Origin of the sequence: Mycobacterium lacus (assembly GCF_010731535.1) — a bacterium.
In the GTDB taxonomy this organism is placed as follows: Bacteria; Actinomycetota; Actinomycetes; order Mycobacteriales; family Mycobacteriaceae; genus Mycobacterium; species Mycobacterium lacus.
This window is the reverse complement of the sequence record NZ_AP022581.1, coordinates 3,569,855-3,627,069: the sequence shown is the minus strand read 5'-3', so window position 1 is coordinate 3,627,069 and position 57,215 is coordinate 3,569,855. Positions and strand designations below refer to the sequence as shown.

54 protein-coding genes and 2 pseudogenes (2 of these 56 running past the window's edge) are annotated in these 57,215 nt (G+C 68.2%); 38 read left to right on the top strand and 18 right to left on the bottom strand.

Features of this window, described 5'->3' with window-relative positions:
• Both mycP and eccD read right to left on the bottom strand, forming a co-directional pair.
• A protein-coding gene (gene mycP / locus G6N24_RS16605; protein WP_085156441.1) for a type VII secretion-associated serine protease mycosin crosses the window boundary here: on the bottom strand, positions 1 to 1,196 show its 5' portion. The gene continues 175 nt to the left of window position 1, outside the view; only the first 1,196 of its 1,371 coding nucleotides appear in the window; its start codon is at positions 1,194 to 1,196; the stop codon falls past the left edge of the window.
• On the bottom strand, positions 1,193 to 2,596 hold the full coding sequence (eccD, locus tag G6N24_RS16600) for a type VII secretion integral membrane protein EccD (RefSeq protein WP_085156452.1): 1,404 nt from the start codon (positions 2,594 to 2,596) through the stop codon (positions 1,193 to 1,195). The genes mycP and eccD overlap by 4 nt, the downstream gene beginning before the upstream one ends.
• 126 nt (positions 2,597 to 2,722) lie before the next feature.
• On the opposite strand from eccD, the gene eccCa reads away from it, so the two are divergent.
• The 6 genes from eccCa (at position 2,723) to G6N24_RS16570 (ending at position 9,902) form a co-directional block, all read left to right on the top strand.
• Positions 2,723 to 6,421, top strand: coding sequence for a type VII secretion protein EccCa (gene eccCa / locus G6N24_RS16595; protein WP_372514556.1), 3,699 nt, complete (start codon positions 2,723 to 2,725; stop codon positions 6,419 to 6,421).
• Complete coding sequence (locus G6N24_RS16590) at positions 6,418 to 7,656, top strand: type VII secretion-associated protein (RefSeq protein ID WP_085156446.1); 1,239 nt, start codon at positions 6,418 to 6,420, stop codon at positions 7,654 to 7,656. The genes eccCa and G6N24_RS16590 overlap by 4 nt, the downstream gene beginning before the upstream one ends.
• A gap of 47 nt (positions 7,657 to 7,703) precedes the next feature.
• Positions 7,704 to 8,012, top strand: a complete 309-nt coding sequence (locus tag G6N24_RS16585) for a WXG100 family type VII secretion target (protein WP_372514559.1) — start codon at positions 7,704 to 7,706, stop codon at positions 8,010 to 8,012.
• A 129-nt stretch (positions 8,013 to 8,141) separates the two neighbouring features.
• Entirely contained in the window at positions 8,142 to 8,585 is a 444-nt protein-coding gene (locus G6N24_RS23935) for a transposase (RefSeq protein WP_179963428.1), read from the top strand.
• A complete protein-coding gene (locus G6N24_RS16575; protein WP_163745452.1) occupies positions 8,582 to 9,586 on the top strand; it encodes an IS3 family transposase in 1,005 nt (334 codons plus the stop codon). Before G6N24_RS23935 ends, G6N24_RS16575 begins: the two co-directional genes overlap by 4 nt.
• 52 nt (positions 9,587 to 9,638) lie before the next feature.
• A complete protein-coding gene (locus G6N24_RS16570) occupies positions 9,639 to 9,902 on the top strand; it encodes a WXG100 family type VII secretion target (RefSeq protein WP_085160704.1) in 264 nt (87 codons plus the stop codon).
• A gap of 724 nt (positions 9,903 to 10,626) precedes the next feature.
• On the opposite strand, the gene G6N24_RS16565 is transcribed toward G6N24_RS16570, so the two are convergent.
• Positions 10,627 to 11,016, bottom strand: a complete 390-nt coding sequence (locus G6N24_RS16565; RefSeq protein ID WP_139822412.1) for a helix-turn-helix domain-containing protein — start codon at positions 11,014 to 11,016, stop codon at positions 10,627 to 10,629.
• A 319-nt stretch (positions 11,017 to 11,335) separates the two neighbouring features.
• Here G6N24_RS16565 and G6N24_RS16560 point away from each other — a divergent pair, with 319 nt between their 5' ends.
• From G6N24_RS16560 to G6N24_RS16535, 6 genes are all read left to right on the top strand, one after another.
• Positions 11,336 to 12,232, top strand: coding sequence for a hypothetical protein (locus G6N24_RS16560; protein ID WP_085160710.1), 897 nt, complete (start codon positions 11,336 to 11,338; stop codon positions 12,230 to 12,232).
• Between the two features lie 297 nt (positions 12,233 to 12,529).
• On the top strand, positions 12,530 to 12,973 hold the full coding sequence (rplM, locus tag G6N24_RS16555; protein ID WP_085160712.1) for a 50S ribosomal protein L13: 444 nt from the start codon (positions 12,530 to 12,532) through the stop codon (positions 12,971 to 12,973).
• Entirely contained in the window at positions 12,970 to 13,440 is a 471-nt protein-coding gene (rpsI, locus tag G6N24_RS16550) for a 30S ribosomal protein S9 (RefSeq protein ID WP_085160714.1), read from the top strand. The genes rplM and rpsI overlap by 4 nt, the downstream gene beginning before the upstream one ends.
• A 124-nt stretch (positions 13,441 to 13,564) precedes the next feature.
• Positions 13,565 to 14,902, top strand: a complete 1,338-nt coding sequence (gene glmM, locus G6N24_RS16545) for a phosphoglucosamine mutase (RefSeq protein WP_085160716.1) — start codon at positions 13,565 to 13,567, stop codon at positions 14,900 to 14,902.
• A gap of 47 nt (positions 14,903 to 14,949) precedes the next feature.
• The gene (locus tag G6N24_RS16540) at positions 14,950 to 15,270 is read left to right on the top strand and encodes a type VII secretion target (protein ID WP_085160717.1); all 321 of its coding nucleotides are present in this window, start codon (positions 14,950 to 14,952) and stop codon (positions 15,268 to 15,270) included.
• A gap of 2 nt (positions 15,271 to 15,272) precedes the next feature.
• Positions 15,273 to 16,628 (top strand): hypothetical protein, encoded by a 1,356-nt coding sequence (locus G6N24_RS16535; RefSeq protein WP_085160719.1) that lies wholly within the window; start codon positions 15,273 to 15,275, stop codon positions 16,626 to 16,628.
• A gap of 140 nt (positions 16,629 to 16,768) precedes the next feature.
• Here the strand turns inward: G6N24_RS16535 and G6N24_RS16530 are convergent, their stop codons facing one another.
• Together G6N24_RS16530 and G6N24_RS24840 are read right to left on the bottom strand one after the other, a co-directional pair.
• Entirely contained in the window at positions 16,769 to 17,608 is an 840-nt protein-coding gene (locus G6N24_RS16530; RefSeq protein WP_085160721.1) for a dienelactone hydrolase family protein, read from the bottom strand.
• A gap of 99 nt (positions 17,609 to 17,707) precedes the next feature.
• Positions 17,708 to 17,926 (bottom strand): Rv1535 family protein, encoded by a 219-nt coding sequence (locus tag G6N24_RS24840; protein WP_085160723.1) that lies wholly within the window; start codon positions 17,924 to 17,926, stop codon positions 17,708 to 17,710.
• A gap of 751 nt (positions 17,927 to 18,677) precedes the next feature.
• Between G6N24_RS24840 and glmS the strand changes: the two genes are divergently transcribed.
• The 13 genes and pseudogenes from glmS to groL all read left to right on the top strand — a co-directional run bounded on the left by glmS (position 18,678) and on the right by groL (position 31,740).
• Complete coding sequence (glmS, locus tag G6N24_RS16525) at positions 18,678 to 20,546, top strand: glutamine--fructose-6-phosphate transaminase (isomerizing) (protein ID WP_085160725.1); 1,869 nt, start codon at positions 18,678 to 18,680, stop codon at positions 20,544 to 20,546.
• Positions 20,547 to 20,567: 21 nt separating this feature from the next.
• A complete protein-coding gene (locus G6N24_RS16520; protein WP_085160727.1) occupies positions 20,568 to 21,269 on the top strand; it encodes a rhomboid-like protein in 702 nt (233 codons plus the stop codon).
• Positions 21,270 to 21,359: 90 nt separating this feature from the next.
• A complete protein-coding gene (locus tag G6N24_RS16515) occupies positions 21,360 to 22,784 on the top strand; it encodes an NAD(P)H-hydrate dehydratase (protein ID WP_085160729.1) in 1,425 nt (474 codons plus the stop codon).
• Between the two features lie 34 nt (positions 22,785 to 22,818).
• Entirely contained in the window at positions 22,819 to 24,204 is a 1,386-nt protein-coding gene (locus tag G6N24_RS16510) for a glutamate decarboxylase (protein WP_085160731.1), read from the top strand.
• Positions 24,205 to 24,306: 102 nt separating this feature from the next.
• Positions 24,307 to 25,473, top strand: a complete 1,167-nt coding sequence (gene alr / locus G6N24_RS16505) for an alanine racemase (RefSeq protein ID WP_179963440.1) — start codon at positions 24,307 to 24,309, stop codon at positions 25,471 to 25,473.
• 46 nt (positions 25,474 to 25,519) lie between these two features.
• Positions 25,520 to 26,581, top strand: coding sequence for an alpha/beta fold hydrolase (locus G6N24_RS16500; protein ID WP_179963503.1), 1,062 nt, complete (start codon positions 25,520 to 25,522; stop codon positions 26,579 to 26,581).
• Complete coding sequence (tsaE, locus tag G6N24_RS16495; protein ID WP_085160737.1) at positions 26,574 to 27,035, top strand: tRNA (adenosine(37)-N6)-threonylcarbamoyltransferase complex ATPase subunit type 1 TsaE; 462 nt, start codon at positions 26,574 to 26,576, stop codon at positions 27,033 to 27,035. Before G6N24_RS16500 ends, tsaE begins: the two co-directional genes overlap by 8 nt.
• 125 nt (positions 27,036 to 27,160) lie before the next feature.
• A complete protein-coding gene (gene tsaB, locus G6N24_RS16490; RefSeq protein ID WP_232070591.1) occupies positions 27,161 to 27,796 on the top strand; it encodes a tRNA (adenosine(37)-N6)-threonylcarbamoyltransferase complex dimerization subunit type 1 TsaB in 636 nt (211 codons plus the stop codon).
• The gene (gene rimI, locus G6N24_RS16485) at positions 27,793 to 28,260 is read left to right on the top strand and encodes a ribosomal protein S18-alanine N-acetyltransferase (protein ID WP_085160741.1); all 468 of its coding nucleotides are present in this window, start codon (positions 27,793 to 27,795) and stop codon (positions 28,258 to 28,260) included. Before tsaB ends, rimI begins: the two co-directional genes overlap by 4 nt.
• A pseudogene (locus G6N24_RS25905) lies at positions 28,260 to 28,361 on the top strand (hypothetical protein); the annotation flags it as partial. The gene rimI and the pseudogene G6N24_RS25905, both read left to right, overlap by 1 nt.
• A complete protein-coding gene (gene tsaD, locus G6N24_RS16480) occupies positions 28,358 to 29,383 on the top strand; it encodes a tRNA (adenosine(37)-N6)-threonylcarbamoyltransferase complex transferase subunit TsaD (RefSeq protein WP_085160743.1) in 1,026 nt (341 codons plus the stop codon). The pseudogene G6N24_RS25905 and the gene tsaD, both read left to right, overlap by 4 nt.
• 277 nt (positions 29,384 to 29,660) lie before the next feature.
• Positions 29,661 to 29,963 carry a co-chaperone GroES gene (groES, locus tag G6N24_RS16475; protein ID WP_085160745.1) on the top strand — a complete coding sequence of 101 codons (303 nt, stop codon included), beginning with the start codon at positions 29,661 to 29,663 and terminating at the stop codon, positions 29,961 to 29,963.
• A gap of 160 nt (positions 29,964 to 30,123) precedes the next feature.
• A complete protein-coding gene (gene groL, locus G6N24_RS16470) occupies positions 30,124 to 31,740 on the top strand; it encodes a chaperonin GroEL (RefSeq protein WP_085160747.1) in 1,617 nt (538 codons plus the stop codon).
• A gap of 72 nt (positions 31,741 to 31,812) precedes the next feature.
• Here the strand turns inward: groL and G6N24_RS16465 are convergent, their stop codons facing one another.
• Positions 31,813 to 32,121, bottom strand: a complete 309-nt coding sequence (locus tag G6N24_RS16465) for a WhiB family transcriptional regulator (protein WP_085160749.1) — start codon at positions 32,119 to 32,121, stop codon at positions 31,813 to 31,815.
• Between the two features lie 378 nt (positions 32,122 to 32,499).
• On the opposite strand from G6N24_RS16465, the gene G6N24_RS16460 reads away from it, so the two are divergent.
• From G6N24_RS16460 to G6N24_RS16450, 3 genes are all read left to right on the top strand, one after another.
• On the top strand, positions 32,500 to 33,321 hold the full coding sequence (locus G6N24_RS16460) for a hypothetical protein (protein ID WP_085160751.1): 822 nt from the start codon (positions 32,500 to 32,502) through the stop codon (positions 33,319 to 33,321).
• A 90-nt stretch (positions 33,322 to 33,411) separates the two neighbouring features.
• On the top strand, positions 33,412 to 33,987 hold the full coding sequence (gene sigD, locus G6N24_RS16455; RefSeq protein WP_085160753.1) for an ECF RNA polymerase sigma factor SigD: 576 nt from the start codon (positions 33,412 to 33,414) through the stop codon (positions 33,985 to 33,987).
• A complete protein-coding gene (locus tag G6N24_RS16450; RefSeq protein ID WP_085160754.1) occupies positions 33,980 to 35,065 on the top strand; it encodes an anti-sigma-D factor RsdA in 1,086 nt (361 codons plus the stop codon). Before sigD ends, G6N24_RS16450 begins: the two co-directional genes overlap by 8 nt.
• On the opposite strand, the gene G6N24_RS16445 is transcribed toward G6N24_RS16450, so the two are convergent.
• Positions 35,059 to 35,472, bottom strand: a complete 414-nt coding sequence (locus G6N24_RS16445) for a DUF5319 domain-containing protein (protein WP_085160756.1) — start codon at positions 35,470 to 35,472, stop codon at positions 35,059 to 35,061. The two genes, G6N24_RS16450 and G6N24_RS16445, sit on opposite strands and share 7 nt — an antisense overlap.
• A gap of 210 nt (positions 35,473 to 35,682) precedes the next feature.
• Between G6N24_RS16445 and guaB the strand changes: the two genes are divergently transcribed.
• From guaB to G6N24_RS16430, 3 genes are all read left to right on the top strand, one after another.
• A complete protein-coding gene (gene guaB, locus G6N24_RS16440; RefSeq protein WP_085160758.1) occupies positions 35,683 to 37,281 on the top strand; it encodes an IMP dehydrogenase in 1,599 nt (532 codons plus the stop codon).
• A gap of 14 nt (positions 37,282 to 37,295) precedes the next feature.
• Positions 37,296 to 38,423 carry a GuaB3 family IMP dehydrogenase-related protein gene (locus G6N24_RS16435; protein WP_085160760.1) on the top strand — a complete coding sequence of 376 codons (1,128 nt, stop codon included), beginning with the start codon at positions 37,296 to 37,298 and terminating at the stop codon, positions 38,421 to 38,423.
• A gap of 88 nt (positions 38,424 to 38,511) precedes the next feature.
• A complete protein-coding gene (locus G6N24_RS16430) occupies positions 38,512 to 40,248 on the top strand; it encodes a GMC oxidoreductase (protein WP_085160762.1) in 1,737 nt (578 codons plus the stop codon).
• Here the strand turns inward: G6N24_RS16430 and G6N24_RS16425 are convergent.
• On the bottom strand, positions 40,245 to 41,141 hold the full coding sequence (locus tag G6N24_RS16425) for a TauD/TfdA dioxygenase family protein (RefSeq protein WP_085160792.1): 897 nt from the start codon (positions 41,139 to 41,141) through the stop codon (positions 40,245 to 40,247). The genes G6N24_RS16430 and G6N24_RS16425 overlap by 4 nt on opposite strands.
• Before the next feature lie 69 nt (positions 41,142 to 41,210).
• Here G6N24_RS16425 and G6N24_RS16420 point away from each other — a divergent pair, with 69 nt between their 5' ends.
• The gene (locus tag G6N24_RS16420; RefSeq protein ID WP_085160764.1) at positions 41,211 to 41,777 is read left to right on the top strand and encodes a TetR/AcrR family transcriptional regulator; all 567 of its coding nucleotides are present in this window, start codon (positions 41,211 to 41,213) and stop codon (positions 41,775 to 41,777) included.
• Here G6N24_RS16420 and G6N24_RS16415 read toward each other — a convergent pair.
• The 5 genes from G6N24_RS16415 to G6N24_RS16395 form a co-directional block, all read right to left on the bottom strand.
• Positions 41,774 to 42,103, bottom strand: a complete 330-nt coding sequence (locus G6N24_RS16415; RefSeq protein WP_163745544.1) for a hypothetical protein — start codon at positions 42,101 to 42,103, stop codon at positions 41,774 to 41,776. The two genes, G6N24_RS16420 and G6N24_RS16415, sit on opposite strands and share 4 nt — an antisense overlap.
• Entirely contained in the window at positions 42,100 to 42,276 is a 177-nt protein-coding gene (locus tag G6N24_RS16410; RefSeq protein ID WP_163745543.1) for a hypothetical protein, read from the bottom strand. The genes G6N24_RS16415 and G6N24_RS16410 overlap by 4 nt, the downstream gene beginning before the upstream one ends.
• Positions 42,273 to 44,633, bottom strand: a complete 2,361-nt coding sequence (locus G6N24_RS16405) for a glycoside hydrolase family 65 protein (protein ID WP_085160766.1) — start codon at positions 44,631 to 44,633, stop codon at positions 42,273 to 42,275. Before G6N24_RS16405 ends, G6N24_RS16410 begins: the two co-directional genes overlap by 4 nt.
• A complete protein-coding gene (locus G6N24_RS16400) occupies positions 44,630 to 45,382 on the bottom strand; it encodes a beta-phosphoglucomutase family hydrolase (protein WP_179963439.1) in 753 nt (250 codons plus the stop codon). The genes G6N24_RS16405 and G6N24_RS16400 overlap by 4 nt, the downstream gene beginning before the upstream one ends.
• A 91-nt stretch (positions 45,383 to 45,473) precedes the next feature.
• Positions 45,474 to 45,869, bottom strand: a complete 396-nt coding sequence (locus G6N24_RS16395; RefSeq protein ID WP_085160768.1) for a nuclear transport factor 2 family protein — start codon at positions 45,867 to 45,869, stop codon at positions 45,474 to 45,476.
• A 53-nt stretch (positions 45,870 to 45,922) separates the two neighbouring features.
• On the opposite strand from G6N24_RS16395, the gene G6N24_RS16390 reads away from it, so the two are divergent.
• Positions 45,923 to 46,543, top strand: a complete 621-nt coding sequence (locus G6N24_RS16390) for a TetR/AcrR family transcriptional regulator (RefSeq protein ID WP_085160770.1) — start codon at positions 45,923 to 45,925, stop codon at positions 46,541 to 46,543.
• Positions 46,544 to 46,549: 6 nt separating this feature from the next.
• Here the strand turns inward: G6N24_RS16390 and G6N24_RS16385 are convergent, their stop codons facing one another.
• Positions 46,550 to 47,470, bottom strand: a complete 921-nt coding sequence (locus tag G6N24_RS16385) for an SAM-dependent methyltransferase (protein ID WP_085160772.1) — start codon at positions 47,468 to 47,470, stop codon at positions 46,550 to 46,552.
• 263 nt (positions 47,471 to 47,733) lie between these two features.
• Between G6N24_RS16385 and hpnD the strand changes: the two genes are divergently transcribed.
• Positions 47,734 to 48,609, top strand: coding sequence for a presqualene diphosphate synthase HpnD (gene hpnD, locus G6N24_RS16380; RefSeq protein ID WP_085160796.1), 876 nt, complete (start codon positions 47,734 to 47,736; stop codon positions 48,607 to 48,609).
• Positions 48,610 to 48,615: 6 nt separating this feature from the next.
• Positions 48,616 to 50,192, top strand: a pseudogene (gene guaA, locus G6N24_RS16375) (glutamine-hydrolyzing GMP synthase).
• Positions 50,193 to 50,352: 160 nt separating this feature from the next.
• On the opposite strand, the gene G6N24_RS16370 reads toward guaA, so the two are convergent.
• Positions 50,353 to 50,943, bottom strand: coding sequence for a hypothetical protein (locus tag G6N24_RS16370; RefSeq protein ID WP_372514541.1), 591 nt, complete (start codon positions 50,941 to 50,943; stop codon positions 50,353 to 50,355).
• A 112-nt stretch (positions 50,944 to 51,055) separates the two neighbouring features.
• Here G6N24_RS16370 and G6N24_RS16365 point away from each other — a divergent pair, with 112 nt between their 5' ends.
• Both G6N24_RS16365 and G6N24_RS16360 read left to right on the top strand, forming a co-directional pair.
• The gene (locus G6N24_RS16365) at positions 51,056 to 51,649 is read left to right on the top strand and encodes a hypothetical protein (RefSeq protein WP_139822411.1); all 594 of its coding nucleotides are present in this window, start codon (positions 51,056 to 51,058) and stop codon (positions 51,647 to 51,649) included.
• A 38-nt stretch (positions 51,650 to 51,687) separates the two neighbouring features.
• Complete coding sequence (locus G6N24_RS16360) at positions 51,688 to 53,223, top strand: DNA polymerase Y family protein (protein WP_085160800.1); 1,536 nt, start codon at positions 51,688 to 51,690, stop codon at positions 53,221 to 53,223.
• Between the two features lie 104 nt (positions 53,224 to 53,327).
• On the opposite strand, the gene G6N24_RS16355 is transcribed toward G6N24_RS16360, so the two are convergent.
• The gene (locus tag G6N24_RS16355) at positions 53,328 to 54,272 is read right to left on the bottom strand and encodes a nucleoside hydrolase (RefSeq protein WP_085160778.1); all 945 of its coding nucleotides are present in this window, start codon (positions 54,270 to 54,272) and stop codon (positions 53,328 to 53,330) included.
• A 32-nt stretch (positions 54,273 to 54,304) separates the two neighbouring features.
• Here G6N24_RS16355 and cmaA1 point away from each other — a divergent pair, with 32 nt between their 5' ends.
• The gene (gene cmaA1, locus G6N24_RS16350; protein ID WP_085160780.1) at positions 54,305 to 55,168 is read left to right on the top strand and encodes a cyclopropane mycolic acid synthase CmaA1; all 864 of its coding nucleotides are present in this window, start codon (positions 54,305 to 54,307) and stop codon (positions 55,166 to 55,168) included.
• Here cmaA1 and G6N24_RS16345 read toward each other — a convergent pair whose 3' ends face one another.
• Entirely contained in the window at positions 55,169 to 57,112 is a 1,944-nt protein-coding gene (locus G6N24_RS16345) for an SDR family oxidoreductase (RefSeq protein WP_085160782.1), read from the bottom strand.
• Positions 57,113 to 57,164: 52 nt separating this feature from the next.
• Positions 57,165 to 57,215, bottom strand: partial view of a histidine phosphatase family protein gene (locus G6N24_RS16340; protein WP_085160784.1) — the 3' portion only. 654 nt of this gene lie beyond the right edge of the window; 51 of the gene's 705 nt are visible here — the last part of the coding sequence; its start codon lies off the right edge, out of view; it ends in the stop codon at positions 57,165 to 57,167.

Below are 57,215 nucleotides of genomic sequence, written 5' to 3'. Positions count from 1 at the left end.
GTCTGCGGCGTGGCGTCGGTACTGACCGCGGCCTGTGCATCGATCGTGCCGTTGCCGACCAACGGATCCCAGCCCGCGGGTGGGTGATGCGCGGTCGATTCGATGCGCTGCATCACCTCCCGCGCGCTCAACGCCGGGAACCGGGCCCGGATCAGCGCGGCCAGCCCGCCGACCACGGGCGCCGCGAAACTGGTGCCCGACAGCGGCGTCGAACCATTATGTCCGGCAACGGCATTCACCAACCCGTCGCCCACCGGGCTGAGAGAGGTGACCGCCTCGCCGACGGCGGCAACATCGACCCACGGTCCGGCGAGGGTGAATGCCGACGGGGCCCCTTCGGTGCTCACCGAGGCGACGGTCAGCACGTAGTCGTCGTACCACGCCGGGCTGACCGCGACCGTGACGGTGTCCCAGTTCGCGTCGGACCGCTGAGGTGGACAATGCGCGACGCCGCCGGTGTTGCCGGCCGCGGCGACGATCACGGCATTCTTGACATCCACCGCATAGGCCAGCGCGGCGCCCAGCGCGCGGTCATCGAGCGCGGCCGCGACCGGAACGCACGCGACCGAGGAAATGGTGATCACCGACGCGCCGAGATCGGCCGCCGTCCTGACGGCCTTCGCCATGGTGGCGACGTCACCGAACCCCGTAGCGGATTCCTCACCGACGGGCGCGAATTTGGCACTGGACTGGCGGATGCCGATCACGGTGACGTCGGGAGCGACGCCGCTAAAGCCATCCTTGTTGGAATCCGGTGCGGCCGCGATGATTCCGGCCACCACCGTGCCGTGCGCATCGCAATCCTGAGTGCCGTCACCGGTGGAGACGTAGTCACCTCCGGCCACCAGATTCGGAAGCCGCACGTGTCGGGAAACGCCGGTGTCGATGACCGCCACACGCTGGCCCGCGCCTCGGGTGAGTTGCCAGACTTGCGGCAACCCGAGGTCCGCGAGCTGAGCGGGTATGTCGGCCCGGTTGACCGCCGTCGCCGGGTCCGTCGTCAGCGCCGTGCACACCTCGCGTTGCACGGTGGCCTCCGGTGGCGCCGGCAGCGCCGGTTCCGGCAACCACCTGTCGTCGATCGGCGGCGGGGTGACCGCACGCGCGGGTGGTGTCGCACACGTCGCGCACAGGAATAGCGCCGCGAGCGCCACTGCCCCCAGCGCATGCGCGACACGCGACGTGGCCGGGGTCATGTCAGGTTCAAGCCGCGGACCGTGCCGAAGAGTCCGCACATCCAGCAGGTCATGGGAACCGCCGCGACCAGCGCCACGCACTCCAGCAACTCGACGCCGCGCCGGCCGACGGGTGAGAGCGGCATCGCGGGAGCAACCGAACCCAGGCAGATCGCGGCGGCGGCCAACACCGCCGTCGTCCCGGCGATCCATGGCCCGCCCTGGGGCGCGCTGGCCGCGGCAACGGCGAACGCCGTTGCGGTCGTGGCAATTCCGGTGGCGACGAACACCAGCGTCCTTCTCCCGTCGACTGAGCGGGCGCGGAGCAGCAGCAGCCCACCGATCACGGCGGCAAAGGCGAGATTGCCGATGCCCGGCGCACCGCGGCCGCGGGCCGCGAGTGCGGTGACGATGGCACCAGTGGCAGCCGAGGACGAGAATGCGACGAGCAGGCCGGTCAACCAATTGTCGGCGCGGATCGCCTTGGCGGCCAGCCGATCCGTGGCCGGCGCCGCTTCAGCGTCGTTGCCGTCCGGGATGGGCAGTCGTGGCGCCAGCCCCGCCAACACGATCGACGCCCGCGGTGAGACCTCGAGCAGCCCAAGCGACGCGAGTGCGGATGCCGAGCCGACGGCGTGCAACGGGATAGCGGTGAACACCCGCGCCAGCGCGGTGACGGCGGTGACGGCGGCAAAGCATCCCAACGCGGTCAAGGTGACAACGCCACAGCCTGTTACGCGCAGCGCCAGCACGGAGGTGACGGCCGCCGCCATCGCGGCCAGCAGCACGTGCGGGGCGCCGGGAGTGCCCGGGACCGCGAGCAGGCCGGCAATCGCGGCGAACGCGGTGGCGATGACGTTCAGCGTGAGCGCGGTGACCGGGTCCCGATACGCCCGGTGGGCGATGACCGCAAAAAACAGGGCCGCCAATCCCGCTGTCGCCGCGACGCTCGCGGTGCTGCCGGGCTGTCGGGCGACATTGGTATCGAACGCATTTCGAACAAGCATCAGGGCGCCGACGCCGGTAAGGCAGCCGGCGGCCACCGCGCCGGTGAGCCGGGCCCGCTGCCGGGCGCATGGCCGGGCCGCCGTGTCGATCACCGCCGCCAGGGCCTCGGCCACGTCATGGTGGCGGGGGGTGTGCGGCTGGGCGGAGGACCGGCTCAGTACCAGCACGGCCCCGTCGCGGATGTCGTTTTGCGCCAGCGTCGACGAGGCCGGCAGAGCGGACGAGCCCGGCCGGGACAACTGGTAGCGGGTCGCGACGACGTCACCGGCCGGTTCGGCGCCGCGTCGCTCGATGATGTCGACGATCGACGGGATCAGGGTGGCGACGGGAACCGCGGCGGGCAGGGTGACGTCGACGACGGCAGCGCCGGTGTGAACCGAGACGCGGCGCAGTCCTGGATCGGATGCGGGCAACGCTGGGTCCTTTCGCAATCGGATTGTCGGCACGGTAGCCGGTTTTCGATCGGCTGGTATTCGGTTGTGCACAGGCGACTTGCGGCCGATTCCGTAGCCATTTAGCGTCGCCCAACCGTGGGTAGAGTGACGACTCCGCGGCGGCCGCCGGCGTTGGTGGCCACGGAGATCGTGGTCGCCGCGCCGCCTGAGTTGCCGTCGTTGCCGTCGCCGGGCCCGCTGGTCCGCGTGTTGCCCGTTGTCATGTCCGTCGCGACCCTGGGTGTCATGGCGGCGCTGTTCTTGTCGGGTTCGTCCGTTGCGCGCGGTCCGACCTTCTTGGCGTTCCCGATGATGATGCTGGCTTCGCTGGTGATGACGGCGGTCACCGGAGGCGGCCGCCGGCGTCGGGCCAGGATCGATGCCGACCGGGTCGACTACCTGGCCTACCTGAGTGACCTGCGCAGGTCCGTCGCCGAAACGGCGGCAGCACAACGCTCTTCACTGAACCGGGACTATCCCGACCCCGATACGTTGTGGACGTTGATCGGCGGCCCACGGATGTGGGAACGCCGACGCGCAGACTGCGACTTCTGTCGTGTCCGCGTCGGCATGGGAAGCCAGCCGCTGGCCGCGCGGCTGGTGGTTCCGCAGTCCCGGCCGGTGCGGCGCTCGGATCCGGTGACCGCCGCCGCGCTGCGCCAATTCATCGACGCATACTCGACGATCGCCGATGCGCCTGTCACGATCCCGTTGCGCGAAATGGCGGCGGTGACGATCGACGGCGACGTGCGGGCGGTGCGCGGCCTGCTTCGCGCGGTGGTCTGCCAACTTGCTGTGTTGCACCGGCCGGACGAGTTGATGGTTGTCGGCGCGATCAGCGACCGGAATCGAGCCCACTGGGATTGGCTGAAATGGTTGCCGCACAATCAACATCCCACAGAAAGCGATGCCGCGGGACCCGCCCGCATGGTGTACCCGACCCTGGCGGAGGCCCAAGGTGTGATCGGCGGCGCGGCACCGCCGCATGTCGTGGTGATCGTCGAGGCGGACGAGCGCGCCGAACCAGTACGCGATCCCGCGATCGCTGGCGCGACGATTGTGGAGGTCGGCGCCGGCAACGACGGTGCGGCGCTGACGATTAGGCAGGCGGGCGGAGCTCAAGCATTGCTGCGCCCCGACCGGCTGGGCGCCATCGACGCGCTGACCTGTGCCCGTCGGCTGGCCGCCTTCGGTGTCGGTGCGCCGGGTGGGGACGGCGGCTCGTCCTGGCCTAGCCTGCTCGGCATCGACGAGGTCGAATCGTTCGATCCGATCGCGCTGTGGCGCAGTCAACATCACCGCGAGCGACTCTGTGTTCCCATCGGAACCACGAGCGACGGCACACCGCTACGGCTCGACATCAAGGAGCCAGCCGAAAACGGCATGGGCCCGCACGGGCTGTGCGTCGGCGCCACCGGGTCGGGCAAGTCGGAGCTGCTGCGCACCGTCGCACTGGGCATGATCGCACGGAACTCGCCAGAAGTGGTCAACCTGCTGCTGATCGACTTCAAGGGCGGTGCAACGTTTCTCGATCTTGCGCGGGCGCCGCACGTGGCCGCGGTCGTTACCAACCTTTCCGACGAGGCGCCGCTGGTCGCCCGGATGCGAGACGCGCTGGCCGGTGAGATCCACCGTCGGCAACGGCTGCTCCGCGCGGCGGGCAACCTCGTCAGCGTCGCCGCCTATGAGCAAGCCCGCAGCGCCGGCGCGACAATGGGGGCGCTGCCGACCTTGTTCATCGTCGTCGACGAGTTTTCCGAACTGCTCAGCCAGCATCCCGATTTCGCGGACATGTTCGTGGCGATCGGTCGGCTTGGCCGGTCGCTGGGTATGCATCTGCTGCTGGCCAGTCAGCGGTTGGACGAGGGCAGGCTGCGCGGCTTGGAGGCCCACCTCTCCTATCGGATGTGCTTGAAAACGTTGTCGGCCAGCGAATCGCGCACCGTCCTGGGAACGCTGGACGCCTACGAGATGCCGAATAGGCCCGGAGCGGGATTCCTCCGGTTGGGAGCCGGGGAGCCGATTGGCTTCCAGACCGCCTTCGTCTCCGGACCGCTTCAGGCCCGCGCCGCTGTCCGCACGGCGACGGCGCCATCGGTGCGGGAGTTCAGCACCTACCCCGCCGGGTCGGTCATCACTTCCGGCGGCGAACAGATCGGCGCGGCGCCCACCCGCACCGTCATGCACGCGGTCCTGGACCGGCTCGCCGGACAAGGGCCGCCCGCGCACCCGGTCTGGCTTCCGCCGCTGGGGGCGGCACCCGCGCTGGACACCCTGTTGCGCCAGACCGGAGCGGCGCCGTCGCTGACCGTGCCGATCGGAATCGTCGACCGACCGTTCGAGCAGTGCCGGACACCGCTGGTCGTCGACTTATCCGGAGCCGCAGGCAATGTCGCGATCGTGGGCGCACCGCAATCGGGCAAGTCAACGGCGTTGGCCACGCTGATCACCGCGTTGGCCGCCCGTCATGGCCCGGGTCAGGTGCAGTTCTATTGTCTGGACTTCGGCGGCGGAGCGCTGGCTTCGGTGAACGCGCTTCCCCACGTGGGCACCGTCGCCGGCAGATCCGAGCCACAGCTCGTTCGGCGCATGGTCGCCGAACTTCAGTCATATGTTCGGGCCCGCGAGGCCCACTTCCGTGACCGCGGCATCGATTCCATCGTCCAGTACCGTCAGCTGCGCACGGCCAGCGACTGTTTCGCCGACGTGTTCCTCGTGGTCGACGGCTGGGCGACCCTGCGGCACGAGTTCGAAGGACTGGAGGAGCCGATTACTGCCCTTGCGGTGCAAGGCCTTTCGTTCGGCGTGCACGTGGTGCTGGCGGCGTCGCGCTGGGCGGAGATCAGGCCGTCGCTGAAGGACCAGATCGGCACCCGGATCGAGTTGCGCCTGGGTGAGCCCGCCGATTCCGAACTGGACCGCAAGCAGGCGCAGCGGGTACCCGTCGACAGACCGGGCCGCGGCCTTTCCCACGACGGGTTGCACATGATGATCGCGTTGCCCCGGCTGGACGGGTTCGAGTCGAGCCCGGGTTTCGCGGCCCCCCCGATACCGCTGCTGCCCACCCAGGTCGACCACGGCAGCGTGGTCGATCGCGCCGACGACGAGCTGCGCACGCGCATCCTGCTTGGCCTCGAGGAGCGCCGACTACGGCCGGTCGCAGTCGATCTCGACCATGAGCATCTGCTGATCCTCGGGGACACCGAGTGCGGAAAGACCACCACGTTACGGACCCTGTGCCGGGAGGTCGTCCGAACCAAGACCGCCGCGCAAGCCCGGCTGTTCATCGTCGACTTTCGGCGGACCCTGCTGGGAGTCGTCGAGTCGGAACATCTTGGCGGCTATGCCATGTCGCCGGCGGCATTAGGTGCCGTGCTGCCGGGTGTGCTCGACTTGCTCGCTGCGCGGATGCCCCCGCCACAGGTGAGTCCGGCGCAATTGCGAGCCAGGTCCTGGTGGTCCGGGCCGGACCTCTACGTCGTGGTCGATGACTATGACTTGGTCGCCTTGCCATCGGGCAACCCGTTGTCCGCAATCCTCGAATATCTACCGCACGCAAGAGATCTCGGGCTTCATTTGATCCTCGCACGGCGCAGTGGGGGTGCCGCGCGGGCCTTGTTCGAGCCGCTGCTTGCCGGCCTGCGTGACCACGGATGCATGGGACTGATGATGAGCGGGCGGCCGGACGAGGGTGCCCTGTTCGGGTCCGTCCGCCCGGGAGCGCTGCCGCCGGGCCGGGGCCTCCTGGTGACCCGCGGCGGTGACGAGCAGCTCGTGCAGGTGGCCTGGAGCCCACCTTTATGACCGCACACCGCGCGGTGATCGAGGCGGGTCCGGGCACCGTACGCCGATTGTGTTGTGGCACAGGTGTGGTCGCCGGGCATGAGCTGGCCCAGATGTGTCGGGCCGCGTTGGGCGCGGTAGACGACGCGGTGGCACTGGTGGATGAGCGCCCGGTCGCCGTGGACTCGCTGTGGCGCGCCACGCTGCGATCACTGGACTGTGGGCACCGCGAAGGCATCCTCGTCCTGCATCCGTCGTGGTGGCCCGCATCTCGCGTCGGCGTGGTCACCGCCGCCGCGCAGACCCTGGTCGACCACCCCGATGACATCGTCGCGCGTCCGCGGTCGTGGCTGCTGACGCGGGCATCGCCGGAAACCTCGTCGGACGTGACGGTGGTGGAGATCGCCGATCGGATGGTGATGGTCGTTGGTGCCGAGGCGGCGGCCGTACCCCGACGGACGGGGGCTCACCCGATCGCCGAGGAGGTCGCAGGGGTTATTTCCGGGATGACGCCGGCAGTGACGGCGGTCGTGCTGATCGACGCGCCGAGCACGGTCACCGGGGCCGGGGCACTCGCGGCGTCGATCGCCGACGCGGTGCGCGGTGGTGGAACCAGGGTCCTGGAAGTCGACGACGCTCGGCTGGCGCGGCTGGCCAGGGCGGCGGCCCAGGCGGCCCGGGACGAGCCCGCCCGGCCATCCGTGACGGGATCTGCGGCGCGGTCCCGCGCCGGGAGGCTGGCGTGGCTTGCGGGCGCCGCCGTCGTCCTCGCGGCTCCGGCCGCCGCCGCTTTGGGCCGTCAGGGCGGGGCGCCCGCGCAGATAGCGCCGACGACATTTCTGGTGGAAGGCCGAATGGCGTTGACGGTGCCCGCGAACTGGCCCGTAGAGCGGGTGGTCGCCGGGCCGGGCTCGGCCCGGGTGCAGGTCACCTCGCCGTCCGACCCCGAGGTGGCATTGCATGTCACGCAATCACCGGTCGCGCGTGAAACGCTCGGTGGTACCGCGGAGCGGTTGAAGCGGGCGATCGATGCGGAGCCGGCCGGCGTGTTCGTCGACTTCAATCCCGCGGGCGTAAGCGCAGGGCGACCCGCGGTGACCTACCGCGAAGTGCGCGCCGCACATCAGGTGCGCTGGACGGTGTTGCTCGACGGCGCGGTCCGCATCAGCGTCGGGTGCCAGAGCAGGCCGGGTGGCGAGGACGCCGTTCGGGCGGTGTGTGAGCAGGCCGTGCGGACCGCGCATGCGGTGGGATGAGCACAATCGGATGGAACCGAATGACGGTCGGCGCGGTCGTAGTTGGTATGAGCACGCTGAACACCGACTTTGACCTGATGCGCGCGGTCGCCGCACAGACGGACGCCCGCAACGAGGAGATCCGGGCGTTGCTGCAGGCATTCATCGGCCGCATGAGCAGTGTGCCGCCGTCGGTGTGGGGTGGGCTTGCGGCCGCGCGGTTCAAGGATGTGGTGGAGCGCTGGAACGCCGAGTCGATGAGGCTCTACCACGTCCTGCGCACGATCGCCGAAACCATTCGGCATAACGAGGGCGCGCTGCGGGAGGCCGGCCAGAATCACGCCCGCCGCATAGCCGCGGCCGGCGGAAACCTGTGATCGAAGGGATGAGCCTCGGAGATGAATCCAGACCCCGTGCTGTCGCCCTCTCTGGCAGGGTTAGTTGAGACAGCAGGGTTCGAAAATATCTGACCAGGTATTGAGGGCAAGTAAGGATTGCAACGAACAATGACGGCGACTTTGGCTGAGGTCCGGAAGGGTAGCGCCGATGATGAAGGCGTGGGAACCGATTCGGCCCAGGGTCCGCGGGCGGATCGTCCCCGGCGGCGCAACTTCACCCCGGAGTACAAGGCGGCCATTGTGGCCGAGTACGACGCGTTGACCGAGCCGGGTGCGCGGGGTGCGCTGCTTCGGCGTGAGGGCCTGTACTCATCGCACATCGTGGAGTGGCGCCGAGCGCGCGACGCGGGCGCGTTGGACGGGCTGGCCCGGTCAGGCGGTCGTGGTAAGGACCGCGACCAGGCCGAGATCGAACGGCTACGGAAGCGGGCCGAACGGGCCGAGGCCGAGCTTGAACGCACGAGGGCCGCGTTGGATCTGGTGGGAAAAGCACACGCGCTCTTGGAGACGCTCTCCGAGAGCACGGGCACGCGGCCCGGGTCGAAGAAGTGATCGCACAGTTGCTGCCCGAGGTGGAGCGGCTGACCTCGACCGCGAAGGCGTGCGCGCTGCTGGGCAAGCCGCGCGCGAGCCTGTATCGGCAGCGCAACCGCCCTGCCGGTCCACGCCGCAAACCCGGGCCGAGCGGACCGCCGCCCAATGCGCTCGACGCGGCCGAGCGCACGCAGATCCTTACGGTGTTGTGCCAGCCGCGCTTCGCCGACAAGGCGGTCGCCCAAGTGTGGGCCGAGCTGCTCGACGAGGGCGTCTACCTGTGCTCGCAGTCCACGATGTACCGGATCCTGCGCACGCACAACATGACCCGCGAACGGCGGCGGGTAGCCACACACCCGCCGCGGGTCAAACCCGAGCTGGTCGCCCACCAACCCAACGACGTGTGGTCCTGGGACATCACCAAATTGGCGGGACCGGTGCGCGGCGAGTTCTACCAGCTCTACGTGATGCTGGACATCTTCAGCCGCTACCCCGTCGGCTGGCGCGTCGAGTACCACGAGGACGCCGACATCGCCCAGGACTGGATGGCCGAGCTGACCGCGCTACACGGGCGGCCCGGCGCGATCCACGCCGACCGGGGTTCGGCGATGACGTCGAAGAACGTCGCCCAGCTGCTAATCGACCTCGGCGTGGCGCGCAGCCACTCGCGCCCACGGGTGTCAAACGACAACCCGTTCAGCGAATCCCAGTTCAAAACGCTGAAGTACCGCAACGATTTTCCCGAACGGTTCGACTCGATCGAGCACGCCCGCACCTGGTGCAAAGACTTCTTCGACTACCTGCGCCACGAGCACCGCCATTCCGCGCTCGGCCTGCACACACCGGCGTCGGTGTACTTCGGCACCGCCGCCGACATCCAGGCCAAACGAGCCCGGGTCATGGCCGATGCCTACGCCGCCAACCCCAACCGGTTTAGCAGCCCACCACAGCCCCCGAAACTACCGACCGCGGCATGGATCAACCCACCGACCCCACAACCGAAAATAGTGTCCACATAGTGAGACGCTGTCTCAAACACCTTGACAGCTACCGTCGTACAACTTCGACGCGATCGAATGCTCCGTTCGCCAGGAGATCCACACCACCTCGGCTCGCTTCAACCAAGCGCTGGAGGAGCTGAGGTCACAAATCGCGCCGTTGCAGCAGCTCTGGACCCGAGAGGCGGCGGCCGCATACCAAACCGAGCAGCAGCGGTGGCACCAGGCCGCCACCGCGCTTAACGAGCTACTGGTCGACCTCGGCAATGCGGTCCGCGACGGCGCCGACGACGTGGCCAGCGCCGACCGCCGGGCGGCCGGCATCTGGGCGCGGTAGCCGCGCCGCAACAGGCTCTGTGTGGTCCCGGCGGGGGAGAGCCGTCGGGACCACACAGTGCTTCATGATGGGGCGAGGACCGCCCCGTCTCGCGGTTGGACGGGGTCGTCGTTCTCGATCCCACGGTGCTGTCTAGGGAACCAGACGCAAGTGGCGGCCCATTCCCGGTTCGCGGGGATCCGGCGGTAGCTCGGTCCAGAGCTCTTCGGCTGCAAGTGACGGCTGCTCGTCGTCGTTAAGCCGATCGGTAAACAGCGCGAGCGTCTCCCCCATCCGGGTCGGAGCCGGAGCGATCGAACCACGGAATTCGAGTTAGTGGGCTACAGGCGCGACGTTCTGACAAGCCGAGTAGGCGTCACGGTCACGCGTGTCTGATTGCAACTGCTCCATCGTCAAATTGGCCAACACGCGGTTCGCGGCCGACCGCAGATCCAAGATCACCGACACCGACACATCGCAAGCGATGAGCGCGCGCGGGCTGATCGGAGGCACCGGGGTGTCAGCTATCGGGTCGATCAAGTGCCGGTATGCCTCGACCACGACAGGAATTGGTCGGACGGCCGAGATAAAGAACTGGAAAGCCGCCTTCAGTGCCCCATCGTCCAGTTGCCGATCTACCTGCAAGGGCCTTATCCAGATATTTTGCGGCGACATGGCGTTGCCAGGTGCCTTCCACGCTGATGGTCTTTGCCTGAGCCTGCCTGGCAGGCAGCGAATCCATGCCTCACATGCCTCCCGCGACCCATTTCGCTTCATCGAGAACTCGGTCGAAATCGCCTTCCGTAAGCAGGTCGATCGGGCGACGCATGTCGAGGTTGCGGTTCCGGGAGTGGAACCAGATATCGATGCCCTCCGGCGTGTAGGAATCGCTGAGGAGGTCCACAATCGCGTGGACATCAAGCAGTTTCGCAGCCGATCTGCCGCGGGGAGTGTTATGCCCGCTAGCCCAGTTCTGCACAGAGCGCGGGCCCGCCCCTACCGCTTTGGCCAGCTCCGCCTGCGTGATTCCCGAGCTGGTGACCTTTGCCACCACGCGCATGTACGTCACCGACGCACTGCCATCAGCCCGGTTGGTCCCACGGGATTTTCTTGTCGATGTCCGGATATCAGTCATTTTGCGAGGTTCTCTTCCGCATGATGCCGAGTATGTTTCGCACAAAGCTACCGGTCAAGTTGCGTACTGTATTTCCATCGATGTTACGATAGCGGCACGAAGGAGGTGCGGTTATGGCCGAACTGCTCATCAGGGCGTCCTCTCAAGACCAAGCCCTTCGAACCCCCGATCGACGGGCATCGTTGACCCGCAGACCTACTTTTTCCAGGACTCGCAGCCTCCTGATGATCGTTGGGCCAGGTTGCCTTTCGGCCTGCCGCGGGCACTGATACCAGAAGAATCATCGCGCCCGGCGTTTCTGTCAGACCTCACTCGACGGGTGATCGACTACCAAATCAATCATGGGGCGACTGCCGGCATCCCGCCTTACGTACACGTCGACCTTCCCGGGAGCGAGTGGATCGATGTCCAGGCCGGAATGTGGGAAAACGCACGGGAATACCTTGACCACGAAGATATTGCTCTACCGGTTCTAGCTGTCATGGCCATCGGCTGGCGAATGCTCCTGCCGATCAAGGGAATCCAGGCGCTTGACCCGATGATGCGTGCACTCGCCGGGCTTGCGCCTCGGGAGCTCGCCCTGGCGGCGTCGAAGATCGACGATGGCGCGCACCCCGACGAACGGGCGACCGACCTGATCCGCCTGATCGAACTGCTGAGGCGCGACTACTCGGTCATCCTGTGGCAACAAGGCCGCCTGGGCGAGTTAGGTATCGCGGCCGGCGCCCAGGGGTATGAAACCGGAATTGGTTGGCGTGAACGGTGCGACCTCCCAGCAACGATGTCAGGCCGCCGACGCTCCCAATCGGGTGGAACCGGGTCCGGGCGGCCGGTATTTGTGGCACCGCTGGGCCGAAGTATCGATAAGCGCAGCCTGGCGGCGATTTGCCACCACCGGGACGTGTGGACGCGCCTGATCTGCACGGATACGGATTGCTGTCCCGACGGTGGACGCGCAATCCTCGACAATGCGCGTGTGCACACTGTCGTACAGCGCGCCCGTCGGCTGAGTGAACTAGATCGAATCGAGAGGTCCTTATGGCGGTGGCAGAACCTCGCGGAGGCAGCCGATCGCGGTCTGGAACTCGCAGCGCGAATCAACCGGCTCGCGCGGAACGACAGCTCGATCCTCCGGGTCGATACGCGTGCATTGTCGGCCATCAGTGCTATCAGTCACCTGCGACGACAGGATGCGCGGTCTAGCGGAGTTGCGTAGGGGAATCCCGCTGCGACGCGGAAAATGCGCGGGCGTGTGCCGTAATTAGCAACCGCATGCCTTCATCGTTGCCCGCGGCATCTTCGAAATTGAGACAACGAACTCATCCACGCGGGTGTTCAGATCATCAATTCGTGATTTTGACCTGCGGGGATGCCCGTCGGTAAGCTGCACCGTTGGCGTGCGGTACGCCGGGGCCTCGGGTCAATGCCGGTCGCCGAGACCAACCCCACCGTCCACGCCTGACCGGTACCCGGGTCACACCGGGATCCACTCCGAGAAGAAAAGGTAAGCGCTGTGCCTACATATGCGCCCAAGGCGGGTGACACCACGCGATCGTGGTACGTCATCGACGCCACGGACGTGGTGCTTGGCCGCCTTGCCGTCGCGGCGGCCAACCTGCTGCGCGGCAAGCACAAGCCGACGTTCGCTCCCAATGTCGATGGCGGCGACTTCGTCATCGTCATCAACGCCGGCAAGGTCGCCATCAGCGGCGAGAAACTGCAGCACAAGATGGCTTACCGCCACTCCGGGTATCCCGGCGGCTTGCACAAACGCACCATTGGCGAGCTGATGCAAAAGCACCCCGACCGTGTGGTGGAGAAGGCGATCGTGGGCATGCTGCCGAAGAACAAGCTCAGCCGCCAGATCCAGCGCAAGCTGCGCGTCTACGCCGGCCCGGAGCATCCACACACCGCCCAGCGCCCGGTTCCGTACGAGATCAAGCAGGTGGCGCAATGACCGAAACGCCCGAGGCCGTAGAGGTCCCGCAAGCTCCGGCCGAGACGGCGGCGGCCAAACCCGGCCAATCGTTCGTGTTCGAGCGGCCCATCCAGACCGTCGGCCGCCGCAAGGAAGCCGTCGTGCGGGTGCGCCTGGTGCCGGGCACCGGCAAGTTCGACCTCAACGGCCGCAGCTTGGAGGACTACTTCCCCAACAAGGTGCACCAGCAGCTCATCAAGGCCCCGCTGGTCACGGTGGAGCGGACCGAAAGCTTCGACATCTTTGCTCACCTGGGCGGCGGTGGCCCGTCGGGTCAGGCCGGTGCACTGCGGCTGGGCATCGCGCGGGCGTTGATTCTGGCGTCGCCCGAGGACCGGCCCGCCCTGAAGAAGGCCGGCTTCCTCACCCGTGACCCGCGTGCCACCGAGCGCAAGAAGTACGGCCTGAAGAAGGCCCGCAAGGCGCCGCAGTACAGCAAGCGCTGAGTCACTATCGGGCCGCGAGCGGGCATCTTTGTCTGCCGTTCCCGGCGTGTCGGTGCACAAGCACGCACGCTCGCGGCCAACAGTGGGTATGTGCGGGGCTGTCAACTGTGAAAGGTTTGTCCGTATGGGTCGACTGTTCGGCACCGACGGTGTCCGCGGGGTCGCCAATCGCGAGCTGACCGCCGAGCTGGCGCTGGCGCTGGGCGCCGCCGCCGCGCGGCACTTGGCGAGTCCGGGCGCGCCGGGCCGGCGGGTCGCCGTGATCGGCCGCGATCCCCGGGCCAGCGGCGAGATGCTCGAATCCGCGGTAATCGCCGGGCTGACCAGCGAGGGGGTCGACGCGTTGCGGGTCGGAGTGCTACCGACGCCCGCGGTGGCGTACCTGACCGGCGCCTACGACGCCGACTTCGGGGTGATGATCTCGGCGTCGCACAACCCGATGCCCGACAACGGCATCAAGATCTTCGGGCCCGGCGGGCACAAATTGGCCGACGACACCGAGGATCAGATCGAGGCCCTGGTGGCGGCGGGACCCGGGTTGCGCCCGGTCGGCGTCGGCATCGGCCGCGTCGTCGACGCCGGGGATGCGGCGGACCGCTATCTGCGCCAGGTGAGCAAGGTCGGCACCGTCCGGCTCGACGGTCTGACCGTGGTCGTCGACTGCGCCCATGGTGCCGCGTCGTCGGTGGCACCGCGCGCTTACCGCGCGGCCGGTGCCCGTGTCATCGCCATCAACGCCGACCCCAACGGGCGCAACATCAACGACAACTGCGGATCGACGCACCTGGAATCGCTGCGAGCGGCGGTCATCGCCCACCACGCCGACCTGGGCCTGGCGCACGACGGCGATGCCGACCGGTGCCTGGCCGTCGACGCCAACGGTGAACTCGTCGACGGCGACGCCATCATGGTGGTGCTGGCGCTGGCGATGAAGGAGGCCGGCGAACTGGCCTACGACACGTTGGTGACCACCGTGATGAGCAACCTCGGGCTGCACCTGGCCATGCGCTCAGCCGGCATCGCCGTGCGCACGACCGCCGTCGGCGACCGCTACGTCCTGGAGGAGTTACGGGCCGGCGACTACAGCCTTGGCGGCGAGCAATCCGGCCACATCGTGATGCCGACACTGGGCTCCACCGGCGACGGCATCGTCACCGGGTTGCGATTGATGACGCGCATGGTGCAGACGGGATCCTCACTGGCGGCTCTCGCATCGGTGATGCAGGCGTTGCCGCAGGTGCTGATCAACGTGGAGGTCGCCGACAAGGCCACCGCCGTCGCGGCGCCCTCGGTCCAGGCGGCGGTCGACGAGGCCGCGGCCGAGCTGGGTGACACCGGTCGAATCCTGTTGCGTCCCTCCGGAACCGAGCCGATGATTCGGGTCATGGTGGAGGCCGCCGACGAGTGCATCGCGCAGCGGCTGGCCACGAGTGTCGCGGAGGCCGTGAGCGCCCAGCGCTGACCCGGACATGCTGGAACCCCGGCGCGGTGTCGGGCGTCGGACTAAGCATGAGACCCGATCGTGGAAATGGCTATGACTCAACCGATATCGACGTGGCCGCGGTTCGTGCGGTCGCCGACCGGATCGGCGCGGCCGCCGAACTCATCGACGATGCGGTGGCCAACCATCTGGCACGGCTGGCCTTCGGCGCAGCCAGCGCCGGCCGGGCGCACGCCGCTCCCGGCGACGCGTTGCGCACCGGGCTGACCCGGCTGGCGCAGGAGTTATCGCAGTGGTCGCGGGCGGCCGTCGAGGTCGCGGTCGCGCTGCGCGCCGGCGCCGACCGCTATGCCGATGCCGAGCTGTCTGCCGCGGCGCGGATTGGCTGATCGTGGCCGACCGGTTGGACGTGGCCGAGCGCCTCGCTGAGGGCCGCCCCGCCGTCGAGCACACGCTGCGGTATGTACGGGCTTGCCAATTGCTGGGCTACCAACATCCCGACCTGACGTCGCACCCTGCCCAGATCCGCGACTGGTACGACAGCGAAGACGGCCTCGACCTGCACGCGCTCGACGCCGACTGCGGACGGCTGCGGGCGGTGGCCGACGCGGTCGCCGAGGCGCTGAGAATGCAGCGTGCCCAGGTCACCGAGCTTTCCGCGGCGTGGGCGGGACCGGGAGCCGACGCAGCGGTCCGGTTCCTGCAGCGCCATTGCGATGCCGCAAACGCGCTGGCCAGTGAAGTGCGCGCGGCGGTTCAGCGATGCGAGTCGCTGCGCGACAACCTGTGGCACCTGGTCGACTCAAAGGTCGCGGCGGCCATCGCGATCGACGATCGCACGCTGGCGTTGCGGCCGGCCTGGTTGGCGGCCGCCGATACGGTCACGACCGGGGTGGGGGACCGGGCGACGGCCGAGGAGCTGGTTCACCAGCAGATAAAACCATACGTGGACAACGACATTCGCGACGATTGGCTGACGGCGATGCGTTCCACACGGGCCGGGGTGGCGGCGTCGTACGACGTCGTCACCGACCGGCTGGCCACCGCGCCGCGGGCGTACTTCGAGATCCCCGGCGACCTGGGGCCCGTCCGTCACGCCGTCCGGCCGGCCCCGTCGACGGCTGTGCCGGCGGCGGTCGCACCCGCCGCCGCGTTGCCTGCCCTCCCACCCGATCCGGCGCCGGCCACGGCCCCGGTGCCCGGGCTAACCCCGGCGATCCTCACGCCCCCGGACCCGGGGGCTGCGATGGGCGGCGGCCCAACTCTCCCCACAGGCAGCGGCGGTTTGGGTGATCTTGGGGGCCTCGGCGGGCTTGCCGGTCGAATCGTGCAGGCGATGGGTGGCTTGCTGGGCTCGGCCGCCGCCCAGCTCGCCGACCCCCCCTGGGCCGAAGACATCGCCGACGACGAGGATGCCCCCGAGCCGGAAGAGCCCGAAAAGGCGGAGCAGGCCGAGGAGACCCACCCGGGAGAGCAGGCCACAGAGGAAGGGGAGCCTGCCGAACCACAACCGGGCGAGCAGCTCCACGGCGTCGCAGACAAGACCGCGACACCGGCCGTCGCCGCACCGGCCGTCGAACCGCCGCCCGCGGCCGGACCACGGCCGGCCGTCGAACCACCGCCGGCCGTCGAACCACCGCCCGCGGCCGGACCACCGCCGGCTGTCGGGCCACCACGGCAACCGGCGCCGGCGGGATCGACACCCTGTGAGATCGCCGCGGACGAGCTTCCGAAGGCAGGGCGGTGACGGTAAATCCCAACGCGACCTCGGCGCGTCTAGTATCTCGGCCGCGGCCCGCTCACCCGCTCCCAATCGCAACGTGTTCGACCGCGCCGCGAACAGCCCGACCAGGCCGCACCCCGAATTCGTGCGCCACGGTGAGCGCCTTACTTCAGCAGTGCAACGATCTTCTCTTCGGGGGTGACCGGTGGCGCTCCCAGGTCTATTGGGTCGGTCCTGGGCAACTGCACCTCTGGATCGGCAAATTCGCGGTAGGTCTTGTCTCCGTTGAGCATGTAAAGCAGATACCCGGTCAGCAGCGCGCGCACCGAACGTTGCGTCCTGCGGTGCGGCCCCGCCAGCCCGACCACCTTGGTCAGTCGCCGGCCCTCAACCAGGCCGCCGGCTTGGGCTTTGCTCACGATGCGCAACGTGGCCGTTTCCCAAGCCCGCGAAAGCCCCAGGGCGTTGGACGTCAACGTCTTCGGATCGCCCGGTGCGCTCAGGATCAGACCGGGCACGCTGAGCGTGGCGGCGGGCTGTTCCGCCGGGGGACTGGTCACCGTCGGGAAGATCGCCGCGACTGCCGACGGCTTGGTGGGCATTCCCGCGGCAGCGAACACGGCGGCCGAGCCGCCGAAACCGTGGCCAACCACGCCGAGCTTGGCGGGGTGCACGCTGATCTTTCCCGGCCCGAGGCGCACTCCCGCCACGATATCGAGGGCAACCCCCAGATCAAAGGCAAGGTTCAGCACCGACGGCGCCAGTCCCCGCTGGGTGTCGGGGGCGCTGGCCACGATGCCCCACGACGCCAGATGCTCCAGCAGACCCGAATACCGGGCACTGCCGGTGAGCCAGTCGTGGCCGAAGGAGACGCCGGGAAGGTTCAGTCCGGCCTGCGGGGTGTACACCACGCCGGGCAGGCCGGCAAAGGCCAAATCACCACGCAAAACGTGGTGTGGGCCGCGGCGGCTGAGGGCGGCGACGAGCTTGCTGGTGCGGGCCACCCGTCGACGTTAGCGGTGAACCGGGGGATGGGTCCAGCGCGTGCCGTCCGGAGCTGCCCGTCGTCGCCCCGTCAGGCAGCTCCCGACGTCGGCAGCCTGCTAGGCCATAACCTCGATCGCCCCGACGCGCCAGAGCACCGCGTACACCTGGCGCAGCGGAATGCTCAACAAACGAGCGGCCGCGTCCACCATTGGGTCGCTTGGAGGGTCGAGCGGCTGTTGACGACGCCGCCGGTGCGGCACCTGTTTTCGGCGGGGCGCCAACGTCGGTTCGGGTGCAGACGGGGCAGTCGCCGTATCGTACAGAACAGCAGTCATGATTCACTCCTCGAAGATTGCGCGCGGGCGGGGTCACAAGTCGCCTTTTTCGATGGACCCGCTCCCGGCGTCTGGATTAATGTTTTGTCGAGATTCATCAATCGGGTCATAGCCGCCGCTGAGTTTCGCAACTGGCAGGGCCTAACTATTGGTTAGCTACGTTTGCTATGTATTCCCGGATATTCGTGCCAGCAGAATCCCTTCACATGGCATTCGACGTCGTTATCGAGTAGCTGGACGGTGGCGTTGATGCCTCGTGGACAGCTGATGGCAAGAGCGCAGTTGCGCTGCTGCGAAGCGATCACCTTCCACGGCGAAATCCTTGATCTGTAGCGCTATTCGCCGGTGGCGGTGGCTCCAAGACCGAGCGCGGTGGTGATCAGGCGAGCGTTTACACCGTTGTCCTCTCCGCTGGCTCCGGTGCCGTTTTCCCGCTAGCGGGTCCGCGTATTACGGCGTTCGTCGGTACGCCGATACCGCAGTTCGTATCACTTCTCGGTGGTTGCCAGCTCTAGCCGACATTGCTGATTCTAAGCGCACACCGATGCTGGAAATATGAAGAAAAAGAAAACGTCACAAACATTTCAGATGAATTAGTTACCGTCGATTAGGAGGTTCGTATGAATTGAAAAGAATCCATACCACCTCACCCGCCGGCTGTGCTTGGCTGATGGGGGGTGTCCGGTGTCGGGCCGGGGCAGGTCGCATGAGCCGGCTGCACCACCCCACGGCTGCACTACCCTGGTCTGCTATGTGCGGAATTGTCGGCTACGTCGGTCAGCGCCCTGCCTGCGACGTCGTCATGGACGCACTGCGCCGGATGGAGTACCGCGGATACGACTCCTCCGGCATCGCGTTGGTCGATGGTGACGGCAACCTCACCGTGCGCCGTCGGGCCGGCCGGCTGGCCAACCTGGAGGAGGCGATGGCCGAAATGCCACCGGCCGCACTGGCCGGCAGCACTGGCCTGGGCCACACCCGCTGGGCCACCCATGGCCGCCCTACCGACCGCAACGCGCACCCGCACCGCGACGCCGTCCGCAAGATCGCCGTCGTCCACAACGGCATCATCGAGAACTTCGCCACGCTGCGCCACGAGCTGGAGACGACCGGCGTGGAGTTTGCCAGCGACACCGACACCGAGGTCGCGGTGCACTTGGTGGCGCAGGCATATCGCCACGGAGCGACGGCGGGCGACTTCGCTGGCTCCGTGCTATCCGTGCTGCGCCGACTGGAGGGCCACTTCACACTGGTGTTCGCCAACGCCGACGAGCCCGGCACCATCGTCGCCGCCCGCCGCTCCACCCCGCTGGTGCTGGGCATCGGCGACGGCGAGATGTTCGTCGGCTCCGACGTGGCCGCGTTCATCGAACACACCCGCGACGCGGTCGAGCTCGGCCAGGACCAGGCGGTCGTGATCACCGCGGACGGCTACCGGATCAGCGACTTCGACGGCAACGACGACGCCGCGAGTGCCCGCCATTTTCACATCGACTGGGACCTGGCCGCCGCCGAAAAGGGCGGCTACGAGTACTTCATGCTCAAGGAGATCGCCGAGCAGCCCACCGCGGTGGCCGACACGCTGCTCGGGCACTTCGTCGGCGGGCGCATCGTGCTCGACGAACAACGGCTCTCCGACCAGGAACTGCGCGAGATCGACAAGGTGTTCGTCGTCGCCTGCGGTACCGCGTATCACTCCGGGCTGCTGGCCAAATACGCGATCGAGCACTGGACACGATTGCCGGTGGAGGTAGAACTGGCGAGCGAGTTTCGTTATCGCGACCCGGTGCTGGACCGCAGCACGCTGGTGGTGGCCATCTCGCAGTCCGGTGAAACCGCCGACACCCTGGAAGCGGTCCGGCACGCCAAGGAGCAGAAGGCCAAGGTGCTGGCGATCTGCAACACCAACGGCTCCCAGATCCCGCGTGAGTGCGACGCGGTGCTCTACACCCGCGCCGGCCCAGAGATCGGCGTGGCCTCGACGAAGACCTTCCTGGCGCAAATCGCCGCCAACTACCTGCTCGGCCTGGCGTTGGCGCAGGCCCGCGGCACCAAGTACCCCGACGAGGTCCAGCGCGAGTATCGCGAACTGGCAGCGATGCCGGACCTGGTGGCCCGGGTGATCGCGTCGATCGGTCCGGTCGCCGACCTGGCCTACCGGTTCGCCGAGTCGTCGACGGTGCTGTTCCTGGGCCGTCACGTCGGCTATCCGGTGGCGCTGGAAGGCGCGCTGAAACTCAAGGAATTGGCCTACATGCACGCCGAGGGCTTCGCGGCCGGCGAGCTCAAGCATGGCCCCATCGCGCTGATCGAGGACGACCTGCCGGTCATCGTCGTCATGCCCTCGCCCAAGGGGTCGGCCACGTTGCACGCGAAGCTGCTGTCCAACATCCGCGAGATCCAGACGCGCGGCGCGGTGACCATCGTGATCGCCGAAGAGGGTGACGACACCGTGCGTCCCTACGCCGATCACTTGATCGAAATCCCTGCGGTGTCAACACTTTTGCAGCCGCTGCTGTCGACGATCCCGCTGCAGGTATTCGCGGCTTCGGTGGCGCAGGCCCGCGGTTACGATGTCGACAAGCCGCGAAATCTGGCCAAGTCCGTCACCGTGGAGTAAGCGCTGCATACGCTTAAGGCCGTGGCACATGCATCGGTGGGGCTGCGGCTGCGAAGCTGGGCGCTCGCGGTGTGGCATTTCGTCAGCGGGGCGCCGTTCACCTACACCTGGCTGGTCGTGTTGGCGATCACGACCATCGTCCAGAACACGCTCACGGGCCGGCAGTTGCATGTGGTGCTGCTGCACCGGTCCACCAACATCCACGAGTTGGCGACGGACCCGCTCGGGGTGCTGTTCTCCAGCCTGCTGTGGATCGATGGCAAGAACCTGGAACCCTACCTGCTGCTGTTCACCCTGTTTCTCGCCCCGGCCGAGCACTGGCTGGGCCATCTGCGTTGGCTCGCTGTGGGATTGAGCGCCCACGTTCTGGCTACGTATGTCAGCGAAGGTCTGCTCTACCTGGCGATTGAAAACCACGACGCGTCGGAAAGGTTTGTGCGCGCTCACGATATCGGGGTGAGCTACTTTCTCGTCGGCATCATGGGCGTTCTGACCTATCACATCGCGAAGCCATGGCGCTGGGGCTATCTTGCGGTGCTGTTCCTCATCTTTGGTTTTCCGCTGATCACCATGGACCGCATCGAACTCAGCTTCACCGCGATCGGCCATTTTGCCGCGCTCGTGATCGGTCTGGCCTTCTATCGGATGGCCCTAGAGCGCGGCGGGGCACCGGTGAATCCGGCGAAGCTGAAGGCACGCTTCCGTCGCACCGGCGCCAGGTAATCGACCCGAGTGCGCCGGTGCCCCTCGACCGGGGCACGTATCTTGGTGAGCGCGGACAGATCGGCTGCGAGCAGAGGAGTAGACGGGCTGATGCGGCATTACTACTCCGTAGACGCGATCCGCGAGGCCGAGGCACCGCTGCTGGCAAGCCTGCCCGACGGTGTGCTGATGCGGCGCGCGGCGTTTGGGTTGGCCACCGCGATCCGCAAAGAGCTGATCGCGCGCACGGGCGGGGTGGCCGGCCGGCGAGTGTGCGCGGTCGTCGGCTCGGGTGACAACGGCGGCGACGCGCTCTGGGCGGCGACGTTCCTGCGCCGTCGCGGCGCCGCGGCCGACGCGGTGCTGCTCAACCCGGAGCGGACCCATCCCAAGGCGCTGGCCGCCTTCCGGAAGGCCGGCGGCCGTATTGTCGAAAATGTCTCGGCGGCAACCGATCTCGTCATCGACGGGGTGGTGGGCATCTCCGGTTCGGGGCCGCTGCGACCCGCGGCGGCCGAGGTGTTCGCCGCTGTGGATGCGGCCGCGATCCCAGTGGTTGCCGTCGACATCCCCAGCGGCATCGACGTCGCGACCGGGGCTATCACCGGCCCCGCGGTGCGCGCCGCGCTGACCGTCACCTTCGGCGGGCTCAAACCGGTGCACGCGCTGGCCGACTGCGGCCGGGTCAGGCTCGTCGACATCGGGCTCGACCTGCCCAGAACCGACATCCTCGGATTCGAGGCCGCCGATGTGGCGGCACGCTGGCCCGTGCCCGCTGCCCACGACGACAAGTACACCCAGGGGGTGACCGGCGTCCTTGCCGGCTCGTCGACCTATCCTGGCGCGGCGGTGCTGTGCACGGGTGCGGCGGTCGCGGCCACCTCCGGCATGGTCCGCTATGCCGGCGGTGCCACTCGCGAGGTGCTCGCGCGTTGGCCGGAGGTGATCGCCTCAACCACGCCCGCGGCGGCCGGACGGGTGCAGGCCTGGGTCGTCGGGCCGGGATTGGGCACCTCGGACGCCGAAGCCGCCGGGGCCCTGTGGTTCGCCTTGGAAACCGACCTCCCCGTGCTCGTGGACGCCGATGGGCTGACCATGCTGGCGGCCCACCCCGAGCTGGTCACCGACCGGAACGCGCCGACGGTGCTGACGCCGCACGCCGGCGAGTTCGCCCGGCTGGCCGGGGCCCCACCCGGGGACGATCGCGTCGGCGCGTGCCGCAAGCTCGCCGACGCGTTCGGGGCCACCGTACTGCTCAAGGGGAATGTCACCGTCATCGCCGAGCCCGGCGGCCCGGTCTACCTGAACCCGGCCGGGCAATCGTGGGCGGCCACCGCCGGATCCGGTGACGTGCTGTCGGGCATGATCGGCGCGCTGTTGGCCTCGGGATTACCGGCCGCCGAGGCGGCCGCGGCGGCGGCATTTGTGCACGCCCGCGCCGCGGCGCTGTCGGCCGCGGACCCGGGGCCGGGTGACGCGCCCACGTCGGCGTCACGAATTCTCCATCACATCCGGGCCGCCCTGGCCGCCATATAGCTGGACCTATCGCTAATCCAAGAAAGGATCCGCCGTGTCGCGCAGCCACTCGTCGGTGCCCGCACATTCGATTGCCCCCGCCTACACCGGCCGCCTGTTCACCGCCCCGGTTCCCGCGCTGCGGATGCCCGAAGAGTCGATGGATCCGGAGGCCGCCTACCGCTTCATCCACGACGAGCTGATGCTCGACGGCAGTTCGCGGCTGAACCTGGCCACCTTCGTCACCACCTGGATGGATCCCGAGGCCGGGAAATTGATGGCCGAGACGTTCGACAAGAACATGATCGACAAGGACGAATACCCGGCGACCGCGGCCATCGAGCAGCGGTGCGTCTGCATGGTGGCCGACCTGTTCCACGCCGAAAACCTGCGCGACGACGACCCCAACAGCGCCTGCGGGGTGTCCACCATTGGCTCCAGCGAGGCGGTGATGCTCGGTGGCCTGGCCTTGAAATGGCGCTGGCGGCAAAAGGTCGGCCCGGGTTGGCGGGGCCGCACCCCCAACCTGGTGATGGGCGCAGGCGTCCAGGTGGTGTGGGAGAAGTTCTGCCGATACTTCGATGTTGAGCCCCGCTATCTGCCGATGGAGGAGGGGCGCTACGTCATCACTCCCGAACAGGTCGTCGATGCCGTCGACGAGGACACGATCGGCGTGGTAGGGATCCTGGGCACCACCTATACCGGCGAACTCGATCCCATCGCCGAGATCTGCGCGGCACTGGACAAACTGGCGGCCGGCGGGGGCGTGGACGTTCCGGTGCACGTCGACGCCGCCAGCGGCGGCTTCGTGGTGCCGTTCCTGCATCCCGACCTGGTCTGGGATTTCCGGCTGCCCAGGGTGGTGTCGATCAATGTCAGCGGTCACAAGTACGGGCTGACCTATCCCGGCGTCGGGTTCGTCGTGTGGCGCAGCAGCGAGTACCTGCCTGACGATCTGGTGTTCCGGGTCAACTACCTGGGTGGGGACATGCCGACGTTCACGCTGAACTTCTCCCGCCCCGGCAACCAGGTCGTCGGTCAGTACTACAACTTCCTGCGGCTGGGCCGGGACGGCTACACCAAGGTCATGCAGTCCTTGTCGCAGACCGCGCGGTGGCTGGGCCAGCAGCTGCGGGTGACGGACCATTGCGAGCTGATCTCCGACGGCTCGGCGATCCCGGTGATCAGCTTCCGGCTCGCCAAGGACCGCGGGTACACCGAGTTCGACGTCTCCCACGAGCTACGGACCTTCGGTTGGCAGGTGCCCGCCTACACCATGCCCGACGACGCCACGCACGTCTCGGTGCTGCGCGTCGTCGTCCGTGAAGGGTTGTCGGCCGACCTGGCGCGGGCGCTGCACGACGACGCCGTCACCGCGCTGGCCGCGCTGGACAAGCTCAAGCCGGGCGGCCACTACGACGCCCAGCACTTCGCCCACTAGGCGCCGCCGCGAGCGTAACGCCACTGCGATTTTCGGGCCGGGTTTTCGCGGTTGCGTTACGCTCGGCGATCCTCTGAGCGACGTTCTGGGAGAATGGCGGCCGTGGCCGTTACGCCGATATCGCTGACCCCGGGCGTCCTCGCCGAGGCCGTGGTTGACCTGGGTGCTATTGATCACAACGTGCGGGTGCTGCGCGAGCACGCCGGCGGCGCGGAGGTGATGGCCGTCGTCAAGGCCGACGGCTACGGCCACGGTGCCACCCGGGTGGCCCGCGCCGCGTTGGCCGCCGGTGCGGCCGAACTCGGTGTCGCCACCGTCGACGAGGCACTGGCGTTGCGGGCCGACGGCATCACCGCGCCGGTGCTGGCCTGGCTGCATCCTCCCGGCATCGACTTCGGGCCCGCGCTGCTGGGCGACGTGCAGATCGCCGTGTCCTCGCCGCGCCAGCTCGACGAGCTGCTCGACGCGGTGCGCCGGACGGGCCGCACGGCCACGGTGACGGTCAAGGTCGACACCGGGCTGAACCGCAACGGTGTGGGCCCGGCGCAATACGCGTCGATGCTGACCGCGTTGCGGCGGGCCGTCGCCGAGGACGCCATCCGTCCGCACGGCCTGATGTCGCACCTGGTTTACGCCGATCGGCCGCACGATCCCATCAATGACGTTCAGGCCCAACGGTTTGCCACCCTGCTGGCACAGGCCCGCGACCAGGGGGTGCGGTTCGAGGTGGCTCACCTGTCGAACTCTTCGGCGACGCTGGGCCGTCCCGACCTCACCCTCGATCTGGTGCGGCCCGGCATCGCCGTGTATGGGCTCAGTCCCGCTGCCGAGTTCGCAGACATGGGCCTGGTGCCGGCGATGACCCTGAAATGTACTGTTGCGCTGGTGAAGTCGATTCGCGCCGGGGAAGGCGTGTCGTATGGGCACACCTGGATCGCGCCGCACGACACGAACGTGGCTCTGCTGCCAATTGGCTACGCGGACGGCGTGTTTCGGGCGCTGGGCGGGCGCCTCGAGGTGATGATCAACGGCCGGCGACGTCGGAGCGCCGGACGGATTTGCATGGACCAGTTCGTCGTCGACCTGGGTCCCGGGCCGCTCGACGTCGCTGAAGGTGACCAGGCGATCCTGTTCGGGCCCGGTACCCGCGGCGAGCCCACCGCGCAGGATTGGGCCGACCTGGTCGGCACCATCCACTACGAAGTGGTCACCAGCCCTCGGGGGCGTATCACGAGAACCTATCGCGAGGCCGAAACCGTTGAGCGGTGAGGAAACTCGCAAGCGCCAGAAGGCCTGGCTTGCGGGCGGAGCCGGGCTGACCGCGGTCGCTACGCTCGTCGGAGCGTCGGCCCGGCGCTCGATGGCCGAACGTGCCACCCTGCTCGAAGACCCCTACGCCGATGAGGATTTCGAGACCCTGGACGGCGATCGCAACTACGTGGTGACCACGCCCGACGGGGTGCGGTTGGCGGTGTGCGAGGTCGGCCCGGTGGAGGCGCCGCTGACCATGGTGTTCGCCCATGGGTTCTGTCTGCAGATGGGCGCCTTCCACTTTCAGCGCACCAGGCTCCGCGAGCGGTGGGGACCGAGCGTGCGGATGGTGTTCTACGATCAGCGCGGGCACGGCCAGTCCGGCGAAGCCGCGCCCGAGACCTACACGCTGACCCAGCTCGGCAAGGACCTTGAAACCGTGCTGCAGACGGCCGCGCCGCGCGGGCCGATCGTGTTGGTCGGCCATTCGATGGGCGGCATGACGGTGTTGTCGCACGCCCGGCAGTTTCCCGGGCGATACGGCCGCCGGATCGTCGGCGCCGCGGTGATCTCGTCGGCCGCCGAAGGGGTGACGCGCTCGCCGTTGGGCGAGATCCTGAAAAGCCCCGCGCTGGAAGCCCTCCGGTTCACCGCCCGGTCCGCACCGAAGCTGATGCACCACGGCCGCAACGTGTCACGGTCACTGATCGGCCCAATCCTGCGGGCCGCGTCCTTTAGCGACCTGGAGGTCAGCCGGAGCCTGGACGCGTTCTCGCAGCGGATGATGTACGGCACCCCGATCGCCACCCTGGTGGGCTTCCTGGGCGCTTTGGAAACCCACGACGAAACCGCCGGGTTGTGGACGCTGCTGCGAATCCCGACCCTGATCGCATGCGGTGACCACGACCTGCTCACCCCGGACGAATACTCGAGAAAGATGGCGGCCTCGCTGCCACTCTCCGAACTGGTGATCGTCGCCGGGGCTGGCCACCTAGCGCTGCTGGACAAGCCCGATGCCATCAACGCGGGGCTGCTCCGACTTGTCGAGCGGGCGATTCCGGGCAAGATGATGCTGCGGTACCGGCGGTTGAGCCAACTGTTGTGGGGACGGTTCCGCGGTGGTTGAGAACGGCACGGCCACTTTGGAGCGCGTCGAGGACACCGTCGCCCTGGGCACACGGCTGGGTGAGCAGCTGCGCGCGGGCGACGTCGTCGTGCTCTCCGGCCCACTCGGCGCCGGAAAGACCGTGTTGGCCAAGGGCATTGCCGCGGCAATGGACGTCGACGGGCCGGTCATATCGCCGACGTTCGTGCTGGCCCGGGTGCATCCGCCGCGCCGGCCCGACGCGCCGGCCATGATCCACGTCGACGTGTACCGACTCTTGGACCATCAACGGGCCGATCTACTGGGCGAGCTGGATTCGCTGGACCTCGACACCGATCTCGAAGATGCCGTCGTTGTGGTGGAGTGGGGCGAGGGGCTGGCCGAACGGCTCTCCGAGCGCCACCTCGACATCCGGATCGAGCGAGTCAGCCACTCCGACGTGCGGATCGCGACCTGGGAGTGGAACCGCCCATGAGCCGCACCGGCGACGATGCAGTGGGGGCACGCCCCCACAAGTGGGAGGTACCCACACCCGCTTGCCGCGGACCCAGCGGTGTTGTGGGGCCAGCTCCCAGCCGCGAACCGGCGAGGGGGAGAGCGGTGCAAATACGCACGGTCTTGACCCTCGACACCGCCACCCCCGCCGTGACGGCCGGCGTTGTGCGGCTTGACGGCTCGCAGTGCACGGTGCTAGCCGAGCGGGTCACCGTCGACGCTCGGGCACACGCCGAACGGCTGACGCCGAACGTGCTGGACGCCCTGGCCGATGCCGAGCTGACGATGGCCGATCTGGACGCGGTGGTGGTGGGCTGCGGTCCCGGCCCCTTCACAGGTCTGCGGGCCGGCATGGCGACCGCGGCCGCGTACGGGCATGCACTGGGTATTCCGGTGCATGGCGTGTGCAGCCTGGACGCCATCGGCTGCCGAACGACCGGCGACACCCTGGTGGTCACCGACGCCCGCCGCCGCGAGGTGTACTGGGCTCGCTACCGCGACGGGGTACGCACCGGCGGACCGGCGGTCAATGGCGCCGCCGATGTTGACACCGGCGCGGCGCAGGCGGTTGCCGGCTCGCCCGAGCACGCGGCGGCGTTCGGCTTGCCGCGCTGTGGGCCCGTCTACCCGACAGCGGCCGGCCTGGTCCGCGCGGTGTCCGAGTGGTCTGAGCACCCGGCGCCGCTGGTGGCGCTGTATCTGCGCCGACCGGACGCCAAGCCCCTGGGTGCGCGCCGATGACCGCCTGCAGCGAGCCCGTCACCATCGGCGCGCTCACCCCGGCCGACGCCGACCGTTGTGCCCAGCTGGAGGCGCAGCTGTTCGACGGCGACGACCCGTGGCCCGCGGCCGCCTTCCGGCGGGAAGTGGCCAGCCCGCACAACCGCTACGTCGGCGCGCGCATCGCCGGCGCGCTGGTCGGTTACGCCGGCATCTCCCGGTTGGGCCGCAAACCCCCGTTCGAGTACGAAGTGCACACGATCGGCGTCGACGCCGCATACCAGGGCCGGGGCATCGGCCGCCGGCTGCTTGACGAGCTGCTGGCCTTCGCCGCCGGTGGCGTCGTCTACCTGGAGGTACGCACCGACAACGAGGCGGCCATCGCGCTATACCGCAGCGCGGGATTCGAGCAGATCGGCCTGCGCCGGCGGTATTACCGAGTCAGCGGCGCCGACGCTTACACCATGCGGCGGGAAGCCCAGTGAACCGCGCCGGCGACGATGCAGTGGGGGCACGCCCCCACCAGTGGGAGGTACCCCCACCCGCTTGCGGGGGACGAAGCGATGAGGAGAAGCGGCGCGCATGACCGTAGTCCTGGCCATCGAAACCTCTTGCGATGAAACCGGTGTCGGCATCGCGCGCCTGGACGCCGACGGCACGGTCATGTTGTTGGCCGACGAGGTGGCTTCCAGCGTCGACGAGCACGTTCGGTTCGGGGGTGTGGTCCCCGAGATCGCCTCCCGGGCGCACCTGGAGGCGCTTGGACCCGCGATGCGCCGGGCGCTCCGGGCGGCGGGGCTGGAACGGCCCGACATCGTCGCGGCCACCATCGGGCCCGGGCTGGCCGGCGCCCTGCTGGTGGGAGTGGCTGCGGCCAAGGCGTATTCGGCCGCCTGGGGAGTGCCGTTCTATGCGGTGAATCACCTGGGCGGGCACTTGGCCGCCGACGTGTACGACCATGGGCCGCTGCCCGAATGTGTGGCGCTGCTGGTGTCCGGGGGGCATACCCACCTGTTGCACGTGCGTTCGCTAGGCGAGCCGATCGTCGAGCTGGGCAGCACCGTCGACGACGCCGCCGGCGAGGCCTACGACAAGGTGGCCCGGTTGCTGGGATTGGGCTACCCCGGCGGCAAGGTGCTCGACGACCTGGCTCGCACCGGTGATCGGGGCGCCATCGTTTTTCCACGCGGCATGACCGGCCCCGCCGACGATCCGTACGCGTTCAGCTTCTCCGGGCTGAAGACTGCCGTGGCACGCTACGTGGAAAGCCATCCCGATGCGGTCACCGCCGACATCGCCGCCGGCTTCCAGGAGGCCGTCGCCGACGTGTTGACCACGAAGGCGGTGCGGGCCGCCACGGCGCTCGGCGTGTCGACGCTGCTGATCGCGGGCGGAGTGGCCGCGAATTCGCGGCTGCGAGAGCTGGCCGCGCAGCGCTGCGGCGCGGCGGGACTGACGCTGCGGATCCCTAGGCCCCGGCTATGCACCGACAACGGGGCGATGATCGCCGCGTTCGCCGCGCATCTGGTGGCCGCCGGCGCGCCGCCGTCTCCGCTGGACGTGGCAAGCGACCCGGGTCTGCCGGTGGTAAAAGGCCAGGTTAGGTAACCGGGACACGCCAACACGCTGAAAGCACCAGGGGGCCCTTGAGTGCTAGCACTCTCGTGTATAGAGTGCTAGGTGGCAGTCGGACGGCCCCCTGTGCCGGCACCCGCGACGACGGTGCGAGGGAAAGGAAGGCTGCCGAATCCCGTCAATTCGGACGGTTCGGGGAAAGCCCCGGACCGGCCGCCAACTCCGGTCCGGGCGACGAGTTCCGGACCCGCTACCAACACAGTCGGGGCCGAAGGCCCCGGCCCGATCGAATTAGTGGAGGGCTCCAATCGTGGCGAAGGTGAACATCAAGCCACTCGAGGACAAGATTCTCGTGCAGGCCAACGAGGCCGAGACCACGACCGCGTCCGGTCTGGTCATTCCCGACACCGCCAAGGAGAAGCCGCAGGAAGGCACCGTGGTCGCGGTCGGCCCCGGCCGATGGGATGAGGATGGTGAGAAGCGGATCCCGCTGGACGTGTCGGAGGGTGACACCGTCATCTACAGCAAGTACGGCGGCACCGAGATCAAATACCAGGGCGAGGAATACCTGATCCTGTCGGCCCGCGACGTGCTGGCGATCGTTTCCAAGTAAAGACGTGTTCCGCCCCGGCGATCTCCGCGTTGCACCGCGGGTGATTTCCGGGGCGGCATGCGTTCGCGGAATTGCCCGGCGCTCCCCCGCAAGCGGGGGGACCCCCACCTCAGGCGGGTCATTCGTCGCCGGGCCTAAGCAGCCGGGGTGAGGGAGCCTGATGAGCAAGCTTATTGAGTACGACGAAACCGCGCGTCGCGCCATGGAGGCGGGCATGGACAAGCTCGCCGACACGGTACGGGTGACGCTGGGGCCGCGTGGTCGGCACGTGGTGCTGGCCAAGTCGTTCGGCGGGCCCACCGTGACCAACGACGGGGTCACCGTCGCGCGTGAGATCGACCTGGAAGATCCGTTCGAGAACCTGGGCGCCCAGCTGGTGAAGTCGGTGGCCACCAAGACCAACGACATCGCCGGTGACGGCACCACCACCGCGACCGTGCTGGCGCAGGCGCTGATCAAGGGCGGCCTGCGACTGGTCGCGGCCGGCGCCAACCCGATCGCGCTCGGAGCCGGAATCGGCAAGGCCGCCGACGCCGTGTCCGAGGCGCTGCTCGCGTCGGCCACCCCGGTGTCGGGCAAGGAGGCGATCGCACAGGTGGCGACGGTCTCCTCGCGCGACGAGCAGATCGGCGAGCTGGTCGGGGAGGCGATGAGCAAGGTCGGCCACGACGGCGTGGTCAGCGTCGAGGAATCCTCGACGCTGGGCACCGAGCTTGAGTTCACCGAGGGCGTCGGCTTCGACAAGGGCTTCCTGTCGGCGTATTTCGTCACCGACTTCGACTCTCAGGAGGCGGTGCTCGAGGATCCGCTGATCCTGTTGCACCAAGAGAAGATCAGCTCGCTGCCCGACCTGCTGCCGATGCTGGAGAAGGTCGCCGAATCGGGCAAGCCGCTGCTGATCGTCGCCGAAGACGTCGAGGGTGAGGCCCTGGCGACGCTGGTCGTCAACTCCATCCGCAAGACGCTGAAGGCGGTCGCCGTGAAGTCGCCCTACTTCGGCGACCGGCGCAAGGCATTCCTTCAGGACCTGGCGGTGGTGACGGGCGGTGAGGTGATCAACCCCGACGCCGGCTTGCTGCTGCGGGAGGTAGGCATGGAGGTGCTGGGTTCGGCCCGGCGCGTCGTGGTCACCAAGGACGACACCATCATCGTCGACGGCGGCGGCTCGGCGGACGCGGTCGCCAACCGCATCAAGCACCTGCGCGCCGAGATCGAGAACAGCGACTCCGACTGGGACCGCGAGAAGCTCGGGGAGCGGCTGGCCAAGCTGGCCGGCGGGGTGGCCGTCATCAAGGTGGGTGCCGCCACCGAGACGGCGCTCAAGGAGCGTAAGGAAAGCGTCGAGGATGCCGTTGCGGCCGCCAAGGCCGCCGTCGAGGAGGGCATCGTCCCCGGCGGTGGGTCCGCGCTCATCGGAACCCGCAAAGCGCTGACGGAACTGCGTGCGTCGCTCACCGGCGATGAGGCGCTCGGCGTCGACGTGTTCTCCGAGGCCCTGGCCGCGCCGCTGTACTGGATCGCGACCAACGCGGGGCTGGACGGCTCGGTCGTGGTCAACAAGGTCAGCGAGCTGCCCGCCGGGCAGGGGCTGAACGCGAACACCCTGAGGTACGGCGACTTGGCCGCGGACGGCATCGTGGACCCGGTCAAGGTGACGAGGTCGGCCGTGCTCAACGCCTCGTCGGTGGCACGGATGGTGCTGACCACCGAGACGGCGGTTGTCGACAAGCCCGCCGAGGCCGAAGAGCACGGCCATCACCACGGTCATGCCCATTGAGCTCTGCGCGAGGAGACGGAATTGCCCCCGAATCCAAGGGATTTCGGGGGCTTTTCCGTCTCCTCGCGCAGCTCAGGCGGTGCGGCGGATGCCGCGGCTGCGGCCGATCGTGCCCTTGAGGAGTAGGTCGCGCTCGGATTCGGACAGGCCACCCCAAACGCCGTACGGCTCGCCGACGTCCAGCGCATGGGAGCGGCATTCCTCGATCACTGGGCAGCGTCGGCACATCTCCTTGGCTCGCTGCTCGCGTTGCATGCGGGCACGACCCCGCTCACCGTCGGGATGGAAGAACATCGACGAGTCAACGCCTCGGCACAGGCCTTGCAATTGCCAGTTCCAGATGTCGGCGTTGGGTCCAGGTAGGTGCTCCGGCTGTGGCATCGCTAAAATTCCCTCTCTGCACCGCACTCCCACGTGGAGGCAAGGCGCGCTCCACACGCGCGTTGTGCAAACTGATTTGGGGGTGACGTCACCGCTGACTTACCCGTCAACATTAGACGTTAGGGGTGCTACCGAAATTCAGTCAATAGGCTCCTGAACCTGTCAAATTTCTGGCCGTTGCTTGAGAATTAACTTTGCGTTCATCTGGTTACCATTTGCCGAGCGCGAAGCGTGCTATCAGCGAACCGATCGATCCAGAGATTTCCCAGCTCAGCGCCCCGCGATGGGCGGCTGCAATTAGCACGGATACGGCGGTCGTTAATACTTCAGTAACATATCGACCACAAACTTTTTACTAAATGAGGCTCCGTTATCACGGTGATTGAAACGGATCACACTTGGGCGGTTGAGGGGACGATTGACCGGGCGCTGGCCGAAGCCGCCTTCGGAAGCCAGCCCGGCCGCTGGCCGCTGCCCACGGCGACCACACCGGGCCAACTTTGGCTGCGGGCCGTCGCCGCCGGCGGGCAGGGGCGCTACGCCCACGCCTACAGCGATCTCGCGGTGCTGCGCCGGCGTGTCCCGGCCGGCCCGTTGGCTTCCCTGGCGCATAGCACACAGGCTTCGTTTTTTCGGCAGCTCGGCTGGCACACGCTGGCGCGGGGCTGGGACGGCCGCGCCTTGGCGCTGGCGGGCGCCGATCCCGGCGCCCGCGCGGACGCACTGATCGGGCTGGCGGCCGACGCGCTTGGCGTCGGCCGCCTCGCTGCCGCGGCGACGTTGCTGGCTCGCGCCGAACCGATCCTCGTGGCGGATCGGCTGGCGGTGCGCCGGCAATGGGTGGGCGCCGAGTTGGCGATGGCGGCCGGCGACGGGGCGACCGCCGTTCGCCTTGCGGAGGAAGCGGTTGAGCGGGCCCAGGCCGTCGCGTCGGTGCGACACCGGGTCAAAAGCGACGTCGTGCTGGCCGCCGCTCTGTGCAGCGCCGGGGGCACCGAGCGGGCATGCGCCGTCGGCCAGGCGGCGCTCGACGACACCGGCACGTTCGGGCTGATACCGCTGCGCTGGGCGGTCGCTTGCTTGCTGATCGATATCGGAAGCGTGACATTTCCGGCACAAATGCTGCGGGATCTAACCGAAATCCGCGATATTTGCGCAGGCCAGGTGCGGCGCGCCGGTGGAAGCTGGCGTACCGCTTGAAACGCGTTCCGGCCGTTATTGTCTAGCCGTGTCTTAGCTGGCAGCGCGCCAGGATGTGTCCGCTTCGTAACGTTGGAGATATCACCGTCGATGACAATTGAACGGGAACGTCTCGACGCTGTGGTTGCGGAGGCCGTGGCAGGGGACCGGAATGCGCTTCGGGAGGTGCTGGAGACCATCCGCCCGATTGTCGTGCGCTATTGCCGAGCGCGAGTCGGCACCGTCGAGCGGGGTGGCCTGTCGGCAGATGATGTGGCACAGGAGGTGTGCTTGGCCACCATAACGGCGTTGCCGCGGTACCGGGATCGAGGACGACCGTTCCTGGCCTTCCTGTACGGCATCGCAGCGCACAAGGTCGCCGACGCGCATCGGGCCGCGGGTCGTGACCTGGCCTATCCCGCTGAGTCGGTTCCGGAGCGCCGGTCGGTTGACGCCGGCCCCGAGCAGATGGCCATCGAGGCCGATTCGGTCACCCGGATGAACGAATTGCTCGAGATCTTGCCGGCCAAGCAACGCGAGATCCTCATCCTGCGCGTGGTCGTCGGACTGTCCGCCGAAGAGACCGCCGCCGCCGTCGGCAGCACCACCGGAGCGGTCCGGGTGGCCCAGCATCGCGCACTTCAGCGACTGAAGGACGAAATTGTGGCGGCAGGTGACTATGCGTAATTCGGGGCCTGATTTTGGTTATGCCCTCGGCGACGAACCGGCTTTGGACGAGTTGGCGCGAACCGATCTGCTGCTCGACGCGCTCGCCGAACGCGCGGAGGTTGATTGCGACGATCCCTACGACCTCCACGATCAAGCGCTGGTCGCCCTGCTGGGTGACTGGCGCGACGACTTGAGGTGGCCACCGGCCAGCGCACTGGTCTCGCAGGAGGAGGCCGTCGAAGCACTGCGTACCGGCATAGCCGGCCGCCAGCGGGCCCGTCGCGGCTTGGCGGCGGTCGGGTCGGTGGCCGCCTCGCTTTTGCTGCTGAGCGGGTTCGGCGCCGTGGTGGCCGACGCCCGCCCCGGGGACTTGCTGTATGGCCTGCACGCGATGATGTTCAACGGACCGCGGGTCAATGACGACCAGATTGTGTTGTCCGCCAAGGCCGATCTGGCGAAGGTCCAGCAACTGATCGCCGAAGGCCAATGGGCCCGGGCCCAGGATCAGCTGGCAGAGGTGAGCAGCAGCGTGCAGGCCGTCAACGACGGCGGCCGCAGGCAGGACCTGATGGACGAGGTCAATCTGCTGAACACGAAGGTGGAGTCACGCAATCCGAACGCGACGCTGCCGCCTGGCGCGCTGCCTCATTCGCAGGCCGTCACCCCGCCCGGCCCGGCGGTGAACACGTGGATCCCGCTGGTTCCCGGGACCGAGCCGCCGACACCGCCGTCTGCGGTCGAGCCGCCGACGTCGTCGGGGGTCCCGGACGGCACCGCGACACCGGCGCCGACCGGTCCGGAGGCCTCGGCCACTTCGACTTCGACTCCTGCGTCGGGGGCCAATGCCAGCACCACTTCTCCATCTCCGAGCACCACTGGAAGCTCGTCATCCTCGGAGCCGAAACAACAGCCGTCCCCGTCGTCGCTGACGCCGACCTCGCCGGCCGCGGCGGCGACATCTCCCGGTCCGGCGCCGGGCACGTCAACCCAACCCGCCGACGCGGCCCCCAACCCGCCGAGTCCTGCGGCGCAGACATCGGGTCAGGCCGCGCCCACGACAACGGCGGCCAGCCCCATACCGGTGGGCGTTCAGTGACGCCGGTGAAACCCGTCCGCGTCCGACGTCGCTTCGTTGAGCGAGGCGTCGGCATATCCCCGGCAGTAGTCCCACGTCACATAGGCGTCGGGCTCGGGGTCATAGGCCGGCTCGTGCGGGCGGACGGTGCCGTCGATCAGCAACTGCAGTAGGTTGGCCCGCAACATGTCCCAGTCGTGGTAGTGGTCTTGCTGACACTCGTCGCAGCACACCACAAGTCCGCGAATTCCCTTGTGCGCCAACAGAGTTTCGTAAACGGCAAGATCGGCCAAGTCGGCCTCCACCGCCATTCGTTCCTGCTGATCCAGCGGCTGCCCCGGTTCGACGGCTTCCAACGCCGCCGACGGGTCACACGGGTCATCGGCGAACGGATCGGGTGGCAAACCCGGCGGGAGGTGGTCTCGCACGCCTCTACACTACGCACGCGGGCGGTGATAACGCCAGAAATTGAGATGCCGCCGCGTTCCCGCGCCGCTTCGCGGCGCGCATCGTCACCCAGGCTGGAATCGATTGCCCGGCTCCTCAGCCCGCCGCTTCGCGGCGCGCATCGTCACCCAGGCTGGGTGAGCCGATAGGATGGGTTCCTCAGTGAAACATGCGTGTGGAGGGCCGCACCGATGTCCCGTGGCATGTCCAACCTAGAAGACAGCCCCGACCTGGTTGTCAGTCCATACCTGCGGGGCGCTCCCGTTTCAGGCCTAGCGGATGACCAGGTGCCAACCGGTGGCGACAACCCGCACAAGGTGGCGATGCTGGGGCTGACTTTCGACGACGTTCTGTTGCTGCCCGCGGCGTCGGATGTGGTGCCGGCCACCGCGGACACCTCCAGTCAGCTCACCAAGAGGATCCGGCTCAAGGTGCCGTTGGTCAGCTCGGCGATGGACACCGTCACCGAGTCACGGATGGCGATCGCGATGGCCCGCGCGGGCGGCATGGGTGTGCTGCACCGCAACCTGCCCGTGGCCGAACAAGCCGGTCAGGTCGAGATGGTGAAGAGATCCGAGGCCGGCATGGTCACCGATCCGGTCACCTGTCGTCCGGACAACACCCTGGCGCAGGTCGATGCGCTGTGCGCGCGGTTCCGGATCTCCGGCCTGCCCGTCGTCGACGACGACGGCGCGCTGGTCGGCATCATCACCAATCGTGACATGCGGTTCGAGGTCGACCAGTCCAAGCAGGTCTCGGAGGTGATGACCAAAGCCCCGCTGATCACCGCCCAGGAGGGCGTCAGCGCGTCGGCGGCGTTGGGCCTGTTGCGCCGCAACAAGATCGAGAAGTTGCCGGTGGTCGACGGCCACGGCCGGCTGACCGGACTGATCACCGTCAAAGACTTCGTCAAGACCGAACAACACCCGTTGGCCACCAAGGACAGCGACGGCCGGCTGCTGGTGGGTGCCGCCGTCGGCGTCGGCGGCGACGCCTGGGTGCGCGCGATGATGCTGGTCGACGCCGGGGTCGACGTGTTGGTCGTCGACACCGCGCACGCGCACAACCGGCTAGTGCTCGACATGGTCAACAAGCTCAAACTCGAAGTCGGTGGCCGCGTCGAGGTGATCGGCGGCAACGTCGCCACCAGGGCCGCGGCGGCGGCCTTGGTCGAGGCCGGCGCCGACGCGGTGAAGGTCGGCGTGGGGCCCGGGTCGATCTGCACCACCCGGGTGGTGGCCGGCGTCGGCGCGCCGCAGATCACCGCGATCCTGGAGGCCGTCGCGGTGTGCGGGCCGGCGGGGGTGCCCGTGATCGCCGACGGCGGATTGCAGTACTCCGGCGATATCGCCAAGGCGCTGGCGGCGGGGGCGTCGACCGCCATGCTGGGCTCGCTGTTGGCCGGCACCGCCGAGGCGCCCGGCGAGCTGATCTTCGTCAACGGCAAGCAGTACAAGAGCTACCGCGGCATGGGGTCGCTGGCGGCCATGCAGGGCCGGGGCGGGGGCAAGTCCTACTCCAAGGACCGCTACTTCGCCGACGACGCGCTCTCCGAGGACAAGCTGGTCCCCGAGGGGATCGAGGGCCGGGTGCCGTTTCGGGGCCCGCTGTCGTCGGTCATCCACCAGCTGACGGGCGGTCTCCGCGCCGCGATGGGTTACACCGGCTCGCCCACCATCGAGGTGCTGCAGCAGGCGCAGTTCGTCCGGATCACGCCGGCGGGCCTCAAAGAGAGTCACCCGCACGACGTCGCGATGACCGTCGAAGCGCCCAACTACTACGCGCGCTGAGGGCGAACCCGGACATGGTCGAGATCGGCATGGGCCGCACCGCCCGCCGCACCTACGAACTCAGCGAAATCAGCATCGTGCCGTCGCGCCGCACTCGCTCGTCGAAGGACGTGTCGACCGCGTGGCAGCTGGACGCGTACCGGTTCGAGATCCCCGTGGTGGCACACCCGACCGACGCGTTGGTGTCGCCGGAGTTCGCGATCGAACTCGGGAAGCTGGGCGGGCTGGGCGTGCTCAACGGTGAGGGCCTGATCGGCCGGCATGCCGATGTCGGGGCCAAGATCGCGCAGCTCGTCGAGGCGGCCGAAAAGGAGCCCGAACCGTCGGCGGCGATCCGGCTGCTGCAGGAGCTGCACGCGGCACCGCTAGATCCCGATCTGCTGGGCGCCGCGGTGGCCCGCATCCGGGAGGCCGGCGTGACCACCGCGGTGCGGCTCAGCCCGCAAAACGCCCAGGCGCTGACACCGGTGCTGCTGCAGGCCGGTATCGACCTGCTGGTCATCCAGGGCACGATCGTCTCCGCCGAGCGGGTGGCCAGCGATGGCGAGCCGCTCAACCTGAAAACCTTCATCGCCGAGCTCGACGTCCCCGTGGTTGCCGGCGGCGTGCTCGACCACCGCACCGCGCTGCACCTGATGCGCACCGGAGCGGCTGGCGTCATCGTCGGCTACGGCTCCACCCAGGGGGTGACCACCACCGACGAGGTGCTGGGCATCAGCGTCCCGATGGCCACCGCGATCGCCGACGCCGCCGCCGCGCGGCGCGAATACCTCGACGAGACCGGCGGCCGCTATGTGCACGTGCTGGCCGACGGCGATATCCACACCTCCGGCGAGCTGGCCAAGGCCATCGCCTGCGGCGCCGACGCGGTGGTGCTGGGCACGCCGTTGGCGGGATCGGCCGAGGCGCTCGGTCAAGGGTGGTTCTGGCCGGCCGCGGCGGCGCACCCGTCGTTGCCGCGCGGGGCGTTGCTGCAGATTGCGCTCGGCGAGCGGCCGCCGCTTCGGCAGATCCTCAACGGGCCGTCCGACGACCCCTTCGGCACCCTGAACCTGGTCGGCGGTCTGCGCCGGTCGATGGCCAAGGCCGGTTATTGCGACCTCAAGGAGTTCCAGAAGGTCGGCTTGACGGTCGGCGGCTGATTTCTCTCGCGAACAGACGCAAAATTCCCTAAATCGTCGGTGTGTCGGGGGATTTTGCGTCTGCTGGGCCGGGAACGATACTGGTCGGGTGAAGCTGGATTTTGACGTCCTGATTATCGGTTCGGGTTTCGGCGGCAGTGTCAGCGCGCTGCGGCTGACTGAAAAGGGCTACCGCGTGGGCGTGTTGGAGGCCGGGCGGCGCTTCGCCGACGAGGAGTTTGCCAAGACGTCCTGGGACCTGCGCAAGTTCCTGTGGGCGCCGCGGCTGGGCTGCTATGGCATCCAACGGATCCACCCGCTGCGCAACGTGATGATCCTGGCCGGCGCCGGGGTGGGCGGCGGCTCGCTGAATTACGCCAACACGTTGTATGTGCCGCCCGACCCGTTCTTCGACGACCGGCAGTGGTCGCACATCACCGACTGGCGTTCCGAACTGATGCCGCACTACCAACAGGCGCAGCGGATGCTGGGCGTGGTGGATAACCCGACCTTCACCGACGCCGACCGCATCGTCAAGGAGGTCGCCGACGAGATGGGGTTCGGTGACACGTGGGTGCCGACGCCGGTCGGCGTGTTCTTTGGTCCCGACGGCACCAAGGCGCCGGGCGTGACGGTGCCCGATCCGTATTTCGGCGGCGCGGGTCCGGCGCGCACTGGCTGCCTGGAATGCGGCTGCTGTATGACGGGCTGCCGGCACGGGGCCAAGAACACCCTGCTGAAGAACTACTTAGGTCTCGCGGAATCAGCAGGTGCACAAGTGATTCCGATGACGACGGTGAAAGCGTTCCAGCAGCGGCTCGACGGGTTGTGGGAGGTCCGCACCGTGCGCACCGGCAGTTGGCTGCGCCGGGACCGCCGGACGTTTACCGCGACGCACCTGATTCTGGCCGCGGGCACCTGGGGAACCCAGCACCTGCTGTTCAAGATGCGCGATCGGGGTCGCCTTCCTCGTCTCTCGGAGCGCCTGGGCGTTCTTACCCGGACCAATTCGGAGTCGATCGTCGGCGCCGCGACGTTGAAGGTCAACCCGGATCTGGACCTGACTCACGGCGTGGCGATCACGTCGTCGATTCACCCGACGCCGGACACCCACATCGAACCCGTTCGTTACGGCAAGGGCTCCAACGCGATGGGGCTGCTGCAGACCCTGATGACCGATGGCACCGGACCCGAGGGTACCGACCTGCCGCGGTGGAGGCAGTTGCTGAACCAAGCCGGGGAGAATCCGCGCCTCATGTTGCGGTTGCTCAATCCCCGGAAGTGGAGCGAGCGCACGGTGATCGCGCTGGTGATGCAGCACCTGGACAACTCGATCACCACGCTCACCAAGCGGGGGAAGCTGGGTATCCGCTGGTACACCAGCAAGCAGGGACACGGCGAGCCGAACCCGACGTGGATCCCGATCGGCAACCAGGTCACCCGCCGGATCGCCGCCAAGATCGACGGCGTCGCCGGCGGAACCTGGGGCGAGCTGTTCAACATCCCGCTGACCGCGCACTTTCTCGGCGGGGCGGTGATCGGCGAGGACCCCGAGCACGGGGTCATCGACCCTTATCACCGGGTGTACGGCTATCCGACGCTGTTCGTGGTGGACGGTGCCGCGATCTCGGCGAACCTGGGTGTCAACCCCTCGCTGTCCATCGCTGCGCAAGCCGAGCGGGCCGCCTCGCTATGGCCGAACAAGGGCTCCGACGATCAGCGGCCGCGGCAAGGCGACCCGTACCGGCGGTTGGATCCGATCCAGCCCGAGCATCCGGTGGTACCCGCGGGCGCGCCGGGCGCGCTGCGGTGGCTGCCGATCGACCCGGTCAGCAATGCGGGCTAGCTTGCTATCGCCAGCGGTGTTCCGCTGACCACGCGGCTGCGCTCGCCGTGCACGTTGACGGGCACGTCGCCCATCAGGGTGACCCGGTGCATGAGCCGATGCTGGTCGTCGTAGTCGTCGATGGCGCGGTGCTGGGTTGCCCGGTTGTCCCAGATGGCGACGTCTCCCGGCTCCCAGTTCCAACGGATGGTGTTCTCGGGCATGGTGATTCGCCGTTGCAGCAGTTCGAACAGCACGCTCGACTCATAGCTGTCCAGGCCGACGAAACTGCGCACGAAGTCTCCCGCCAGCAGGCTGCGCTCACCGGTCTCCGGGTGCACCCGCACGACGGGATGTTCGGTGCGGAAGTCGGGCTTCTCGAATGCCTGGCGAAACGCCCGCTCGTTGTCGGTCATGGTGTCCGTGGCGGCGTAGTCGTAGCGGTTGGTGTGCACCGCCCACAAGCACTCGGTCAAGCGCTTGAGCGGTTCGGGCAGCTGCTGGTAGGCCGCCACCGTCGAGGCCCACAGCGTCGACCCGCCGTAGCTGGGCAGCGTGACGGCGCGCAGGACGGAGGCCGCGGGGTAGTTCGCGGCGAATGTGACGTCGGTGTGCCAGCGGTTCGCCTTGCCGAACTCGGAGTTGATCGGTGTGATGATCGGCGCGTTCGGGGCCATGGCGGCGGCAGCCGGGTGGCCGATCGGGGTGCCCAGCAGCCCGGCGAACGCGAGCTGCTGGGCATCGTCGAGGTGGCGCTGGTTGCGGAAGAAGATCACCTTGTGGGTCAACAGTGCCGCGCGGATCTCGGCGACCGCGGCCGGTACCAGGTCGCCACCGAGACGCACTCCGCTGACCTCGGCACCGATCCGGCTACCCAGCTTCTGCACGACTACGAGTCGGTCTGACGCGGACATGGTCATCGCTTGGTCCTTATCGAGCAGTAGCCGATGTAGTCGATTGACTACACCGGCTACTGTAGTCATATGACTACACGCCCGTCAACCATGCGCCGGGCGACGCCCACCGGGCGGGAAGAAGTGGCGGCGGCGATCCTTCGGGCCGCCACCGACCTGTTCGCCGAGCGCGGACCCGCGGCGACGTCGATCCGCGACATCGCCGCCCGATCGAGAGTGAACCACGGACTCGTGTTTCGTCACTTCGGCACCAAGGACCAGCTCGTTGGGGCTGTGCTCGATCATTTGGGTGCCAGGCTGGCCGACCTGCTGCACACCGGGGCGCCCGACGATGTCGTCGACAAAGCGCTCGACCAGCAGATGCGGGTTTTGGCCCGGTCGCTGCTCGACGGCTATCCGGCCGGCCAGCTGCAGAAGCGCTTTCCCAACGTTGCCGAGATGCTTGCCCGGGTGCGCCCGCGCCACGACAGCCTCACCAATGCGCGGCTGGCGGTCGCCAATTCCCTTGCGCTGCAACTCGGTTGGCGGCTATTTGCGCCCATGCTGTGCGCGGCGACGGGTATCGAGGGCCTATCGGAGGCCGAGCTGCGTCAGGCCGTGATCGCCGAGGCGGCCCGGATCCTCGAACCGCACTAGTGCCGGGCTTGGCCTGATGGTCCCGTTCCTCCTCGGGCCGCTCCGCGGCCCGCATCGTCACCGGGCTTGGCCTGATGGTCCCTCCTCGGGCCGCCGCGGCCCGCATCGTCACCGGGCTTGGCCTGATGGTCCCGTTCCTCCTCGGCCGCTCCGCGGCCCGCATCGTCACCGGGCTTGGCCTGATGGTCCCGTTCCTCCTCCGCGGGCATCGTCACCGGGCTTGGCCTGATGGTCCCTCCTCGGGCCGCTCCGCGGCCCGCATCGTCACCGGGCTTGGCCTGATGGTCCCGTTCCTCCTCGGGCCGCTCCGCGGCCCGCATCGTCACCGGGCTTGGCCTGATGGTCCCGTTCCTCCTCGGGCCGCTCCGCGGCCCGCATCGTCACCGGGCTTGGCCTGATGGTCCCGTTCCTCCTCGGCCGCTCCGCGGCCCGCATCGTCACCGGGCTTGGCCTGATGGTCCCGTTCCTCCTCGGGCCGCTCCGCGGCCCGCATCGTCACCGGGACATGGCCCGGCGGTGTACGGGCTCGCGGCCCGGCGGCTGTGGCGGTGGCGGCAGCAGGGGCTTACGGGCACGCACCGCGATGGTCGTCGACGAGCCGCTGGTCAGCGTGAGATCTTCACCGGCGTGCCGGATGGTCAGCTCCGCGCCGGGTCCGTCGCGCAGGGTGTAGGTGACGGTGGCGTGGTTGACGTCGGCGGTGAGCCGAAAACCGCGCCAGCGCAGGCGGAACCGCAGGCGCGTCAGGCCATCGGGCAGTTGGGGATCGATGGACAGGACGCCCTCGTCGTCGCGCAGGCCACCAAAGCCCGCGACCAAGGCCGTCCACGCCCCGGCCAACGAGGCCATGTGCAACCCGTCGCGGGTGTTCCGGTGCAGATCGCGCAGGTCGATCAGCGCGGCCTCGTAGGCGTAGTCATGGGCCAGCTCCAGATGCCCGACCTCGGCGCACATCACCGCTTGGGTGCAGGCCGACAGCGACGAGTCGCGAACCATGCGCCGCTCGTAGTAGTCGACGTTGCGCGCCTTCTGTTCGGGTGTGAACGCGTGGCTCTGCCACTGCATTGCCAGCACCAGGTCGGCCTGCTTGATCACCTGCGCGGGATAGAGCCGCACATAGGCCTCGTGCAGCAGTAACGGGTAGGTCGTGTTTGCCTCGAAATCCCACTCGGCGAGGGTGGTGAACCCCTCGCATTGCTGATGCACACCCAGCTCCGCGTCGTAGGGGATGTTGACGGCGTCGGCGGCGTCGCGCCAGGCGGCCATCTCCTCGGTCGTGACGCCCATCGCCTCGGCCGCCTCGGGGTGGCGCAGGCAGGCATCGGCGGCGGTGACCAGATTGTGCGCCGCCATCAAGTTGGTGAACACGTTGTCGCGGACGACGGCCGTGTACTCGTCCGGGCCGGTGACCCCGTCCAGGTGCCAGACGCCGTGCCGGTCATGGTGCCCGAGCGAGATCCACAGCCGGGCGGTCTCGATGTGCACCGCCAGGCCGCAGTCTTCCTCCAGCGAGTGGTCGCCGGTGACGATGCGGTACCGCTCGAAGGCCATCGCGATGTCGGCGTTGATGTGCCAGGCCGCGGTGCCGGCCGGCCAGTAGCCCGAGCACTCCTGCCCGCGGATGGTTCGCCAGGGAAAACTGGCGCCGTCGAGGCCGAGTTCGGCGGCCCGCTCTTTGGCGAGGTCGAGCGTCGAGGCCCGCCACCGCAGCGCGTCGGCGGCCGCGTGCGGCAGGGTGTAGGTCAGCACCGGCAGCACGAAACCCTCGGTGTCCCAAAAGGCGTGGCCGTCGTACCCCGTTCCGGTGAGCCCCTTGCTGGGGATCGCGCGGCGTTCGGCGCGCGCGCTGGCCTGCAGCAGGTGAAACAGCCCGAACCGCACCGCCTGCTGGGATTCCGGGTCGCCCTCGACCTCGACGTCCGCGCTCTCCCAAAAGTCGTCGAGGTAGGCACGCTGCGAGGCCACCAGCCCGTGCCATCCGCTGTAGCGGGCGCCATGCAGCGCCGCGGCTACCTGGTCACGCAGCGCCGGACGGGAACGCATGCTTGACCAGCTATACGCGACGTACTTGACGATGCGCAGCTGCTGTCCCGGGCGCAGCCCGCAGATCACAGTGGTCCGGGCCAGGTCCGGGCGCGCGTCGGTGGTGAACTCGACCCGTCCGGGAACGTCGATCTCGTGATCCATCGCCGCGGCCATCATCAGGGCGCTGCTGCGGGTCCGGTGCATGAGAAGCGCTCCCCGCTCGGTGTTTTCGTGCTCGACGGCCTCGAGCGGGTGCTCCAGGATGGCCGACACCCGCGGGTCATCCGAGGTCCGCGGTTGGTCCTCGTTGGTGACGAGTTCGGACTGCACCGTCACGCGGACGAAGGTCTCGACCGCCTCGACCACGTATTCGATGGCCGCGACCCCGCGCTGTGCCAGCGACACCAGGCGGGTGGACACCACTTTGACCTGGTGGCCCGCCGGCGAGCGCCAGTGCGCGCGCCGGGTCAGCGTCCCCGCGCGCAGATCCAGGACCCGCTCGTGGGAAATCAATTCGCCGTACCGGACGTCGAACGGCTCGTCGTCGACCAACAGACGCAGGATCTTGCCGTTGGTGACGTCGACGATGGTCTGGCCGGCCTCCGGATACCCGTATCCGGCTTCGGCGTAGGGCAGTGGCCGAATTTCGTAGAACGAGTTCAGATAGGTGCCCGGCAGGCCGTACGGCTCGCCCTCGTCGAGGTTGCCGCGCAGTCCAATGTGCCCGTTGGACAAGGCAAATAGGGATTCCGACTGGGCAAGCAGGTTCAGGTCGAGCCGGGTCTCACGAACCTGCCACGGTTCAACGGGGAAGGCTTCTTCGGTGATCATGACGGCAGCAGTTCGGCGAGATCGGTGACCACCACGTCGGCGCCGTTGCGGCGCAAGTCCTCGGCCTGGCCCACGCGGTCGACACCCACGACGCAACCGAAGTTGCCCGCGCGGCCGGCCGCCACGCCCGAAAGCGCGTCCTCGAACACGGCCGCGGCGTCGGGGGTGACGTTGAGCAGCTGCGCCCCGCGCAGGTACGAATCGGGGGCCGGCTTGCCCGCGATGTGTTCCTCGCGCAGCGTGACGCCGTCCACCCGTTGCTGGACGAATCTGTCGAGGCCGGTGATCTCGAGTACGTCGCGGGTGTTGGCGCTCGAGGACACCACGGCGATGCCGAGGCCCGCGGCCGAGACCGCCTCCAGATAGCGCCGCGACCCGTCGAACACCTCGACGCCGTCGTCGTGCAGGACCTTCTGGAACATCTCGTTCTTGCGATTGCCTAGGCCGTACACGGTTTCGGCGTCGCCGGGGTCGTCGGGACTGCCCTCGGGCAGTTCGATTCCCCGGCTGCTCAGGAACGACCGCACCCCGTCCTCGCGCTTCTTGCCGTCCACGTATTGCCGGTAGTCCCCGGCCGGATCGAAGGGGACGAACCTTTCCCCGGTGCGCTGCGCCCGTTGGGAGAGGTAGGCGTCGAACATGGCCTTCCAGGCCTTGGTATGCACGCTCGCGGTATCGGTGAGGACACCGTCGAGGTCGAACAGGCAGGCGCGCACCTTGTCTGGCAGACCCAGCACTCGGGAGTTCACGGGCGGGGGAACCTCGCTTTCTGGGGTTGATCCGGGCGCTACAAGTTCACCACGCCCGCCCCGTGCCGAGGCAAGTTCGCGCTTACCGGAGTCAGCCCCCGACCGCGGCCAGCGGCGCCAACGCCGCGCGATCGAAGTAGACGTCGTTGCGGCTCAGCCGATCACCCTGCGCCAAAGCCAGGTCCATGCCATCGATTTCGACCTCGGCGTGGTTGTCTTTGGAACGGAATCTGGCCCGCCATAGCACGGCGGCGCCTTCGGCGTCGCGCAGCGGATAGGCGTCCCGCAGGGTCCAGTGCATCTGCCAGCGGCCGAACAGCTTCGTCAGGTAGCGGCGCATCGCCTCCGACCCCTCGACAAATCCTCGGGTGTTCGGGTCGCGGTAGCGGACGTCGGCGGTGTAGCAACCGACGACACGCTCGACTTCCTGGGTGTTCCATGCCTCGAGTAGCCGCTCGGCCAGCTCGGTGGTGCGTTCGCGGTCCATCGTCCACCCTATCAGAGTAGTGCTCTCTAAAACTAGAGTATTACTCTAGCAGTATGGCAGCGACCCCGGCAACCGCTCGTCCCCGCAGCGACCGCCGTTCGGCGATCATCGATGCGGCGCTCGATCGTTTTCTCGCTCAGGGCCTCAACGCGACGTCGCTGCGGCAAGTTCAGGCCGACGCGCGGGTCAGCAACGGCAGTCTCTTCCACCATTTCCCCAGCAAGGAGGCGCTCGCGGGTGCGGCCTACGTCGACTGCGTGATGCGTTACCAGCAGGCCTTCCTCGCCGAGCTTGCGCGGCATGCCGACGCGGAGGCCGCGGTGCGGGCGATCGTTGGCATGCACCTGCGCTGGTGTGTCGATCACCCGCAGCTGGCGCGGTTCCTCATCACGATGACCGAACCGGCGGTGCTGCGGGCGGCCGAGGGCGAGTTGATGCAGTGCAACGAGCGCTTCGTCGCCGCACTGCATTCGTGGTGGCGCCCACACGCTCACTACGGGACGCTGCGACCGCTGAGTCCGGCGCACAGTCAGGCGCTTTGGTTGGGTCCCGCTCAGGAGTTGGTGCGTTCCTGGCTACTGGGCGTCATCCCGGGTCCGCCGGGCCCGGGCGACGTGGAGGTCCTGGCCGACGCGGCGTGGCTCTGCCTGCGCGCCACCGGTGGCCGCGATTGAACCTCCCTATGGCAGCGTGGCGCTGATGTAGTGGCGGCCGGCGAATCGGCTTGTGTCGTCGTCGTCGAAGGGCGGCAACCCTTGGGCCGCAAAGAGTTCCTTTGCGGCGCTGCGCGTGACCTGCCAGCCGTTGCCGACTAGGTAACTGGCGGCGTCGTGACGTTCATCGAAATAGATCAGCTCTGTCAGGTCGAGATCGAAGCCGCGCTGACGCCATGTTTCGGTCGCGCTTTGCATACGCTTCCTCTTCTTTTCCTCGTCAACCGGGTCGAGCACGAGCGCGCTTTGCGTGGCCAGCCGGCTGCCGGGGGCACTGAGCGCGGTGATCGTGTCGAGCAAGCGGTCCTGTGCCTGCGGCGACAGATAACTGAGCAACCCCTCGGCGCTCCAGGCCGTCGGCCTGGCCGGGTCGAAGCCGGCATCCTTCAGGGCGGTCGGCCATTCGCGGCGCAGGTCGATGGCCACGGCGCGCCGTTCCGCGGTGGGTTCCGCGTCCATATCGGCCAGGGCATGCGTCTTGAATTCGATGACCCCGGGCTGGTCGATCTCGTACACCACCGTGCCCGACGGCCAGGCCAACCGGTACGCGCGCGTGTCGAGCCCGGACGCAAGAATCACCGCCTGCCGAATGCCCGCTGTCGTGGCGTCACGGAAAAAGTCGTCGTAGAACTTGGTCCGGACGGCGATGTTGTCGATCATCCACTTACCCCCGGTGGCGTGTTCGCCCACATCCTCGGGCCGTACCGCACCGCTGGCCAACTGGATAAGCAGATCGATTCCGACGGCGCGCACCAGCGGCTCGGCGAACGGATCGTTGATCAACGGGCGATCGGCATTGGTGGCGATCGCGCGGGCCACGGCGATCATGGTGGCGGTCGCGCCCACGCTCGAGGCCGGATCCCAGGTGTCGTCGTCGGTGCGTGTCATCCGTTCGCTCCTGTCGGCGCAGCCCTCCGCGAGGGCATTTCTGCTAGGTAGCTAGGCTCGTCCACCGGCCGCGCCAGAACCAGTGCAATGTGCACAAATTGTGCGCGCTTGTCCGGTCAATTTGCCCTTGGCTGACCCTGCAGGCAACGCTACGTTCCTGCGCATGGTCGCGATCGACGAGCGTATGCAAGCCCGAACCGGGCGCCCGCCACTCTAGGTGCAGGTTCAACTCTCCGTGCCCCGGGAGGTGAGCTGAGATGGCGATGACAACGGTCGACCAGGCATACCGGATCGCCGAGGGCACCACTCGTGCGGAAGCCAGGAACTTCTACTACGGCATCCGGCTCTTGCCGCGCGAAAAGCGAGTGGCCTTGTGCGCGGTCTATGCGCTCGCACGCCGGATCGACGATGTCGCCGACAGTCGGCTGGCGCCCGAGACCAAGCTCGCCGAGCTGGCGTCGATCAGCAAATCGCTTGAGAATATCGATGATTCGTCCGACCCCGTGCTGCTCGCCGTGGCCGACGCGGCCCGCCGGTTTCCGGTGCCGATCGCGACGGTCGGGGAGTTGATCGACGGCGTCCGCATGGATGTCGACGGCGTGAGTTACCGCACCTTCGATGAATTGGTGGTCTACTGCCGCAGGGTCGCCGGGACGATCGGGAGGCTGTGTCTTTCCGTCTTCGGACCCGTCGGGCCGGCGACGTCGCGGTACGCCGATCAGTTGGGAATCGCGCTGCAGCAGACCAACATTCTCCGCGACGTACGCGAGGACCTGCTGAATGGGCGGATCTATCTGCCGCGCGACGAATTGGAACGGTTCGGCGTGCGCCTTGGCCTGGACGACACGGGGGCGCTTGACGACCCCGACGGTCGGCTGGCGGCACTGCTCCGGTTCAGTGCCGACCGCGCCGCGGACTGGTATTCGCTGGGACTGCGGCTGATTGGGCACCTTGACCGCCGCAGCGCCGCCTGCTGCGCGACCATGTCCGCCATCTATCGGCATCAGCTGGCCGTTATCAAGGCATCGCCGGCGATCGTCTACGACCGGCGGATCTCGCTATCGGGACGCAAGAAGGCCCGGTTGGCGGCGGCAGCACTGGCGTCGTCCGTAACGGGCCTCCGCCAGCCTCTAGACTGACTCCCCGTGGCCGAACCTGCTGACCTCGACGCGGCCGGAGTGCCGGCTCGACCCGTGCTGGTGGTCGACTTCGGTGCCCAGTACGCCCAATTGATCGCCCGGCGCATCCGAGAGGCGCGGGTGTTCTCCGAGGTCGTCCCGCATACCGCCGCGATCGAGGAGATCAGGGCCCGCAACCCGCTGGCGCTGGTGCTTTCCGGCGGGCCGGCCAGTGTCTACGCCGAGGGGGCTCCGCGACTCGATCCGGCATTGTTCGATCTCGGTCTGCCGGTGTTTGGCATCTGCTATGGGTTCCAGGCCATGGCGCAGGCGCTCGGTGGAACCGTCGCCCACACGGGCACCAGCGAGTACGGCCGCACCGAGCTGAAAGTCCTTGGCGGCGAACTGCATTCGGGCCTGCCCGACGTCCAGCCGGTCTGGATGAGTCATGGCGACGCGGTCACGGCGGCGCCGGAGGGATTCGACGTGGTGGCCAGCAGCGCGGGTGCCGCGGTGGCCGCGTTCGAGGCCGCCGATCGGCGCCTGGCCGGGGTGCAGTACCACCCGGAGGTGATGCACACCCCGCACGGGCAACAGGTGCTCAGCCGGTTCCTGCACGACTTCGCCGGGATCGGCGGGAGTGGACGCCCGCCAACATTGCCGGTGCGCTGATCGAGCAGGTGCGTGCCCAGATCGGTGACGGGCGCGCGATCTGCGGACTGTCCGGCGGGGTGGATTCCGCGGTGGCCGCGGCCCTGGTGCAGCGCGCCATCGGCGACCGGTTGACCTGTGTGTTCGTCGACCACGGACTGTTGCGCGCGGGCGAACGGGCGCAGGTGGAGCGCGATTTCGTAGCCGCCACCGGCGCCAACCTGGTGACCGTCGACGCCGCCGACACCTTCCTCGAGGCGCTGTCCGGCGTGAGCGCGCCCGAGGGCAAGCGCAAGATCATCGGCCGGCAATTCATCCGGGCATTCGAGGGCGCGGTGCGGGATATGTTGGGCGATAAGTCTATTGAGTTCCTGGTGCAGGGCACGCTGTATCCGGACGTGGTGGAGTCAGGCGGTGGCAGTGGCACCGCGAACATCAAGAGCCACCACAATGTCGGCGGTCTCCCCGGCGATTTGAAGTTCAAACTCGTGGAGCCGCTGCGGCTGCTGTTCAAGGACGAGGTGCGCGCGGTCGGGCGGGAGCTGGGCCTGCCGGAGGAAATCGTTGCGCGCCAACCGTTTCCGGGGCCTGGCCTGGGAATCCGAATCGTCGGCGAGGTCACCGCGAAGCGGCTGGACACGCTGCGGCGTGCCGACTCGATCGTGCGCGAGGAGCTGACCGCCGCGGGCCTGGACAATCAGATCTGGCAGTGTCCGGTCGTGCTGCTGGCCGACGTCCGCTCGGTCGGCGTGCAGGGCGACAACCGCACCTACGGTCACCCGATCGTGCTGCGTCCGGTGTCCAGCGAGGACGCCATGACCGCGGACTGGACCCGAGTGCCCTACGAGGTCCTGGAGCGCATCTCGACCCGCATCACCAACGAGGTCTCCGAGGTCAACCGCGTGGTGCTAGACATCACCAGCAAACCGCCCGGCACCATCGAGTGGGAGTAGGGCGGCGGTTTCGGCGGCGTTTGTCACACCTGCCACAGTGGTATCTGTCGGGAGGGATGCTCTTTATGCCCACCTCAGCGCGACAATCTGTCGCGGTGAGGCGGGCAAAAAGTGTGTCACCCGGTCCAGGGGCTGCTGTGACCAATGCGGCCAATGCGACTCAGGCCGAGTTGACGAATTCGCGCCTGCCGTAAGCAATGGTGGCGGCGCTCCAGCGGCCGCCGGCCGCTCCCACCAGCCGGTGTGCGATGTCGAGATCGCCGTTGCCGGCAACCAGGATCAAGATGTGGTCTGCGGTGGTGACAGATCCTCCCCGCAGTCGCTGGTGTGCGGCTGAATCGGCCACGAAGGCATCCCGAAAGCGTGCGATGTCAATGTCGGGCACGGTGATGATGACCGCGTCCGCTTCGGTCCGCGGCAGGTATTCGAAGGTCAGCACCGATCCCTGGTTGAACTGGCTGCGCAGCGCCTCGGCAACCGTATGCAAGGTGGGCTCGTCGACACCGCACAGATGAAATTCGCGTGCGCGCTCGTAGGTGATGTGCCGCGGCTCGTTCGACCAGAACACCCCGTCGACCGGGGTCGATCCCGTCACCGCCGCTCCGGTTAGTGCGATGGTCACGACGGCTTGCGGCTCGAACAGCGGTGATTCGTCGGCGGCGAATAGCTCTGCGGGCTGGCAGGTCGACCCGTCACCGCTGGCCGATGGGACCACCGTGAGGCCGCACCACACCAAGAGCCACACCAGCACCGGAATGATTCTGCGCGACCGCACAAGGCAGCGTCTCACGCGCCTTGACGGGGTCCAAGGGCGGGTGTTTACTCGAACATATATTCGAATGATGTCCAAAAGGAGGCTGGTCGTGACTGCAGCTTTTGCCTCTGACCAGCTCGAATCGCTGCGACGGCAGATGGAGGCAATATCTGGGAAACACACCCCAGACGACCTGTTGCCGGCGCAGCCGGCACCGTTACCCCGGGGAACGGTGGCGGTGCTGTCGGGAGCCCGGTCGCTGCTGCTGCGCATGGTGGCCGCGGTGACGGCGGCGGGGGGCAACGCCGCTATCGTCGGCCAGCCGGACATCGGCCTGCTGGCCGCTGTGGAGATGGGTGCGGATCTGAGCCGGCTCGCGGTGATACCGGATCCCGGGACCGATCCGGTTGAGGTGGCCGCGGTGCTCATCGATGGCATGGACCTGGTGGCGCTCGGTCTGGGTGGGCGCCGGGTGACGCGGACGCGGGCTCGGGCGGTGGTGGCCCGAGCGCGCCATAAAGGTTGCACCCTGCTGGTCACCGACGGCGATTGGGAAGGGGCGCCGACGCGGCTTCAGGCCCGGGTCTGCGGCTATGAGATCACCCCGGCTCTCGGGGGCGTGCCCGCCCCAGGGTTCGGACGGATCAGTCGGGTACGGCTGCAGATCAGCGCTGCGGGACGGGCGATCGCCCGGGCGGGGTGAATCTTGTGGCCTCTTCGCGCGTGCTGGCGATCTGGTGCATGGACTGGCCGGCGGTCGCGGCGGCCGCGGTCGCCGGCCAGCCCGCGACGGCTCCGGTTGCGGTCACTCTGGCCAACCGGGTGATCGCCTGTTCGTCGGCCGCACGCGCCGCGGGTGTGCGCCGAGGGCTGCGGCGCCGGGAGGCGGCGGCCCGTTGCCCGCAACTGCACATCGCGACCGCCGACGCCGACCGTGACGCCCGGTTCTTCGAGAGGGTGATCGCGGCGGTGGACGATCTGGTGCCCCGCGCCGAGGTGCTGCGGCCCGGGCTCTTGGTGCTACCGGCGCGCGGGGCGGCCCGATTCTTCGGGTCCGAGCAGCAGGTGGCCGAGCGGCTGATCGACGCGGTGGCCGCGGCCGGCGCCGAGTGTCAGGTGGGGATCGCCGACCAGATGTCCACCGCGGTCCTCGCTGCGCGGGCGGGGCGTGTCGTGGCGCCAGGAGGCGACGCGCGGTTTCTGTCGACGCTGTCGATCCAGCAGCTTGCCACCGAGCCAAGCCTGTCCGGTCGGGGGCGGGATGAGCTGGCGGATCTGTTGTGGCGGATGGGGATTCGCACCATCGGGCAGTTCGCCGCGCTATCGGTTACCGACGTGGCTTCCAGGTTCGGCGCCGACGGGGTGGCCGCGCACCGGTTCGCCCGCGGCGAACCGGAGCGGGGACCGTGCGGGCGGGAGCCGGCGCCGGAACTCGACGCCGAGCTGGAATGCGATCCGCCGATCGACCGGGTTGACGCGGCGGCATTCGCCGGGCGCTCGCTGGCGGGCACGCTGCATCAGGCGCTGATGGCCGCCGGGGTGGGATGTACCCGGCTGGCCATTCACGCCGTCACCGCCAACGACGAAGAGCTGACCCGGGTATGGCGGTGCGCCGAGCCGTTGACCGAGGATGCCACCGCCGACCGGGTGCGCTGGCAACTGGACGGGTGGTTGAGCAACCGGAATGCCCGCGACCGACCCTCGGCCCCGGTGACACTGTTACGGCTGCAGGCGGTGGAGGTGGTATCCGTCGAGGCGCTGCAGTTACCACTATGGGGCGGGCTCGGCGAGGAGGACCGGCTACGGGCCCGTCGGGCGCTGGTGCGGGTGCAGGGCCTGCTCGGCCCGGAGGCGGTGCAGGTGCCGGTGCTGTCCGGCGGTCGCGGGCCGGCGGAACGCATCACGTTGACTCCGCTGGGCGACGAGCCGGCGCCGCGGGCCGACCCGGGTCGGCCGTGGCCCGGCCAACTGCCCGGGCCGGCGCCGGCGGTGCTGCTCGACGATCCGGTGGAGTTGGTTGACGCCCAAGGAAATCCGATACGGGTGACCAGCCGGGGAATGTTTTCCGCCGAACCGGCGCGGCTGACCATCCGTGGCCGGGACGATCGGCTGCGCTGGTGGGCCGGGCCTTGGCCGGTCGACGAGCGGTGGTGGGACCCGGAGGCGACCGGTCAGGGGAGCCGCACCGCCCGCGCCCAGGTGTTGCTACAGAGCGAGCGCGCGCTGCTGCTGTGCTACCGCCAGCGGCGCTGGTACCTGGAAGGAATCTATGAATAACCGGCGCGGGCTACCTTTAGGGTTTCCCGGGTCATTCCTTGGCCGCCTTCACCGAGCGTGACGTCACGGCGAAAAGTTTTGAGCGCGAAAATCTCGCCGCCAGTTCACGTTCGGCGCGGGACACCCAGCCGGCGCGCGAACGGTCCGACCCGTTCGGCGAACCGGTCGAAGAATGCCTCCGGGTCGACGTCAATGCCGATCCGTGCGTTGGGTTCTCGGCCCCCCGAATAGTCGGCGACCGTCGCACCCGTGGGCTCGATATGCACCGCCGCCGCCCGGGTCGTTATGAGTTCCGGATCCAGCGCGACCGCGGCGGCCAGCGGGTCGTGCATGTACGCCAGATACCCATGTCCGCGGCTGGCGTGGGACTCGAAGTAGAACCGCAGCGCGTCCTCGATCAACCGGATCAACGGGGACGGGCTGCAGGCCGACACCAGCCTGGCAAGGATGTCCGGCGTCATCGCGACCCGCCGGGTGAGGTCCAAACCGCACACGATTGGGAGTTGTCGTTGTCCAGTCCACGCCGCGAACACCTCGGTCGCCGCCTCGGGGTCCACGCGGATGTTCCATTCGGCCATGACGTCGTCGTCGAACACGCCGCCCATGATCACCAACCGGCGCAACAGCGTCGGCAGCGCGGGCTCGGCGCGCAGCGCCAGCGCTAGGTCGGTCAGCGGGCCGGTCACCAACCCGATCAGCTCACCAGGAAACGCGTGCGCCTCATTGACCCAGGCCGCCGTCGCATCGTAACTGGTGAGCCGGCGATCGGTGGGCGGTGGCTCGGCATAGCCCAAACCCCTGGGGCCGTGGAATTTTGCGTGATCGGGCCACCGGCCACGCAGCGGCTGGTCGGCGCCCCTGGACACGGGTATGTCTGCGGCCGCGCACAATTCGAGCAAACCAAGGTTGTTCGCGCACACTTGATCGACCGCAATGTTGCCGCCCGTCGAGGCGATGCCGACCAACTCGGCGTCAGAGCTGGCCAGCAGGTACACCAACGCCATCGCGTCATCGATGCCGGTGTCGACGTCGGCGAAGACGGCGTTCATCGCCGTCACGATACGCCGATTAGGCTAGCCCAATGCCCGACGACTTACAGCCACACTTCGACGACGTGCAGGCGCACTACGACCTATCCGACGACTTCTTCCGCCTGTTTCTCGACCCGACCCAGACGTACAGCTGCGCCTATTTCGAGCGCGACGACATGACGCTGGAAGAGGCGCAGATCGCCAAGATCGATCTCGCGCTGGGCAAACTGGGATTACAACCCGGCATGACGTTGCTCGACGTGGGTTGCGGCTGGGGCGCCACCATGATGCGCGCGGTGGAAAAATACGACGTCGACGTCGTCGGCCTCACGCTGAGCCGCAACCAGGCCCACCACGTCGAGCAACTGATCGCCAAGTCCGAAAGCCCCCGCTCCAAGCGGGTTCTGCTGCAGGGTTGGGAGCAGTTTGACGAGCCCGTCGACCGGATCGTCAGCATCGGCGCCTTCGAGCACTTCGGGCATGAGCGCTACGATGCGTTCTTCACCTTGGCGCATCGCCTGCTGCCCGAGGATGGGATCATGCTCTTGCACACCATCACCGGGCTGCACCCGAAGGAAATCATCGAACGCGGCTTGCCCATGTCGTTCCTGTTCGCCCGATTCATCAAATTCATTGTCACCGAGATCTTTCCGGGCGGAAGGCTGCCCTCGATACCGATGGTGACCGAGCGCGCCACCGCCAACGGCTTCACCGTGACCCGCGTTCAATCGTTACAGCCGCACTACCCGAAAACGCTTGACAGGTGGGCAGCCGCGCTGCGGGCCCACAAGGACGAGGCCATCGCGATTCAATCCGAGGAAGTATACGAGCGATACATGAAGTACTTGACCGGCTGCGCCGAGATGTTCCGCATCGGATACATCGACGTCAACCAATTCACCTGCGAGAAGTGATCACCAATGCACGCCGGGCACCAGCCGGCCCAAGCGTCTGACCGGTCGCGGGAGTCCCACCCGGGCCGGGCGCTTGGGCCGACGACGCACGGGCGGGCGGCCCAGGTCGGGGGCGGGCGAAACCCCGCGCGCCGCAGCCGAATCGGGGTAGCCCAGATAGAGCTGATGCAGGATTCGCCGCGACAGCCTCGGCGCGAAGTAGTTGCCGGCCTCCGCGAGGGTGCCCAGTGGGGTATCGATGCGGGCGGGCTTCTCGACCAGCCCGCGCACCACCATCGCCGCCGCGCGCTCGGCGCTGATCGCCGGCACCGGGTTGAGTCGCCGGGACGGCACGATCATGGGCGTGGCCACCAGTGGCATATGGATGTTGGTGAACGTGATGTGATCGGACAGCGTCTCGGAGGCAACCACGTCGGCGAAGGCGTCCAGCGCCGCCTTGCTGGGCAGATACGAGCTGTACTTGGGATTGCGGGCCTGCACGCCGGCACTGGAAACGTTGACGACGTGCCCGAACCGGCGCTCACGCCAGTGCGGCAGCAGCGCCAACACCATCCGCACCGCGCCGAAGTAGTTGACCGCCATCACCCGTTCGTAGTCGTGCAGCCGGTCGGTCGAGTTGACCACCGAGCGGCGGATCGACCGGCCGGCGTTGTTCACCAGGTAGTCGACATGGTCGAACCGGCCGAGGATGTCCTTGACGGTGTGCTCCACCGACGCCGAATCGGTGACGTCGCAGGTGAAGGCGTAGGCCTGGCCCCCGTTGGCGCGGATCTCGGCCACTAGCTTGTCGAGCGCGTCGCCGTTGCGGGCCAACGCGAACACCGTCGCACCTCGCTCCGCGACCGCGATGGCCGACGCCCGGCCGATGCCGCTGGACGCACCGGTGATGATGACGTGCCGGCCCACCAGGGGATCGTTGCGACGGGCGCGATCCGGATCGAGATGCTCGGCCCAGTATCGCCAGAGCCGCGGTGCGTAGGTGGCGAATTCGGGTACCTGTATTCCGGTGCCGCGCAACGCCTTCCGGGTCTCGTCCGAAGCGAATGTGGGCGCCAGGTCGATCGCGTCGAAAATCTCTGGTGGAATCCCCAGCTGGGTGGCCGCCATGTCACGCAGCGCCTTGGCCCGCCCGCGCGCCTTCAGCAGCGGGGTGGCCGTCGAGCCGGGCAGCGACCCGCGCAGCGGCGGCAGCCCGGCCGCATCGGCGACACCGCGGTAGATGCCGTGCAGCCCAATGGTTTTCGGCGCCGTCGAGTGGAAAGCCCGGCCATCGGCGCCCTCGGCGTGCATGAGTGCCACGAGCGCGTCGGCCACGTAGTCGACCGGGACGACGTTGGTGCGTCCGGCGTCGGGCAGCAGGATCGGGGTGAACGACGGCAGTACCGCCAGCTTCGCCAGTACCGGAAAGAAGTAGTACGGCCCGTCGGCCTTGTCCATCTCGCCGGTGCGGGAATCGCCGACCACCACGGCCGGGCGGTAGATGCGGTAGCGCAGCCCGGGCGTGGCGCGCACCAGCGACTCGGCGTCGAATATCGCCCGGTGATAGGGAGTCGGCAGTCGCTGGCCGACGTCGAAGTCGGCCTCGGTGTACTCGCCGGCGAAATCGCCCGCCACCGCGATCGACGACACGTGGTGCAGCGTGGCGTCCAGCCCCAGCGCCAGCTCGACGACGGCGCGGGTGCCCTCGACAGTGACCGCCGCGCAGTGCACCAGATGGTCGATATCGCCCAGCCCGGCGATGGTTTGCTCGGTCAATTCGAGCTGCGGCAGCTCGCCGACCAGCGGCCTTACTCGGTCACCCCACTGGCTGGCGAGGCGTTCGAACCGGCCCAGCGACCGCCGGCGAACCAGGACCCACACCTGCGCGTCGGGCCGGCTGTCGAGCAGACGGCAGACGACGCGGCGCCCGATAAACCCGGTACCGCCGGTAACGAGATACCGCATGCAGCCCATCGTGGCGGCTCATGGCCGCACGCGTCAACCTCGGGCTCAGCGCTCAGGTGAGGTTGCGGACGCCGTCCCAATTCACCAGCGTCCAGCCGTTCAC

What these genes read in the sequence shown, in the direction of transcription:
- G6N24_RS16590 (WP_085156446.1), top strand. Translation starts at nt 6,418, where the DNA reads ATGACCGCACACCGCGCGGTGATCGAGGCGGGTCCGGGCACCGTACGC.
- G6N24_RS16585 (WP_372514559.1), top strand. Translation starts at nt 7,704, where the DNA reads ATGAGCACGCTGAACACCGACTTTGACCTGATGCGCGCGGTCGCCGCA.
- G6N24_RS23935 (WP_179963428.1), top strand. Translation starts at nt 8,142, where the DNA reads ATGACGGCGACTTTGGCTGAGGTCCGGAAGGGTAGCGCCGATGATGAA.
- G6N24_RS16565 (WP_139822412.1), bottom strand. Translation starts at nt 11,016, where the DNA reads ATGACTGATATCCGGACATCGACAAGAAAATCCCGTGGGACCAACCGG.
- rpsI (WP_085160714.1), top strand. Translation starts at nt 12,970, where the DNA reads ATGACCGAAACGCCCGAGGCCGTAGAGGTCCCGCAAGCTCCGGCCGAG.
- glmM (WP_085160716.1), top strand. Translation starts at nt 13,565, where the DNA reads ATGGGTCGACTGTTCGGCACCGACGGTGTCCGCGGGGTCGCCAATCGC.
- G6N24_RS16540 (WP_085160717.1), top strand. Translation starts at nt 14,950, where the DNA reads ATGAGACCCGATCGTGGAAATGGCTATGACTCAACCGATATCGACGTG.
- G6N24_RS24840 (WP_085160723.1), bottom strand. Translation starts at nt 17,926, where the DNA reads ATGACTGCTGTTCTGTACGATACGGCGACTGCCCCGTCTGCACCCGAA.
- glmS (WP_085160725.1), top strand. Translation starts at nt 18,678, where the DNA reads ATGTGCGGAATTGTCGGCTACGTCGGTCAGCGCCCTGCCTGCGACGTC.
- G6N24_RS16515 (WP_085160729.1), top strand. Translation starts at nt 21,360, where the DNA reads ATGCGGCATTACTACTCCGTAGACGCGATCCGCGAGGCCGAGGCACCG.
- rimI (WP_085160741.1), top strand. Translation starts at nt 27,793, where the DNA reads ATGACCGCCTGCAGCGAGCCCGTCACCATCGGCGCGCTCACCCCGGCC.
- tsaD (WP_085160743.1), top strand. Translation starts at nt 28,358, where the DNA reads ATGACCGTAGTCCTGGCCATCGAAACCTCTTGCGATGAAACCGGTGTC.
- groL (WP_085160747.1), top strand. Translation starts at nt 30,124, where the DNA reads ATGAGCAAGCTTATTGAGTACGACGAAACCGCGCGTCGCGCCATGGAG.
- G6N24_RS16465 (WP_085160749.1), bottom strand. Translation starts at nt 32,121, where the DNA reads ATGCCACAGCCGGAGCACCTACCTGGACCCAACGCCGACATCTGGAAC.
- sigD (WP_085160753.1), top strand. Translation starts at nt 33,412, where the DNA reads ATGACAATTGAACGGGAACGTCTCGACGCTGTGGTTGCGGAGGCCGTG.
- G6N24_RS16450 (WP_085160754.1), top strand. Translation starts at nt 33,980, where the DNA reads ATGCGTAATTCGGGGCCTGATTTTGGTTATGCCCTCGGCGACGAACCG.
- guaB (WP_085160758.1), top strand. Translation starts at nt 35,683, where the DNA reads ATGTCCCGTGGCATGTCCAACCTAGAAGACAGCCCCGACCTGGTTGTC.
- G6N24_RS16435 (WP_085160760.1), top strand. Translation starts at nt 37,296, where the DNA reads ATGGTCGAGATCGGCATGGGCCGCACCGCCCGCCGCACCTACGAACTC.
- G6N24_RS16425 (WP_085160792.1), bottom strand. Translation starts at nt 41,141, where the DNA reads ATGTCCGCGTCAGACCGACTCGTAGTCGTGCAGAAGCTGGGTAGCCGG.
- G6N24_RS16420 (WP_085160764.1), top strand. Translation starts at nt 41,211, where the DNA reads ATGACTACACGCCCGTCAACCATGCGCCGGGCGACGCCCACCGGGCGG.
- G6N24_RS16405 (WP_085160766.1), bottom strand. Translation starts at nt 44,633, where the DNA reads ATGATCACCGAAGAAGCCTTCCCCGTTGAACCGTGGCAGGTTCGTGAG.
- G6N24_RS16395 (WP_085160768.1), bottom strand. Translation starts at nt 45,869, where the DNA reads ATGGACCGCGAACGCACCACCGAGCTGGCCGAGCGGCTACTCGAGGCA.
- G6N24_RS16390 (WP_085160770.1), top strand. Translation starts at nt 45,923, where the DNA reads ATGGCAGCGACCCCGGCAACCGCTCGTCCCCGCAGCGACCGCCGTTCG.
- G6N24_RS16385 (WP_085160772.1), bottom strand. Translation starts at nt 47,470, where the DNA reads ATGACACGCACCGACGACGACACCTGGGATCCGGCCTCGAGCGTGGGC.
- hpnD (WP_085160796.1), top strand. Translation starts at nt 47,734, where the DNA reads ATGACAACGGTCGACCAGGCATACCGGATCGCCGAGGGCACCACTCGT.
- G6N24_RS16360 (WP_085160800.1), top strand. Translation starts at nt 51,688, where the DNA reads ATGGACTGGCCGGCGGTCGCGGCGGCCGCGGTCGCCGGCCAGCCCGCG.
- G6N24_RS16355 (WP_085160778.1), bottom strand. Translation starts at nt 54,272, where the DNA reads ATGAACGCCGTCTTCGCCGACGTCGACACCGGCATCGATGACGCGATG.
- cmaA1 (WP_085160780.1), top strand. Translation starts at nt 54,305, where the DNA reads ATGCCCGACGACTTACAGCCACACTTCGACGACGTGCAGGCGCACTAC.
- G6N24_RS16345 (WP_085160782.1), bottom strand. Translation starts at nt 57,112, where the DNA reads ATGCGGTATCTCGTTACCGGCGGTACCGGGTTTATCGGGCGCCGCGTC.